The sequence below is a fragment of the Streptococcus sp. HMSC068F04 genome (genome assembly GCF_001837455.1).
Lineage (GTDB): Bacteria > Bacillota > Bacilli > Lactobacillales > Streptococcaceae > Streptococcus > Streptococcus salivarius_D.
Map to the genome: position 1 here is coordinate 1 of NZ_KV832473.1, position 42,347 is coordinate 42,347.

Annotated in this window: 56 protein-coding genes, 1 tRNA gene, 1 other RNA gene and 2 pseudogenes; 13 read left to right on the plus strand and 47 right to left on the minus strand. The window is 38.9% G+C overall.

Features of this window, described 5'->3' with window-relative positions; all coding sequences use genetic code 11:
* Positions 1–57: 57 nt before the first annotated feature.
* The 39 genes and pseudogenes from HMPREF2571_RS03645 to HMPREF2571_RS03830 all read right to left on the minus strand — a co-directional run bounded on the left by HMPREF2571_RS03645 (position 58) and on the right by HMPREF2571_RS03830 (position 24,122).
* Entirely contained in the window at positions 58–1,353 is a 1,296-nt protein-coding gene (locus tag HMPREF2571_RS03645) for a glutamate-cysteine ligase family protein (protein ID WP_013991286.1), read from the minus strand.
* A 250-nt stretch (positions 1,354–1,603) separates the two neighbouring features.
* On the minus strand, positions 1,604–1,990 hold the full coding sequence (gene rplQ, locus HMPREF2571_RS03650) for a 50S ribosomal protein L17 (RefSeq protein ID WP_002885709.1): 387 nt from the start codon (positions 1,988–1,990) through the stop codon (positions 1,604–1,606).
* 17 nt (positions 1,991–2,007) lie between these two features.
* The gene (locus HMPREF2571_RS03655) at positions 2,008–2,946 is read right to left on the minus strand and encodes a DNA-directed RNA polymerase subunit alpha (RefSeq protein ID WP_070847214.1); all 939 of its coding nucleotides are present in this window, start codon (positions 2,944–2,946) and stop codon (positions 2,008–2,010) included.
* Between the two features lie 48 nt (positions 2,947–2,994).
* The gene (rpsK, locus tag HMPREF2571_RS03660) at positions 2,995–3,378 is read right to left on the minus strand and encodes a 30S ribosomal protein S11 (RefSeq protein ID WP_002885718.1); all 384 of its coding nucleotides are present in this window, start codon (positions 3,376–3,378) and stop codon (positions 2,995–2,997) included.
* Between the two features lie 26 nt (positions 3,379–3,404).
* Positions 3,405–3,770, minus strand: coding sequence for a 30S ribosomal protein S13 (rpsM, locus tag HMPREF2571_RS03665; RefSeq protein ID WP_002885820.1), 366 nt, complete (start codon positions 3,768–3,770; stop codon positions 3,405–3,407).
* A 17-nt stretch (positions 3,771–3,787) separates the two neighbouring features.
* Positions 3,788–3,904 (minus strand): 50S ribosomal protein L36, encoded by a 117-nt coding sequence (gene rpmJ, locus HMPREF2571_RS10235; protein ID WP_000868345.1) that lies wholly within the window; start codon positions 3,902–3,904, stop codon positions 3,788–3,790.
* Positions 3,905–3,929: 25 nt separating this feature from the next.
* The gene (gene infA, locus HMPREF2571_RS03670) at positions 3,930–4,148 is read right to left on the minus strand and encodes a translation initiation factor IF-1 (RefSeq protein ID WP_001040189.1); all 219 of its coding nucleotides are present in this window, start codon (positions 4,146–4,148) and stop codon (positions 3,930–3,932) included.
* Between the two features lie 117 nt (positions 4,149–4,265).
* Complete coding sequence (locus HMPREF2571_RS03675; protein WP_002885632.1) at positions 4,266–4,922, minus strand: adenylate kinase; 657 nt, start codon at positions 4,920–4,922, stop codon at positions 4,266–4,268.
* A 131-nt stretch (positions 4,923–5,053) separates the two neighbouring features.
* Entirely contained in the window at positions 5,054–6,349 is a 1,296-nt protein-coding gene (gene secY, locus HMPREF2571_RS03680) for a preprotein translocase subunit SecY (RefSeq protein ID WP_014635140.1), read from the minus strand.
* A gap of 16 nt (positions 6,350–6,365) precedes the next feature.
* Positions 6,366–6,806: a 50S ribosomal protein L15 gene (rplO, locus tag HMPREF2571_RS03685; protein ID WP_002885849.1), complete on the minus strand. Its 441-nt coding sequence runs from the start codon at positions 6,804–6,806 to the stop codon at positions 6,366–6,368.
* 127 nt (positions 6,807–6,933) lie between these two features.
* On the minus strand, positions 6,934–7,116 hold the full coding sequence (rpmD, locus tag HMPREF2571_RS03690; RefSeq protein ID WP_002885773.1) for a 50S ribosomal protein L30: 183 nt from the start codon (positions 7,114–7,116) through the stop codon (positions 6,934–6,936).
* Between the two features lie 14 nt (positions 7,117–7,130).
* Complete coding sequence (rpsE, locus tag HMPREF2571_RS03695) at positions 7,131–7,625, minus strand: 30S ribosomal protein S5 (protein WP_002885626.1); 495 nt, start codon at positions 7,623–7,625, stop codon at positions 7,131–7,133.
* 18 nt (positions 7,626–7,643) lie between these two features.
* Positions 7,644–8,000, minus strand: coding sequence for a 50S ribosomal protein L18 (gene rplR / locus HMPREF2571_RS03700; protein ID WP_002885810.1), 357 nt, complete (start codon positions 7,998–8,000; stop codon positions 7,644–7,646).
* A gap of 89 nt (positions 8,001–8,089) precedes the next feature.
* Complete coding sequence (gene rplF, locus HMPREF2571_RS03705) at positions 8,090–8,626, minus strand: 50S ribosomal protein L6 (RefSeq protein ID WP_002887056.1); 537 nt, start codon at positions 8,624–8,626, stop codon at positions 8,090–8,092.
* A gap of 126 nt (positions 8,627–8,752) precedes the next feature.
* A complete protein-coding gene (gene rpsH / locus HMPREF2571_RS03710) occupies positions 8,753–9,151 on the minus strand; it encodes a 30S ribosomal protein S8 (RefSeq protein ID WP_002885642.1) in 399 nt (132 codons plus the stop codon).
* A gap of 122 nt (positions 9,152–9,273) precedes the next feature.
* Positions 9,274–9,459 (minus strand): type Z 30S ribosomal protein S14, encoded by a 186-nt coding sequence (locus tag HMPREF2571_RS03715; RefSeq protein ID WP_001085699.1) that lies wholly within the window; start codon positions 9,457–9,459, stop codon positions 9,274–9,276.
* 17 nt (positions 9,460–9,476) lie between these two features.
* Positions 9,477–10,019, minus strand: coding sequence for a 50S ribosomal protein L5 (gene rplE, locus HMPREF2571_RS03720; protein WP_002887058.1), 543 nt, complete (start codon positions 10,017–10,019; stop codon positions 9,477–9,479).
* 26 nt (positions 10,020–10,045) lie between these two features.
* Positions 10,046–10,351, minus strand: coding sequence for a 50S ribosomal protein L24 (rplX, locus tag HMPREF2571_RS03725; RefSeq protein ID WP_002885874.1), 306 nt, complete (start codon positions 10,349–10,351; stop codon positions 10,046–10,048).
* Positions 10,352–10,431: 80 nt separating this feature from the next.
* A complete protein-coding gene (gene rplN / locus HMPREF2571_RS03730) occupies positions 10,432–10,800 on the minus strand; it encodes a 50S ribosomal protein L14 (protein WP_002885711.1) in 369 nt (122 codons plus the stop codon).
* Positions 10,801–10,824: 24 nt separating this feature from the next.
* A complete protein-coding gene (rpsQ, locus tag HMPREF2571_RS03735; RefSeq protein WP_002887061.1) occupies positions 10,825–11,085 on the minus strand; it encodes a 30S ribosomal protein S17 in 261 nt (86 codons plus the stop codon).
* A 27-nt stretch (positions 11,086–11,112) separates the two neighbouring features.
* Positions 11,113–11,319 carry a 50S ribosomal protein L29 gene (gene rpmC, locus HMPREF2571_RS03740; RefSeq protein ID WP_002885754.1) on the minus strand — a complete coding sequence of 69 codons (207 nt, stop codon included), beginning with the start codon at positions 11,317–11,319 and terminating at the stop codon, positions 11,113–11,115.
* A gap of 9 nt (positions 11,320–11,328) precedes the next feature.
* Complete coding sequence (gene rplP / locus HMPREF2571_RS03745) at positions 11,329–11,742, minus strand: 50S ribosomal protein L16 (RefSeq protein ID WP_000960950.1); 414 nt, start codon at positions 11,740–11,742, stop codon at positions 11,329–11,331.
* 3 nt (positions 11,743–11,745) lie between these two features.
* Positions 11,746–12,399, minus strand: coding sequence for a 30S ribosomal protein S3 (gene rpsC / locus HMPREF2571_RS03750; RefSeq protein ID WP_002885727.1), 654 nt, complete (start codon positions 12,397–12,399; stop codon positions 11,746–11,748).
* Positions 12,400–12,411: 12 nt separating this feature from the next.
* Positions 12,412–12,756 (minus strand): 50S ribosomal protein L22, encoded by a 345-nt coding sequence (rplV, locus tag HMPREF2571_RS03755; RefSeq protein WP_002887063.1) that lies wholly within the window; start codon positions 12,754–12,756, stop codon positions 12,412–12,414.
* A 15-nt stretch (positions 12,757–12,771) separates the two neighbouring features.
* Positions 12,772–13,050, minus strand: coding sequence for a 30S ribosomal protein S19 (gene rpsS, locus HMPREF2571_RS03760; protein WP_000533765.1), 279 nt, complete (start codon positions 13,048–13,050; stop codon positions 12,772–12,774).
* Positions 13,051–13,143: 93 nt separating this feature from the next.
* On the minus strand, positions 13,144–13,977 hold the full coding sequence (rplB, locus tag HMPREF2571_RS03765; protein ID WP_002887065.1) for a 50S ribosomal protein L2: 834 nt from the start codon (positions 13,975–13,977) through the stop codon (positions 13,144–13,146).
* A gap of 17 nt (positions 13,978–13,994) precedes the next feature.
* The gene (locus HMPREF2571_RS03770; protein ID WP_002887066.1) at positions 13,995–14,291 is read right to left on the minus strand and encodes a 50S ribosomal protein L23; all 297 of its coding nucleotides are present in this window, start codon (positions 14,289–14,291) and stop codon (positions 13,995–13,997) included.
* Positions 14,291–14,914, minus strand: coding sequence for a 50S ribosomal protein L4 (gene rplD / locus HMPREF2571_RS03775; protein WP_002885795.1), 624 nt, complete (start codon positions 14,912–14,914; stop codon positions 14,291–14,293). The genes HMPREF2571_RS03770 and rplD overlap by 1 nt, the downstream gene beginning before the upstream one ends.
* 24 nt (positions 14,915–14,938) lie before the next feature.
* Positions 14,939–15,565, minus strand: coding sequence for a 50S ribosomal protein L3 (rplC, locus tag HMPREF2571_RS03780; protein ID WP_002885755.1), 627 nt, complete (start codon positions 15,563–15,565; stop codon positions 14,939–14,941).
* Positions 15,566–15,679: 114 nt separating this feature from the next.
* Positions 15,680–15,988 carry a 30S ribosomal protein S10 gene (gene rpsJ / locus HMPREF2571_RS03785; protein ID WP_002885653.1) on the minus strand — a complete coding sequence of 103 codons (309 nt, stop codon included), beginning with the start codon at positions 15,986–15,988 and terminating at the stop codon, positions 15,680–15,682.
* Positions 15,989–16,227: 239 nt separating this feature from the next.
* The gene (ruvB, locus tag HMPREF2571_RS03790; RefSeq protein WP_002887068.1) at positions 16,228–17,229 is read right to left on the minus strand and encodes a Holliday junction branch migration DNA helicase RuvB; all 1,002 of its coding nucleotides are present in this window, start codon (positions 17,227–17,229) and stop codon (positions 16,228–16,230) included.
* A gap of 80 nt (positions 17,230–17,309) precedes the next feature.
* A complete protein-coding gene (locus tag HMPREF2571_RS03795; RefSeq protein ID WP_070847216.1) occupies positions 17,310–19,133 on the minus strand; it encodes an acyltransferase family protein in 1,824 nt (607 codons plus the stop codon).
* Complete coding sequence (locus HMPREF2571_RS03800) at positions 19,130–19,540, minus strand: MORN repeat-containing protein (RefSeq protein WP_002885750.1); 411 nt, start codon at positions 19,538–19,540, stop codon at positions 19,130–19,132. Before HMPREF2571_RS03800 ends, HMPREF2571_RS03795 begins: the two co-directional genes overlap by 4 nt.
* Positions 19,537–19,971: a low molecular weight protein-tyrosine-phosphatase gene (locus HMPREF2571_RS03805; RefSeq protein ID WP_013991289.1), complete on the minus strand. Its 435-nt coding sequence runs from the start codon at positions 19,969–19,971 to the stop codon at positions 19,537–19,539. The genes HMPREF2571_RS03800 and HMPREF2571_RS03805 overlap by 4 nt, the downstream gene beginning before the upstream one ends.
* Positions 19,972–20,246: 275 nt before the next feature.
* On the minus strand, positions 20,247–21,539 hold the full coding sequence (locus HMPREF2571_RS03810; protein WP_002887072.1) for an adenylosuccinate synthase: 1,293 nt from the start codon (positions 21,537–21,539) through the stop codon (positions 20,247–20,249).
* A gap of 257 nt (positions 21,540–21,796) precedes the next feature.
* Positions 21,797–22,309, minus strand: a complete 513-nt coding sequence (locus HMPREF2571_RS03815) for a DNA topology modulation protein (protein WP_013991290.1) — start codon at positions 22,307–22,309, stop codon at positions 21,797–21,799.
* Positions 22,310–22,499: 190 nt separating this feature from the next.
* Positions 22,500–22,572: transfer RNA gene (locus HMPREF2571_RS03820), tRNA-Lys, on the minus strand.
* A non-coding RNA gene (ssrS, locus tag HMPREF2571_RS03825) (6S RNA) lies at positions 22,573–22,768 on the minus strand.
* An 86-nt stretch (positions 22,769–22,854) separates the two neighbouring features.
* A pseudogene (locus tag HMPREF2571_RS03830) lies at positions 22,855–24,122 on the minus strand (replication-associated recombination protein A).
* 169 nt (positions 24,123–24,291) lie between these two features.
* On the opposite strand from HMPREF2571_RS03830, the gene rpmB reads away from it, so the two are divergent.
* The 9 genes from rpmB to nrdG all read left to right on the plus strand — a co-directional run bounded on the left by rpmB (position 24,292) and on the right by nrdG (position 31,198).
* Positions 24,292–24,480, plus strand: a complete 189-nt coding sequence (rpmB, locus tag HMPREF2571_RS03835) for a 50S ribosomal protein L28 (protein WP_002885786.1) — start codon at positions 24,292–24,294, stop codon at positions 24,478–24,480.
* A 126-nt stretch (positions 24,481–24,606) separates the two neighbouring features.
* Positions 24,607–24,873 carry an IreB family regulatory phosphoprotein gene (locus HMPREF2571_RS03840; RefSeq protein WP_002885737.1) on the plus strand — a complete coding sequence of 89 codons (267 nt, stop codon included), beginning with the start codon at positions 24,607–24,609 and terminating at the stop codon, positions 24,871–24,873.
* Positions 24,873–25,292, plus strand: coding sequence for a Holliday junction resolvase RuvX (ruvX, locus tag HMPREF2571_RS03845; protein ID WP_002887078.1), 420 nt, complete (start codon positions 24,873–24,875; stop codon positions 25,290–25,292). The genes HMPREF2571_RS03840 and ruvX overlap by 1 nt, the downstream gene beginning before the upstream one ends.
* A gap of 106 nt (positions 25,293–25,398) precedes the next feature.
* Positions 25,399–25,704, plus strand: a complete 306-nt coding sequence (locus tag HMPREF2571_RS03850; RefSeq protein WP_002887079.1) for a DUF1292 domain-containing protein — start codon at positions 25,399–25,401, stop codon at positions 25,702–25,704.
* 211 nt (positions 25,705–25,915) lie between these two features.
* Entirely contained in the window at positions 25,916–27,562 is a 1,647-nt protein-coding gene (locus HMPREF2571_RS03855; RefSeq protein ID WP_013991296.1) for a membrane protein, read from the plus strand.
* A 98-nt stretch (positions 27,563–27,660) separates the two neighbouring features.
* The gene (gene nrdD, locus HMPREF2571_RS03860; RefSeq protein WP_013991297.1) at positions 27,661–29,865 is read left to right on the plus strand and encodes an anaerobic ribonucleoside-triphosphate reductase; all 2,205 of its coding nucleotides are present in this window, start codon (positions 27,661–27,663) and stop codon (positions 29,863–29,865) included.
* 89 nt (positions 29,866–29,954) lie between these two features.
* Complete coding sequence (locus HMPREF2571_RS10790) at positions 29,955–30,086, plus strand: hypothetical protein (protein ID WP_002885877.1); 132 nt, start codon at positions 29,955–29,957, stop codon at positions 30,084–30,086.
* 1 nt (position 30,087) lies between these two features.
* The gene (locus HMPREF2571_RS03865; RefSeq protein ID WP_013991298.1) at positions 30,088–30,588 is read left to right on the plus strand and encodes a GNAT family N-acetyltransferase; all 501 of its coding nucleotides are present in this window, start codon (positions 30,088–30,090) and stop codon (positions 30,586–30,588) included.
* Between the two features lie 4 nt (positions 30,589–30,592).
* On the plus strand, positions 30,593–31,198 hold the full coding sequence (gene nrdG, locus HMPREF2571_RS03870) for an anaerobic ribonucleoside-triphosphate reductase activating protein (protein ID WP_013991299.1): 606 nt from the start codon (positions 30,593–30,595) through the stop codon (positions 31,196–31,198).
* A gap of 29 nt (positions 31,199–31,227) precedes the next feature.
* Here the strand turns inward: nrdG and yaaA are convergent, their stop codons facing one another.
* The 8 genes and pseudogenes from yaaA to HMPREF2571_RS03905 all read right to left on the minus strand — a co-directional run bounded on the left by yaaA (position 31,228) and on the right by HMPREF2571_RS03905 (position 39,239).
* On the minus strand, positions 31,228–31,959 hold the full coding sequence (gene yaaA, locus HMPREF2571_RS03875; protein ID WP_013991300.1) for a peroxide stress protein YaaA: 732 nt from the start codon (positions 31,957–31,959) through the stop codon (positions 31,228–31,230).
* A gap of 84 nt (positions 31,960–32,043) precedes the next feature.
* A complete protein-coding gene (locus tag HMPREF2571_RS03880; protein WP_013991301.1) occupies positions 32,044–32,985 on the minus strand; it encodes a YitT family protein in 942 nt (313 codons plus the stop codon).
* Positions 32,978–34,729: an aspartate--tRNA ligase gene (aspS, locus tag HMPREF2571_RS03885; protein WP_002885629.1), complete on the minus strand. Its 1,752-nt coding sequence runs from the start codon at positions 34,727–34,729 to the stop codon at positions 32,978–32,980. The genes HMPREF2571_RS03880 and aspS overlap by 8 nt, the downstream gene beginning before the upstream one ends.
* Positions 34,730–34,837: 108 nt before the next feature.
* A complete protein-coding gene (locus HMPREF2571_RS03890; protein ID WP_070847217.1) occupies positions 34,838–35,260 on the minus strand; it encodes a hypothetical protein in 423 nt (140 codons plus the stop codon).
* 7 nt (positions 35,261–35,267) lie between these two features.
* Entirely contained in the window at positions 35,268–36,548 is a 1,281-nt protein-coding gene (hisS, locus tag HMPREF2571_RS03895; RefSeq protein ID WP_014632507.1) for a histidine--tRNA ligase, read from the minus strand.
* 152 nt (positions 36,549–36,700) lie between these two features.
* A complete protein-coding gene (locus HMPREF2571_RS03900; RefSeq protein WP_231593851.1) occupies positions 36,701–37,903 on the minus strand; it encodes a PTS transporter subunit EIIC in 1,203 nt (400 codons plus the stop codon).
* A gap of 81 nt (positions 37,904–37,984) precedes the next feature.
* Positions 37,985–38,035 (minus strand): annotated as a pseudogene (locus tag HMPREF2571_RS10970) (PTS transporter subunit EIIB); the annotation flags it as partial.
* A 91-nt stretch (positions 38,036–38,126) separates the two neighbouring features.
* The gene (locus tag HMPREF2571_RS03905; protein WP_002885813.1) at positions 38,127–39,239 is read right to left on the minus strand and encodes a vitamin B12 independent methionine synthase; all 1,113 of its coding nucleotides are present in this window, start codon (positions 39,237–39,239) and stop codon (positions 38,127–38,129) included.
* Between the two features lie 230 nt (positions 39,240–39,469).
* Between HMPREF2571_RS03905 and rpmF the strand changes: the two genes are divergently transcribed.
* From rpmF to HMPREF2571_RS10795, 4 genes are all read left to right on the plus strand, one after another.
* A complete protein-coding gene (rpmF, locus tag HMPREF2571_RS03910; protein WP_002885630.1) occupies positions 39,470–39,652 on the plus strand; it encodes a 50S ribosomal protein L32 in 183 nt (60 codons plus the stop codon).
* A 15-nt stretch (positions 39,653–39,667) separates the two neighbouring features.
* Positions 39,668–39,817, plus strand: coding sequence for a 50S ribosomal protein L33 (gene rpmG / locus HMPREF2571_RS03915; RefSeq protein WP_002262412.1), 150 nt, complete (start codon positions 39,668–39,670; stop codon positions 39,815–39,817).
* Between the two features lie 63 nt (positions 39,818–39,880).
* Entirely contained in the window at positions 39,881–40,813 is a 933-nt protein-coding gene (locus HMPREF2571_RS03920) for a hypothetical protein (protein ID WP_013991321.1), read from the plus strand.
* A gap of 1 nt (position 40,814) precedes the next feature.
* Positions 40,815–41,162, plus strand: a complete 348-nt coding sequence (locus HMPREF2571_RS10795; RefSeq protein ID WP_013991322.1) for a hypothetical protein — start codon at positions 40,815–40,817, stop codon at positions 41,160–41,162.
* Positions 41,163–42,347 lie beyond the last annotated feature (1,185 nt).

A 42,347-nucleotide genomic window follows, 5' to 3' on the forward strand; every position in this document is an offset into this window, starting at 1 on the left:
GTGTTGCACTTCATTTTACAATAGGGCAAAGTTATCTATTATATCTTTTATCAAAAGTTAAGCTAAACTCTTATTCAGTTTATCTAATTTCTCTCTAAGGGGAGCTAAGTAGACTTCTTCTCCAAAACCACGCGATTTCAAGCCATCCTCAGCACAAGCCAATAACGATTCTGTCAAAGGTAAAATCATTTTGAGATCTGTAGCAGAAATATCCTTTTTCGAAAATAAACGACGAATTCTAAGAAAATCATAGTCAAATGCTTCAAAAAAGGGTGAGTCATTCAAAATATTTTCCAGATTTTCCAAATTGACTAAAAGACCAAGGTGAAAGGCTGCCGGCGCAAAAGTTGATGAGAAAGGTTGGGTACAAACACTGCGAAACTCAATAGTTCCTCGCGTCGTTAAATCTTGGAATTGATAAGAACGGTGAGTCTTAAAATCTTCCTCACTTGGCTCAATAGTGACTACTTCACCATGAATAGAGTGTGCTTTGACAGATGGCGTACTTAGGTAGTCTTTAGCACGTATTGGTTCAAAATAGTAGGTTTCGTCACCACGCTTAGCAGTAAAAATGGCTGTCTCAGACAAGTAAGAAAAATAGTCATCTTCGCTCTTAAACACCTTAGGAAATACACCAGCATTTTCCTCAAACACACCATGCATGGAATTCTCCCAGAAAACATCACGGGAAATCGCTAAATCCCAATCAGAACCCCAAAATTCAGAGTTTGCCAATAATACTTCCTTGGGTCCCTCTATTTGATTAAAAGCATTTAAAACCCTTAAATAGGACGTTTTTGAAACATCTAACTGTACCTGACTCCCACAGATGAAAGAACCATATTCTGGATAATCATGAAAGAAAGAATCGTTCTTTGCTTTAGATAGCTCGAGAAAATCCATAAGCATCTCATAACGAGGAGATTTAACAGGTCTGTTGTCATTTTTTGCCCAGTTTGGATTCACTCCCCAACCTTGCAACTCATGATTATGATTCTGAAGATAAGGTTGGATTATACCGAAGTAAGTATCCAAACGTTCCTCAACCTCAGAGATTCTTTCAGCCTTTGCAAAAGCAAACTCAATCGTATTGTAGGAGACTTCAAAAAGAATCATATCTCCAGAAGCTTTATCAATAAGCTGAATAGGATTGTTATCAGAATCATACTTATCAGCTTGAAAATCAAAATTATCCAAGAGATAGACTAGTAACTGTTTTGTAAGAGAGACATCTGTAGCATTACCACTCAAATTAACAACTGGATATTCCAACTCAATCCCCACAAATAATTCGGGTTGCTCCTTAATTGGCTCATAATACCTTTGCTTAAGCAGTTCCTTGGCTGTTGTCAAAATAATGTCCCCCCTTTTTGAAATAAGCTTATTCCATTATATCAAAATATTCAGACGATTTATAGCCCAAAAAAACGCCTGCTTACGAAAAATAACAGTATTACCTTTCGTAAACAAGCGTTACATGCTTATTTATTCCCATTTTTATGATGAGTGTTCCCGCTAGGCGTATGCCCAGCGGTAGACCAGAGCTAGACTAAGAAAAGCTAAGCTATTCCATCATCATAACACTCAACAAAATTGATAAAAATTAAACAAGTTCGATGATTGCCATTGGGGCAGCATCGCCACGACGTGGTTCTGTTTTAAGGATACGAGTGTATCCACCGTTACGTTCAGCATAACGAGGTGCGATTTCTGAGAAAAGTTTTTGAAGAGCAGTTGTTGATGTATATTTATCAGTTGCTTCATCATAGCTTTCAGATGCAATTTCGTTACGTACAAATGCAGCTGCTTGACGACGTGCGTGCAAATCACCACGTTTACCAAGAGTGATCATTTTTTCAACTGTTTTACGGATTTCTTTAGCACGTGCTTCAGTTGTAACGATTGCTTCGTTAATGATAAGATCTGTAGTCAAATCACGAAGAACCGCTTTACGCTGTGAGCTTGTGCGTCCAAGTTTACGGTAAGCCATGTTATCCTCCTATATTATTATTTATCGTTTTTGAGTCCAAGTCCAAGATCAGCCAACTTAACTTTGACTTCTTCAAGAGATTTACGACCTAGGTTACGGACTTTCATCATTTCAGGCTCAGTTTTTTCTGTCAAATCATGAACGGTATTAATACCGGCACGTTTCAAACAGTTATATGAGCGTACAGACAAATCAAGTTCTTCGATGGTACGGTCAAGCACCTTTTCATCGTTCACTTTTTCAGTTTCTTTCATTACATCAGTAACTTTAGCAACATCAGTAAGGTCAGTAAACAAGTTCAAGTGTTCAATCAAAACGCGAGCCGAGAGACCGAGGGCATCTTCAGGGATGATTGTTCCGTTTGTCATGATTTCGATTGTCAATTTATCAAAACCATCGTTGCTACCTACACGGGCAGGTTCAACTTGATAATTGACTTTTTTCACTGGTGTGTAGATTGAATCTACAGCCAATGTTCCCACTGGTGCATCATCTTTCTTGTTTTCATCTGCTGGAACATAACCACGGTTTGTAGCTACTGTCATAGTCGCTTTCAAAGAAGCTCCTTCAGCGATAGTGAAAAGATAATGATCAGGGTTAACAATTTCAATGTCGCTATCAGTCAAGATATCTCCAGCAGTAACTTCAGCTGGACCTTGGACATCAAGTTCAATTGTTTTTTCGTCTTCGACGTAAGATTTTACAGCAAGTCCTTTAATATTAAGGATGATTTGCATCACGTCTTCACGGACGCCTGGTACGGTATCAAATTCGTGGAGTACTCCATCAATCTTAATTGATGTTACGGCAGCACCTGGAAGTGATGACAAAAGTACACGACGAAGAGAGTTACCCAAAGTTGTACCATAACCACGTTCTAGTGGTTCGATGACAAATTTGCCGTAATCTTTATTTTCATCAATTTTTGTTATTATTGGTTTTTCAAACTCAATCATTTATTATACTCCCTCGAAACGAACCTTGTGTACTATTGTTATTAAAGATTACACACGACGACGTTTTGGAGGACGACAACCATTATGTGGTACAGGTGTTACATCACGGATTGCTGTTACTTCAAGACCTGCAGCAGCAAGAGCACGGATAGCAGACTCACGACCTGAACCAGGACCTTTAACAGTTACTTCAACTGTTTTAAGACCATGTTCTTGTGCAGATTTAGCAGCAGCTTCTGAAGCCATTTGTGCAGCAAATGGTGTAGATTTACGAGAACCTTTGAAACCAAGAGCACCAGCTGATGACCATGCTACAGCGTTACCATGCACATCTGTAATCATAACAATAGTGTTATTGAAAGTAGCGTGAATGTGAGCAATACCAGATTCGATATTCTTTTTCACACGACGTTTACGTGTTGGTTTAGCCAATGTTTTTACCTCCTATTTTATTTTAATTATTTTTTCTTACCTGCAATCGCAACAGCTTTACCTTTACGAGTGCGGGCATTGTTTTTAGTGTTTTGTCCACGGACAGGAAGTCCACGACGGTGACGGATACCACGGTATGAACCGATTTCCATCAAACGTTTGATGTTAAGGTTAACTTCACGACGAAGGTCACCTTCAACTTTGATTGCATCCACTTCGCGACGGATAGCGTCTTCTTGATCGTTTGTCAAATCTTTAACGCGGATGTCTTCAGAAACGCCTGCAGCAGCCAAGATTTTCTTAGATGTTGCAAGTCCGATACCGTATACGTAAGTAAGTGAAATTACTACACGTTTATCGTTTGGAATGTCAACTCCAGCAATACGAGCCATGATTTCTCCTTTCTATATTATCCTTGACGTTGTTTGTGTTTTGGATTTGTTGGACAAATTACCATAACACGACCGTTACGACGAATAACTTTACAGTATTCGCAAATTGGTTTAACCGATGGTCTTACCTTCATGTTTTAATCCCTCCAATTATTTCGATTATTTAAAGCGGTATGTGATGCGTCCACGTGTCAAATCATAAGGACTCATTTCAACAGTCACACGGTCACCGACCAAAATACGAATGTAGTTTTTACGGATTTTACCAGAAACTGTCGCCAAAATTTGGTGTCCATTTTCCAATTCAACAGTAAACATAGCATTAGGCATAGTTTCTACAACTTTACCTTCAATTTCAATCACGTCTTCTTTTGCCACGCAAAAGTACCCCCTAAAATTTCGATTTGATTTCCTCTGAGCACAGAGGTAACAATTATAAGTCAGACTAAAATATTATAACATGCTTAAGTCTGATACGCAAGTAAGATTATATAATTATTTAATTGCTGCAATCGCTTTTTTAACATCAGCGAATACATCATCGATATCTTGGTTACCTTGAATATCTGATACAAGACCAAGCTCACGATAATGTGCAATAATTGGCTCACCTTGAGCAATGTTTACGTCAAGACGACGTTTAACAGTTTCAGGTTTGTCATCTTCACGTTGGAAGAATTCATGTTCGCCACAAACATCACATGTTCCTTCAACTTTAGTTGGGTTGAATACTTTATGATATGTTGCACCACATGAGCGACAAATGAAACGACCTGAAAGACGTTCAACCAAACTCTCTGGATTAACTTCAATATTGATTACACCGTCAAGTTTAATACCAAGTGCTTTCAATGTTTCATCCAATGCATGAGCTTGCTCAATAGTACGTGGATAACCATCTAGCAAGAAACCTTTTTCAGCAATATCAGATTCAGCCAAACGCTCTTTAACGATTCCGTTTGTCACTTCATCTGGTACCAATTCACCTTTATCGATGAATGATTTTGCCAAAGTTCCCATTTCTGTTTGGTTAGCCATAGCAGCACGGAACATATCACCAGTTGAGATGTGAGCTACACCAAATTCTTCTACAATTTTTGCAGCTTGAGTCCCTTTACCAGCACCTGGTAGACCCATAATTAAAAGATTCATCTTACGAACTCCTTATTTTTGTTTTCAAATAACTCTATCAAAGTTTAAAAACATTGGTAGAGTTATCAAAAAACAAAAGAGAAGGGACAGAAAGTAACCTTTCTTTCCCTCTCAATTGTTCATGAGAAGACTTAGTCTTCAAGATTCATAAATCCAACGTACTGACGTTTCAATAGGTAACCTTCGAGTTGTTTCATACCTTCAATACCAGTTGAAATCAAAATCAAGAGAGATGTACCACCAAGCGCGATTGAGCTTGTAAGGTGCATAAACTGTTGAGCCGCAATTGGAGCCAATGAAATAAACGCGAGAAATACAGCCCCGATTGTTGCCAATCTCTTAAGCAATGAAGACATGTACTTTTCAGTCTCACGACCTGGACGAACACTAGGAATGTAAGACCCATTCTTTTGAAGATTTTCAGCAGTTTTTTCAGGATTTACTTGGACAAATGTGTAGAAGAATGAGAACAAGATAATCAATATCGCGTAAGTGATCATTCCACTAGGTGTATTATACGAGAGTAGTCCTTGTAAGTGTGATAACCATGTAACCTTCGAGAAGAATGGAAGAATAGTACTAGGAATTGTTGTAATCGAGCTAGCAAAGATAACGGGAATAACACCAGCTGGATTAACTTTCAATGGAAGGTAAGAACTCGTTGGAGCCCCTTGAACCAATTTAGTATATTGAATTGGAATTTGATATTCTGCCTGTTGAACAAATGTCGTAAAGAAGACAATCGCCAAACCTACCACAATTAGCAAAGCAACTATGATATATGAACGAGTCAATTCTCCTGAACGAACGTTGACAAAGAAATCCTCGTAAATTGTTGAGAACATTTTTGGAATAGAAGCAATGATCCCTGAAAAGATAATCATTGACACACCATTACCAAAACCTTTATCTGTGATTTGTTCACCAAGCCATGTCACAATTATGCTACCAGCAGTTAAAATTGTCCCAATCAATAAATAGGTTGAAACATTAGGTGTCTTAACCAAAGAAATTGATGAGAGTGTATTGAAAGTACCTGTGATACCAATCGATTGACCAAATGCTAAAACAAGAGTAATATAACGAGTCGCCTGATTTAATTTACGACGACCAACTTCACCTTGTTTGCCCCACTCCACAAATTTTGGATAGATATCCATCTGCAAAAGTTGGACAATGATTGATGCCGTAATATAAGGACTAACCCCCATCGAAAAGATTGAGAAGTTATTCATAGCATTACCAGACACCAAGTTAAGCATGTTCAAGAAAGGTAAATCACTTAATTGTTTCAAACTTTCCGCATTGATACCAGGAACTGTTACATGAGTCCCTACACGAAAAACGAAAATAATGAAGATTGTAAATAAAATCTTATTACGAACGTTTTTGACTTTCAATGCGTCTTTTAATAGTTTAAAGAACATAATGAGTTACCCCTCATTAGATGACTTCGATTGAACCACCTTTAGCAGTGATAGCTGCTTCAGCAGATTTTGAGAATTTAGCTGCTTTAACAGTCAATTTCTTAGTCAATTCGCCGTTACCAAGAACTTTAACGCCTGATTTTTCAGCACGGACGATTCCAGCTTCTTTAAGAACTGCTGGAGTTACTTCTGTACCATCTTCAAAGACGTTCAATTGATCAAGGTTTACAAGTGCGTATTCTTTAGCGTTGATGTTAGTGAATCCACGTTTTGGAAGACGACGGAACAATGGAGTTTGTCCACCTTCAAATCCTGGACGTACGCCACCACCGCTACGAGCTTTTTGACCTTTTTGACCACGGCCTGAAGTTTTACCGTTACCAGATGAAGTACCACGACCTACACGGTTACGGACTTTACGAGAACCTTCAGCAGGTTTCAATTCATGAAGTTTCATTATTATTTTCTCCTCTTTTTGTAAAATGCTAGCGCCTCTAACCAAGTAAGGTAGCTTAATTAGAAACTCGCCTATACATGAAATTCAGTTTAAGTCGCAAGGGAACCCTCACGACTTAAATCAATTTTTATTTAACGTCTTCTACAGTTACCAAGTGAGATACTGCGTTGACCATACCACGGATAGCAGCGTTGTCTTCTTTAACAACTGAGCTATTCAATTTACCAAGTCCAAGAGCAACAACTGTTTTACGTTGTTCTGGTTTGCGTCCGATTGGAGACTTAGTCAAAGTAATTTTAATTTGAGCCATTGTTATCTCCTTTCTTATGCCAAGTCAGATACTGAGATGCCACGAAGAGCCGCAACTTCTTCAGCACGTTTAAGTTGTTTCAATCCTTCAACAGTCGCACGAACGATGTTGATTGGAGTGTTTGAACCGAGTGATTTAGATGTTACATCAGCAACACCAGCCAATTCGATGACGGCACGAACTGCACCACCAGCGGCAACCCCAGCCCCTTCAACAGCTGGTTTCAACAATACTTTCGCTCCACCAAATTCTGAACGAACTTCGTGAGGAATAGTTGTACCAACCATAGGAACTTCGATAAGGTTTTTCTTAGCTGCTTCAACTGCTTTACGGATAGCTTCTGGAACCTCTTGAGATTTACCAGTACCAAATCCTACGCGACCATTACGGTCACCAACAACAACAAGAGCAGCAAAACGCATGTTGCGTCCACCTTTTACAACTTTAGTAACACGGTTGATAGCAACTACGCGTTCTTCAAGTTCTACTGCATTATCTTTAAATGCCATTATTAAGTGTCCTCCCTATTAGAATTTCAATCCGTTTTCACGAGCTGAGTCAGCCAAAGCTTTAACACGTCCGTGATAGAGATATCCACCGCGGTCAAACACCACTTCAGAAATACCTTTAGCTACTGCGCGTTCAGCAACAAGTTTACCGACAACAACGGCTTGTTCTGTTTTAGTTCCTTTAGAAACTTCTTTATCAAGAGTTGATGCACTTGCGAGCGTTACACCCGCTACGTCATCAATAACTTGAGCGTAGATGCCTGTATTAGAACGGAAAATGTTCAAACGTGGGCGATCAGCAGTTCCAGAGAGTTTTCCGCGAACGCGACGGTGGCGTTTTTGGCGGAGTTTGTTTTTATCTGGTTTCGAAATCACAATTTTCACCTCTTAATTATAATGCTTGCTCATGAGAGCTTTTGGTAAAGAGACAATCCAAAAAGAATTGCCAAAAGGATAAAATCCTATTATTTACCAGTTTTACCTTCTTTACGACGTACGTATTCACCAACGTAACGGATACCTTTACCTTTGTAAGGTTCTGGTGAACGAAGGCTACGGATGTAAGCAGCTGTTTGACCAACAACTTCTTTATTAATACCACTTACAACGATTGAAGTTGCAGATGGTACTTCAAAAGTAATACCTTCTGGAGCTTCAACTTCGTCTTGGTGAGATTTACCAACTGAAAGAACAAGTTTTGTTCCTTGGAGTTGCGCACGGTATCCGACACCGCGCATTTCAAGTTCTTTTTTGAAACCTTCAGAAACACCAACAACCATGTTGTTCAAGTTTGCACGTGAAGTACCGTGGATTGTTTTGTTTTCTTTTGAGTCGTTTGGACGGTGAAGTGTAACTTCGTTGCCTTCAACTTTGATTTCAATGTTTTTGTTAAACTCACGAGTGAGTTCGCCTTTAGGTCCTTTAACAGTAACAACGTTATCGTTGTTTGTTACTTCAACACCAGCAGGCAAAGTAATAACTTTATTACCAATACGTGACATAGTATTTAATTCTCCTGTTAGATTATCAAGCCACAAAGTGACTAGTTTTCACGGGGATGAGTCTCATCGAATATAATCAACGAAACTCGCACAAATCATTTGAGATAAGTGCTTAGTATCAGCTTCTTACCAAACGTAAGCGATAACTTCTCCACCAACGTTCTTTTGACGAGCTTCTTTGTCAGTCAAAAGACCTTCTGAAGTAGAGATAATCGCAATTCCAAGTCCGTTAAGAACTTTAGGAACATCTTCACGTTTAGAGTAAACACGAAGACCTGGTTTTGAGATACGTTTCAAGTTAGTGATAACACGTTCACCGTTTTGTCCGTATTTCAAGAATACGCGGATGATACCTTGTTTGTCATCTTCGATAACTTCAACGTTTTTTACAAAACCTTCACGTTTAAGGATTTCAGCAATACCTTTTTTAATGTTTGATGCAGGTACTTCAAGTACTTCGTGTTTAGCTTGGTTAGCGTTACGAATACGTGTCAAGAAATCTGCAATTGGGTCAGTCATAACCATTTTATATTTTCTCCTCTTACTAGTAGTTTGAATAATTCACTTGCTAGTTAATGATTGAGCTAGGCTCAGATTGTGTTTAATACATTCAAATTAGGTAAAACTAACTTGAATATATCATGTTTTTACCAAGAAGCTTTGGTAACACCTGGAATTTGACCTTTGTAAGCCAATTCACGGAAGCAAACACGGCAAAGTTTAAATTTGCGATAAACTGAGTGTGGACGTCCACAACGTTCGCAACGAGTGTAAGCTTGCGTAGAGAACTTCGCAGGGCGTTTGTTCTTAGCAATCATTGATTTTTTAGCCAATTTATTTACCTCCTAGATTATTTTGCAAAAGGCATTCCAAGGCCTTTAAGCAATTCACGACCTTCTTCGTCAGTGTTAGCAGTAGTTACGATAACGATATCCATACCACGTACTTTATCAACATCGTCGAAGTTGATTTCTGGGAAGATAAGTTGTTCTTTAACACCAAGTGTGTAGTTACCACGTCCATCAAATGATTTAGTTGGAACACCATGGAAGTCACGAACACGTGGAAGTGATACTGATACCAATTTATCCAAGAATTCGTACATGCGTTCACCACGAAGGGTAACTTTAGCACCGATCGCTACACCTTCACGAAGACGGAAGCCAGCGATTGATTTCTTAGCTTTAGTAATCAATGGTTTTTGACCTGAAATAAGTGCCAACTCAGCAGCAGCTTTTTCAAGAGTTTTAGCGTTGTTTACAGCTTCACCAACACCCATGTTGATAACGATTTTATCAACTTTTGGCACAGCCATAACTGAAGAATAGTTAAATTTTTCAGTCAAAGCTGGAATTACTTCGTTAGTGTATTTTTCTTTAAGACGGTTAGCCATTTAATACTTTCTCCTTTCCTTCGTGATTAGTCAAGCACTTCGCCTGATTTTTTGTTGTAACGAACTTTTTTGCCGTCAACAACTTTGTAACCTACACGTCCAGCTACACCGTTCTTGTCAAGAACTTGAACGTTTGAAGCGTGGATTGGTGCTTCTTTTTCCACGATAGCACCTTGAGGGTTTTCAGCTGATGGTTTTTGGTGTTTTTTGATGATTGCAACACCTTCAACAACAACTTTGTTTACTTTTGGAAGAGCTTTAAGAACTACTGCTTCAGTTCCTTTGTCTTTACCAGCAATAACGCGAACTTTATCGCCTTTTTTTACAAACATTTGAGTATTTCTCCTATTATTTCTTACGCCCTAATGGGCACCCTGACTATATCAGGGGACTAAGTTTGTGTTAATTCAGATTAAAGTACTTCTGGCGCCAAAGATACGATACGCATGTATCCACCTTCACGCAATTCACGTGCAACAGGGCCAAAGATACGAGTTCCACGAGGAGTTTTGTCATCGCGGATGATTACTGCAGCGTTGTCATCAAACTTGATGTATGAACCGTCTGGACGGCGAGCACCAGTTTTTGTACGAACGATAACAGCTTTAACAACATCACCTTTTTTAACAGCTCCACCTGGTGTAGCTTGTTTAACAGTTGCAACGATAACGTCGCCGATGTTAGCGAATTTACGTCCTGAACCACCAAGAACTTTGATAGTCAAGATTTCACGAGCACCGCTATTATCAGCAACTTTTAAGCGACTTTCTTGTTGAATCATTTCAATTGTCTCCTTTTAGTTTTATTAGATAATAACAGCTTTTTCCACAACTTCTACAAGACGGAAGCGTTTTGTAGCTGAAAGTGGGCGAGTTTCCATGATACGAACGATATCGCCTTCTTTAGCAACGTTGTTTTCATCATGTGCTTTGTATTTTTTAGAATAGTTGATACGTTTACCATAGACTGGGTGGTTACGTTTAGTTTCAACTACAACTGTGATTGTTTTATCCATCTTGTCAGATACTACGCGTCCAACAAGGGTTTTACGTTGATTACGTTCCATTATTAGAATTGCTCCTTTCCCAATCTATTATTTGATTTCAGATTGCACAGTTTTAACACGTGCAATTTGTTTTTTCACTTCGTTCAAACGGGCAGTTTGATCAAGTTGACCTGCTGCAGCTTGGAAACGAAGGTCGAAAAGTTCTTTCTTAAGTTCGTTTTCTTTTTTAGCAAGCTCTTCTTGAGACAAGCCACGAAGCTCAGCAACAAACTTTTTGATTTCTTCAAGTTTCATGTCTTCTCCTTATTCTGCTTCACGTTTCACGAATTTACATTTAACTGGCAATTTGTGGCTAGCAAGACGAAGCGCTTCACGTGCAACTTCTTCAGAAACACCTGCGATTTCGAACATTACTTTACCACGTTTAACTGGTGCTACCCAACCTTCAGGTGCCCCTTTACCAGAACCCATACGTACACCGATAGCTTTAGCAGTGTATGATTTGTGTGGGAAGATCTTGATCCAAACCTTACCACCACGTTTCATGTAACGAGTCATGGCAATACGAGCAGCCTCGATTTGACGGTTTGTGATCCAGTGGCTAGTTGTAGCTTGAAGACCGTATTCACCGAATGATACTTCTTTACCACCTTTAGCCTCACCGCGCATTTTTCCACGGAATTCACGACGGTGTTTAACACGTTTAGGTACTAACATTTGTTATTTGCCTCCTTTAGTGTTTTTACGAGCTGGAAGAACTTCTCCACGGTAGATCCAAACTTTAACACCAAGTTTACCGTAAGTTGTGTCAGCTTCTTCCCAAGCGTAATCGATATCAGCGCGAAGTGTGTGAAGTGGAACTGTACCTTCAGAGTATCCTTCTGCACGGGCGATATCTGCACCGTTCAAACGACCTGATACTTGAGTTTTGATTCCTTTAGCTCCAGCACGCATTGCACGTTGGATAGCTTGTTTTTGTGCACGACGGAAAGCAACACGTTGCTCAAGTTGGCGAGCAATTGTTTCACCAACAAGGTGAGCGTCCAAATCAGGTTTCTTGATTTCAACGATGTTGATGTGTACTTGTTTTCCAGTCAATTTGTTAAGTTGAGCGCGAAGAGCGTCAACATTTGATCCACCTTTACCGATAACCATACCTGGTTTAGCAGTGTGAAGTGAAACAATAACTTTGTTTACAGCACGTTCGATTTCAATAGTTGAAACTGAAGCGTCTGCAAGTTCTTTTTGAATGAATTTGCGGATTGCCAAATCTTCGTGAAGGTAATCTGCGTATTCTTTTTCAGCATACCATTTCGCATCCCAGTCACGGATGATCCCGACACGCATACCAATTGGATGTACTTTTTGACCCACGAGTTTACCTCCTTATTTTTCTGACACAACTACTGTTACGTGAGTTGTGCGTTTGTTGATTGGTGAAGCTGAACCTTTCGCACGTGGACGGAAACGTTTCATTGTTGGTCCTTCGTTTGCGAATGTTTCAGATACTACCAAGTTAGCTTTTTCCAAACCAAAGTTGTTTTCTGCGTTAGCGATAGCAGAGTTAAGAGTTTTCTCAACAATGCGAGCTGCTTTGTTTGGAGTGAATTTCAAGATTGCGATTGCATCAGCAACGTTCTTACCACGGATAAGATCAAGAACAAGACGTGTTTTACGAGGTGAAACACGCACTGTACGAGCCATTGCTTTAGCTGAAGTAATTTCTGCCATTGTGTCCTCCTCCTATTAACGACGTGTTTTCTTATCGTCAGCTGCGTGACCTTTGTAAGTACGAGTTGGTGCAAATTCACCAAGTTTGTGACCTACCATGTCTTCTTGGATGTAAACAGGAACGTGTTTACGTCCATCATAAACTGCGATAGTGTATCCGATGAAACTTGGGAAAATCGTTGAACGACGTGACCAAGTTTTAATTACTTTCTTCTTTTCGTCATTTGCTTGAGCTTCAACTTTTTTCATCAAATGCTCATCGACGAAAGGTCCTTTTTTAAGACTACGTCCCATTTTGTAGTTTTCTCCTTTAAATTGAATGTACCACAGCGGCTTGCACTAAGAAGTGCTACCGAGTTGGCGGATGTTATGTGCTAAGCGACTAAATTATTTTTCGTTACGACGACGAACGATAAGTTTGTCAGATTTAGCTTTCTTGTTACGAGTTTTAAGACCAAGCGCAGGTTTACCCCATGGAGTAGATGGCGCTTTACGTCCAACTGGTGCTTTACCTTCACCACCACCGTGTGGGTGATCGTTAGGGTTCATTACAGAACCACGAACTGTTGGGCGAATACCTTTCCAGCGATTACGGCCGGCTTTACCAAGGTTGATAAGTGATTGTTGTTCGTTACCTACAGTACCGATAGTTGCACGACATGTACCAAGAACCATACGAACTTCGCCTGATTGAAGACGAACAAGTACGTATTTACCTTCTTGACCCAAAACTTGAGCAGAAGCACCAGCGGCACGGATAAGTTCAGCACCTTTACCTGGTTGAAGCTCAATGTTGTGGATAACTGTACCAACTGGGATGTTTGCAAGTGGAAGAGCGTTACCAATCTTGATATCCGCATCTGGACCTGAAACGATACGTTGACCTACTTCAAGACCTTTAGGTGCGATGATGTAAGCTTTAACCCCGTCAGTGTAGTGTACGAGAGCGATGTTTGCAGTACGGTTTGGATCATACTCAATTGTTTTAACAACTGCTTCAACGCCATCTTTGTTACGTTTGAAGTCAATCAAACGGTAGTGACGTTTGTGCCCGCCACCTTGGTGACGTACAGTGATACGACCGTTGTTGTTACGACCAGCTTTGTTCTTAAGAGAAACAAGCAATGATTTTTCAGGAGTGCTTGTAGTGATTTCTGCGAAATCCAAAGAAGTCATGTTACGACGGCCATTTGTCGTTGGTTTATAAACTTTAATACCCACGTTAATTTCTCCTTTGATTATTCAGCTTCAGCTGCAAACAACTCGATTGCTTTAGAATCAGCTGTAAGAGTGATGATAGCTTTTTTAGTTTTTGAAGTGAAACCAGTGTAACGTCCAACACGTTTTTGTTTTGGTTTAACAGTTACAGTGTTCACGCTAGCAACTTTAACACCTTCAAATGCAGCTTCAACTGCTTGTTTGATCAAGAGTTTGTGTGCACGTGTATCAACTTCGAAAGTGTATTTTCCTGCTTCAAGAGCAATCATAGATTTCTCAGTGATAACAGGTTTTTTGATTACGTCATACAAATTCATTATGCAAGAACCTCCTCGATTGATGAGATAGCTTCTTTAGTAACAAGAAGTTTATCTGCGTTTACGATGTCAAGTACGCTTGCAGTTGCAGGAGTTGCAACAGTTACGTTTGCAAGGTTACGTGCTGAAAGTTCAGCGAATTTGTTTCCTTCTTCAACGATAACAAGTACTTTAGAATCGATGCTAAGAGCTGAAAGAACGTTTGCGAATTCAGCAGTTTTTGGAGCTGCAAATGAAAGAGCTTCAACTGCTACAAATTTATCTTCTGCAACTTTAGCTGAGTAAACAGATTTCAATGCAAGGCGACGAACTTTTTGTGGAAGTTTGTATCCGTAAGAACGTGGAGTTGGTCCGAAGACAACACCACCACCACGCCATTGTGGTGAGCGGATAGAACCTTGACGAGCACGTCCAGTTCCTTTTTGACGCCATGGTTTACGTCCACCACCTGATACTGCTGAACGGTTTTTAACCGCGTGAGTACCTTGGCGAAGGCTAGCACGTTGGCTGATTACGACATCAAATACTACTGATTCGTTTGGTTCGATACCGAAGATAGCGTCGTTAAGTTCAACTGTGCTAACTTCTTTACCAGTTTGGTCAAATAGTTTTACGTTTGCCATTTTTAACTGATTTCTCCTTTCTTATTATTTAGCAGCTTTAACTGCTGATTTGATAGTGATAAGAGATTTCTTAGCACCTGGTACGTTACCTTTGATAAGGATAACGTTTTTCTCTGGGATAACTTGTACAACTTCAAGATTTTGAATTGTCACACGGTTGCCACCCATACGTCCTGCCAAGTGTTTGTTTTTGAAAACACGGTTAGGCGCAACAGGTCCCATTGAACCTGGACGACGGTGATAACGAGAACCGTGAGCCATAGGTCCGCGTGATTGACCGTGGCGTTTGATAACACCTTGGAAACCTTTACCTTTTGAAGTACCAGTTACGTCAACAACATCTCCAGCTTCGAATGTGTCAACAGTGATTTCTGATCCAACTTCCAAGCCTTCAATGTTTTTGAATTCACGAATGAAGCGCTTAGGAGCTGTGTTAGCTTTCGCTACGTGGCCTTTGGCAGGTTTGTTGCTCAATACTTCGCGTTTGTCGTCAAAACCAACTTGAACTGCTTCGTAACCGTCTGTTTCAACAGTTTTAACTTGAAGCACAACGTTTGGAGTAGCTTCGATGACAGTAACAGGGATAAATTCACCTGCTTCAGTGAAGATTTGAGTCATTCCCACTTTTTTCCCTAAGATTCCTTTTGTCATGAGAAAATATTTCCTTTACTTTATTGTTTTTTCAAAAAGTTTTTTATGAGCGTTTTTTATGCTCAAAAAAGTTTTTAACGAGCGTTTTTTATGCTCAATGAATCAAGCTTTTAATTAAAGTTTGATTTCTACGTTCACACCACTTGGAAGATCAAGTTTCATCAAAGCGTCAACTGTTTTTTGAGTTGGGTTGATGATGTCGATAAGACGTTTGTGTGTACGCATTTCAAATTGTTCGCGAGAATCTTTATATTTGTGAGTCGCACGAATAATTGTGTAGAGACTACGTTCAGTTGGAAGTGGAACTGGCCCAGCAACTGTCGCACCTGTGCGAGTTGCAGTTTCTACGATTTTTTCAGCCGCTGTATCAAGCGTACGGTGTTCGTAAGCTTTCAAACGGATACGAATTTTTTTGTTTGCCATTTTTTCTCCTCTTTCGTCTATTTAAGATAATAGGCTAGCTCCTCAAGAAAACCAACACGGATTGCGTGGCAGTGCAACCAGGCGTGTCGCAACCTCTTGTATCATAGCTAAGCGCTGTATTTACAGCACCATAATATAATAACAAAAGAACCTACTCATTGCAAGGGATTTTTAAAGTTTTTTTCTTTTTCTTTTTCTTTTTTGACTAAACAAAAAATCCACCTTAGATGGATTTTTTATCAACTTTCTTGAGTGTAGTCGTACCCCATGTGTTCATAGGCTTTAACCGTTGCAACGCGTCCTGTACGTGTACGCATAATGAATCCTTTTTGAATTAGGTAGGGTTCATACATATCTTCTACCGTTTCTCGCTCTTCTGCAATATTCACCGACAAGGTACCTAGACCAACCGGTCCCCCACCATACATTTCAATCATAGTTCGAAGAATTTTTTGATCGACATAATCTAGTCCTTCATGGTCCACATCCAACATAGTCAACGCCTTATCTGCAATCTTATCATCAATGATACCATCACCCATGATTTGTGCATAGTCTCTCACGCGCTTAAGTAGGCGGTTAGCAATACGAGGCGTCCCACGGCTACGACGTGCTAGCTCTAGAGCAGCTTCAGGTGTTATAGTCATGTCAAAGATTTCTGAAGTACGTTCAATAATTTCCTTCAAATCTGGTAGCTCATAATATTCCATATGACCATTAATCCCAAAGCGAGCCCTCAATGGATTTGACAACATACCTGCTCGAGTAGTTGCACCTACTAATGTGAACGGTGGTAACTCTAGATGGACACTACGACTTGTTTCGCCTGCACCAATCATGATATCGATGTAGTAATCTTCCATAGCACTATAAAGAACTTCTTCAACTGCCATAGGCATTCGGTGAATCTCATCAATAAATAGGATATCACCTGGCTCCAAGTCATTGAGTATAGCAACTAAATCACCAGCCTTTTCAATTGCTGGCCCAGACGTCTGCTTTAAATTGACGCCCATCTCATTAGCTATCACAAAAGCCATAGTTGTTTTCCCCAAACCTGGAGGACCAAACAAAAGAGTATGATCTAGGGCTTCATCACGAAGTTTAGCTGCCTCTATAAAAATCTTTAATTGGTCTTTAACCTTATCTTGACCAATGTATTCCTTAAAGTACTGTGGACGAAGGGTACGCTCAACATACTCTTCATCTCCTAGTAAATCATTATCTAATATTCTTGCCATAGGCTTATTTTAGCACAAAACAAAAAATGCAGTCAAAATTTGTCCATAAAAAAGAAGACAAGACTTGCCTTCTCTTTTAATTATTTCTTACCACCTTTAACTGGTGCTTTATCAGCTTTCTCTATAGCTTCTTTAATTGTCTTAGTATAGAGTTTAGCACCACGGTTAATAGAGTCGCTATCAGATCCAAAGTGAACCCCATCTGTACCATTCCAGATAGAAATATTTTCTTTAGCCACTTGATACCAGTCAGCAACCGTCACAAAGTCATATTTCTCAGCCATCTCTAACTCATACTTACGTAACTGAAGCAAAGATTGAGCCTCGTTACCAGATTTACTTCCATTATATGGTGTTACAAAGATAATATGGTGACCCTTAGGTAAATTCTTGATGATTTTATTAATAACGCCTTTATAGTCGTCAATCTCATTAACACCACCAGCAATGACAACATCCTTAGCAAGAGCATTACTATCCGCGTAATCTTTAAGCAAATCGTTGATTGTTGATAGGTTACGACTGACTACTGCATCTATAGCGACATTATCAATACTTGATTCCAGCTGATCTTTTGATCTAAGAGCTACGGAGTCCCCTAAAATTGTCACTCCCTTATTCACACCAAATGAAGTAGCCTGACTGTTCTCCGCATTGGTACGCGTTAATTTCATCTTAGTTTGAGCTTGCGACAACCCATTAGCTTCTAAATCTTTCTCAAAGTTCCCTACAGCCGGCGCAAAGAGAGAAATAAGCACTGTGATTAAGGTGAGACCACTAAATACATAAAGCACAATATGTCGGTACGGCGTCAAGTCTAGGTCTATTCCAAAGAGACTGGCCTTTCTTCCTGCAATAAATGGCTCTATTATATAGTAGGAAAGTGTCGCAAAAACAATTGACAGAATCGTTGTCAGAATGACTGCAATAATATTATTGGTCAATTGACTAAAGATAATATATAGTGGCCAGTGAAAAAGATAGACACTATAACTGATCTCTGCCAGATAACTAATAAGAGCAGGCTCTGATTTTCCAGGCAATTTCTCATGGAGGACACGGGCAGAGTAAATCATAACAGCCGTGAACAAACTTGCCAAAACAAAACCAAATAGGTAGGTGATGCGTTCCTCAAAATGAAGGACTAAGCCTAACAATACGAGCAAGGCAAAACTCCCTGCCATATAAAGGACTGTCTTTTTCAGAGTCCAAAGACGTATATTTTTCTTGAACCTAGCGGTCGTTTCATACACACCTGAAAGTGTCGCAAAGAGCGAGCCTAGGAAGAATGGATAGGCATGCGTAATTGATGAGAAATATAAGCGAGAAAAACTATCAACAAAGAAAGCACTAATAAACATTGATAAGAAGCTCACCATAAAGCAAGCAAGAGATACCATAAAGACTAGGCCTCTAAATTGATTTTGATGTTTGACACGCTTAGCTAGGAACCAAAGCAAGGCACCCCAAAGAATATAATAGTGAATCTCAATAGCCAGACTCCATGTATGGAGGTAAATATGCTGGTTAAACTGGTTCTCGTAATTTCCTCCAGTCAGAATCTCATAATAGTTAGTTACAAAACCGATAACAGAGGTAATTTGACGTCCAATACCTGCAATAAAATCATTTCGAACCAAGAGTGCCAAAGGGGTACAGATAAGCACCATCAACACAAGTGGTGGTACGATCCGGTAGAAGCGTCGTCGCATAAAACCAAGGTAATCAATGCGATGCGTCCGAGATACCTCATCGATCAAAAGCGCTGTAATCAAATACCCTGAGAAGGTAAAGAAGACATCAACACCGATGAAGCCCCCAGGAAGAATACTTGGGAAGAAATGATAGATCAGAACCAAAAATAGTCCTGTCACACGAATATAAGAAAACCAGTTAATTCTCATCCTTTAAAAATCCCCTGTTTAAATTTTCCTTTGTAGGTAACCTTATTTTCAGTAGTCAATTTTCCTTGGCCATCGGCTTGGCCAGACTTGAACTCACCTTGATAAATCCAACCCTCATGAGATTTGAAGGTTCCTTGACCATTAAAGGAACCATTCTTAAATTCTCCCGTGTAGGTATCACCATTGTCATAGGTCAGAGTTCCTTGACCATTCAAACGGTGGTTCTGCATCTGACCTTTATAGGTAATCTTAGTCCCATCAATCTTGATAGAATGTTGCGTTTTTATAGTCACCAAAAACAAGGACAGGGCGCATAAAATAATAACCCCTACTGTGATACGTTCAAATTGATTTCGGTCAATATCAATATTTTTAAAATCAAAATCCTTTAGTTGTTTAAAATTCATTGTCTATCCTTAATCCACTGTAACCAGTCTCGACAACCTGCAGTTACCAATTTATATGTTTCTTCAAAGTCACCTGTGTACCATGGGTCCGGCACTCCACCAGGTCTGAAAAGCTTGATTTTATCGTCATAACGCCCTGCAGATATCTGTAGAAGATTCTCAACATTTGACTCATCCATTCCCACAACTAGATCAAAGAACTCAAAATCAGCCCGACTAATCTGCTGTGAGCCTTTGGAAGAGTCAAAAGAAATAGCATATTTCCTTAAAATCTTTTGGGTACCTTGATGAACTGGATTTCCATGCTCCCATGAAGATGTCGCGCGACTTTCGATATGCAAAGACTCTCCTTTGTCCAGCTCTTTCATCACAAATTCTGCCATTGGGCTACGACAAATATTCCCCAGACAAACAAATACAATCTTCTTCATTATTCACCTCTTGCCCAAAAACTATTAAGAGATATGCTCACTTATTTTCTTTGTCAAAATTACGAACACACTTTTAAATCATGAAAGTAGGTTCTCATTAATTTTCATTTAATCAATCCATATTATACCGAAAAACTAATCAAATAGAAAGGTTTCTTTCCTAATCATATCGAAAAATTAGTAACCTTTTTAACAGTTGCAACATTCATATTAATCTATAAGTTTAAGGCGTGAGAAAAGAGAACCTAGTTTCCTAGATTCTCCTTTTATTGGCTTTAGATATTTGACCAAACACTTTCAAGAATGTTTGTTTGTTCACGTCCTGGTCCTACAGAGAAAGTAGAGATACGTACACCTACCAATTCACCTACACGACGAACATAATTACGAGCATTTTCAGGAAGCTCATCTAAACTACGGCAACCTGTGATGTCTTCTTCCCAACCTGGCAATTCTTCATAGATTGGTTTACAGCGTTTCAATTGCTCAAGACTAGCTGGGTAGTAATCAATACGCTCACCGTCAAGGTCGTAAGCTACACAAATTTTTACAGTGTCAAGACCTGAGAGAACATCGATACAGTTCAAGCTGAGGTTTGTGATACCTGATACACGACGGCTATGGCGCATCACCACTGAGTCAAACCATCCCACACGACGTGGACGTCCAGTTGTTGTTCCATATTCATGACCAACTTCACGGATACGTTCACCTACTTCATCAAATAACTCAGTTGGGAAAGGACCATCACCAACACGACTCGTATAGGCCTTACATACACCTACGACCTTATTGATTTTAGATGGACCAACACCTGAACCGATTGTAACACCACCCGCAACTGGGTTTGATGACGTTACAAATGGGTAAGTACCTTGGTCAATATCAAGCATAACCCCTTGAGCTCCTTCAAAGAGGACACGTTTACCTGCATCAAGAGCGTCGTTCAAGATAACAGATGTATCTGTAACGTACTGCTTAATTTGTTGTCCGTAAGCATAGTATTCTTCAAAAATCTCATCGAATGATAATTCTTCAGCCTCATACATCTTACTGAAAAGACGGTTTTTCTCAGCTAAGTTTGTTTTCAAACGATCAGCAAAGATTTCTTTGTCCAAAAGGTCTGCAATACGGATACCTACACGCGCAGCCTTATCCATATAGGCAGGCCCAATACCCTTGTTAGTTGTACCAATCTTATTATCACCTTTAGCAGCTTCTTGCAGTTGATCAAGTTTAATATGGTACGGCAAGATAACGTGCGCACGGTCAGAAATACGAAGGCTCTCTGTTGACACACCTTCCGCATGAAGATATTCCAACTCTTTGACAAGTGATTTAGGATTGACCACTACACCGTTCCCGATAACAGAGATTTTCTCTGGGAAGAAAATACCTGATGGAATCAAGTGCAATTTAAATTTCTTACCATCGATAACAATCGTGTGACCTGCATTGTCTCCACCTTGATAACGTGCGATCACTTCGGCATCTTGACTTAGGAAATCTGTAATTTTCCCTTTACCTTCATCACCCCACTGGGTACCCACAACAACTACTGATGTCATATTATTTTGATAACGGACAGCTCCACCTTTACGAGGCTGTCCCCACCTTTCTTGAAAAACTTCACGGTGGGAATTTCACCCACAAGTTTCGCGTTACAGTTTATTATAGCAGAAAAAAGGCTATTTGTTCAACGTTGAAAGCGCTTCTTACAAAATATTCTGACAGTTATAGCTAAGATTGCAACTCGTTATTTACTATCTCTTTTTTATCCTTACATCTTATATAGAACTACCAGCTATTTTATGACTAAATAATTCTAGTAGCTATTAACCTGCTTCATATAATGATTTAACTGCCTTTGATTCTTTAAAATAATTGTCTTGTCAGAATAATTTTTAACAACTGTATGATATTGCTCGACATATTTTTTGGAACGTCCGTCTAATAAAATCCATTTCACAAATGCAAAATCAAATTTTTCATTACAGTCTTCTGCCATGCTAGGACGTGTCTTTCCCCTATATGTTAAATAGCGCCTAAATGCCCGATAGAGACAATTAACTCTGTTAAAGTTGAAATAGACAATACAGTCAGCTTCCCTCATCCGTTCTTCATAAAGACAGGCCGAGTAATTCCCTTCAATAATCCAATCACGTTGTAGCATAAATGTTGATATATCGTCAGTCATTTCATCAACTGTTCGCTCTTGCCAATTTGATGTGAAATGAATTTTATCTAAATGAAGAACCTCACAATTGTAGTGTTGACCTAAAAAATTTGCCAAAGTAGACTTTCCAGAGCCGCTATAGCCAATGATTGCAATTTTCAATACAGGTCTCCTTTTTCAATTCTGTTTCCTGACTAATATCATAACACAAAGCATATATCTTAGAAGGAATTATCATTTGGAACAACTCTCGTTTGGACAAACAAGCACGTAAAGTTCTGTTTAAAGTGAGTTCTTTCTTAGAAAAATAAAAAAAAGAGACCTACAATCAAGTCTCTTTTCGATATTAAACTGCCCCCTACAGGGCTCGAACCTGTGACCCATGGATTAAGAGTCCACTGCTCTACCAACTGAGCTAAGGAGGCTGGATGCTGTATTGGTACCGATGATCCACGGTTTGTATTGAACCCGCGACGTAAAAAAGCAGGTGGGCGACTCGCTACTAACTTCAGTTGCTTCTGGGTGAGCCAGCCTGCACACTGTTAATAGACCTCTGTCTCCCGATAATACAAAAATTAGTCGGTCAACACTTATATGTGGATTCGTATACCACAGCAATTTCTATGTTTTTATGATACCACTTTTGAAAATTATTGCAAGAGGAAAAATCAATTTTTTTGCAATCGTTTTCGTTGATTCCTCTCGTATTACCTAGATAACTTATCGATCCGTTCTTTATTAGCTCCAAGAGCTCTTTCATATTTTCCGGTTTCATTGGGTTGGAAATAATTCACACCTCTTAATTTATCCGGAAGATATTGTTGTTTGACCCACTTTTCAGGATAAGCATGGGGATACTTGTAATCTTGTGCATTGCCCAGTTCCTTGCTTCCAGCATAGTGTCCATCTCTCAAATGACGAGGAATCGGTAAATTTCCTGATTTTCTAAGGTCTGCCAAGGCAGCATCCATAGCCATATAAGCCGAATTCGACTTAGGAGATAAAGCTAAGTCAACAACTACATTGGCAATCAAAATTCGCGCCTCTGGGAAACCTACTTTCTGTGCAGCTTCCAAAGCTGTAACCGTGTGAACTTGCGCATCAGGATTAGCTAAACCAATATCCTCGTACGCAATCACAGTCAAGCGTCGTGCTAGACTAGGGAGATCTCCTGCTTCAACCAAACGTGCTGCATAGTGAAGACTGGCATTAACATCAGAGCCTCGAATAGATTTTTGAAAGCAGAAAGTACATCATAGTGTCCATCACCGTCTTTATCCATGGTGATATAGCTACGTTGTAAACTATTTTCCACTGTATCTAAAGTAATATGGCGAAGCCCATCTTCTGAAGCTAGCGTCGACATGACAGCTAAATCTAAGGAATTATAAGCCGAACGTAAATCACCATTAGTAGCCGTAGCAATAAAATCTAGAGCATCCTCATCTAACTGGACATCAAAGTCAAAGCCACGCTCCTTGTCCTCTAGAACACCTAGGATAGCTTCCTTAATATCCTCGTTAGAGAGTGGTTCCAACTCAAATATTTGTACACGACTACGGATGGCTGGTGTGACAGAAAAAAACGGATTCTCCGTCGTAGCCCCAATCATGATAATATTGCCATTCTCTAAGAGTGGCAATAAAAAGTCTTGTTTAGCTTTATCCAAACGATGAATCTCATCTAGAAGCAGAACTAAGCCACCTGAAAATTTAGCCTCTTCCGCAATTTCCTGCAGGCGTTTCTTGCTATCAACAGTAGCATTAAAGGTTCTAAAAGCAAATTTTGTTGTTCCTGCAATAGCACTAGCTATTGAGGTCTTCCCGATACCTGGTGGCCCGTAGAGAATCATTGACGACAGCATATTCGCTTCTACCATACGGCGAATAATTTTACCTTCACCAACCAAATGCTTCTGACCAATCACCTCTGAAATTGTACGTGGACGCATGCGTAGAGCAAGATTATCTGGCATCTTCTCTCCTTTTTTAACTGATTTTTTCTTATTATAATAAGCATATACTATTTTGTTATAAAAAGAAATTATAAATAGTTCTTGTCAAACCTAAATTCTTATGATAGAATGTTTTGGTATGTGGTGCTAGCACATCCGTAATAAATTCTACCTAGGAGGAAAACACGAAATGGCTAAAGTATGTTACTTTACAGGACGTAAAACTGTTTCTGGAAACAACCGTTCACACGCTATGAACAAAACTAAACGTGCCGTTAAACCTAACCTTCAAAAAGTTACTATCCTTGTTGATGGTAAACCTAAAAAAGTTTGGGCTTCAGCTCGTGCGCTTAAATCTGGTAAAGTTGAACGCGTTTAATCTTATTGGATATTAAGAGAGATGACTTCAGTCGTCTCTTTTTTTGTTCATCGACTTTCCCTTTTGGCTATACTTATGTTATAATAAAGAACTAACAGATAATTCTTATAGAAAGAAGGTGTCAGTATGGGATTTACAGATGAAACTGTTCGTTTCAACCTAGACGACGGTAGCAAAGATGAAATCAGTAATACTTTGACAAATGTTTACCGTTCGTTGGCTGAGAAAGGTTACAATCCTATCAACCAAATCGTCGGTTATGTTCTGAGCGGTGACCCTGCTTATGTTCCGCGTTATAATGACGCCCGTAACCAGATTCGTAAATACGAACGTGATGAAATCGTTGAAGAACTCGTTCGCTATTATCTTAAAGGAAATGGAATTGACCTCTAATGCGAGTAATGGGACTTGATGTTGGCTCAAAAACAGTAGGAGTTGCGATTAGTGATCCCCTCGGTTTTACAGCCCAAGGCGTTGAAATTATCAAAATTGACGAGGAGGCTGAAGAGTTTGGTTTCGACCGACTAGGCGAGCTCGTTAAAGAATATAAGGTAGAAAAATTTGTTGTTGGTCTTCCTAAAAATATGAATAACACTGAAGGACCACGTGTTGAGGCAAGCAAAGCCTATGGTGACAAAATCAAGGAAATCTTTGGAATTCCTGTAGATTACCAAGACGAACGCTTGACAACTGTTCAAGCCGAGCGTATGTTGGTTGAACAAGCAGATGTCAGCCGTGGTAAACGTAAAAAAGTTATTGATAAATTAGCTGCCCAACTTATTCTACAAAACTACCTCGATCGAATGTTTTAAGAAAGTGTAATAGAGACCTAATAGTCAAATGACAATCTAGTAAACTGCCAAGCAAATATACTAGATTTCCTCACTATTCAGTGCTCTCTACAAAAAGGAGAACAATATGTCACACAATCACGACCACAACCATGATCATGAAGTCATCACTTTAGTAGACGAACAAGGAAATGAAACACTTTTTGAAATCTTGTTGACTATTGATGGACGCGAAGAATTTGGTAAAAACTATGTTCTTTTGGTACCAGCTGGTGCTGAAGAAGATGCTAACGGGGAAATTGAAATCCAAGCATACTCATTCACTGAAAATGAAGACGGTACTGAAGGCGACCTTCAACCAATTCCTGAAGATTCAGATGCTGAATGGGATATGATTGAAGAAGTTTTCAATAGCTTCATCGACGAAAACTAAAAATATTCAATGCCATAGGCAAAGAAATGACTTGTTAAAAAGAGATTGGGATATTGTATCTCAGTCTCTTTTTTAGATATTTTTTTCTTAAATGTAAGAAATTAGAGGAAAATTGACTAAATGGTATTATCTGATATACTTTAAATAAGACAATTAGGGGATAAGACCCTTTTATTTATAACTTTCCAAATGTCAACAAAGGAGTTTAATTGTGAGTCCATACAACGAAGACAATACTTTAGATTCAAGTGGCTACCAAGGTTATCATCGAAGCCACCATCGCTCTCATACACAAGAGAATCAATCCGAAAAGATTGAAGTGACAATTCAGGGACATACAGAAGAATCAAATTCGTCTCAAATAGAGAAAAAAACTAAGATTTCACTTCCATGGAAGCATAAAGGCCATATCCTGATTCTCAGTTTGATTTTGAGTATTTTTAGTATATCAGTTCCCTGCTTTACAGACTTTGCCAATAATATACAGTCTCAAAACCTTTACATTGCAAAAATGTTTGCCAATGGTAGCTTACCCTACTCTGACTTTTTTGCGACAGGCGGCTTCTTTTATTACTTACTAGTTTCTCTGGCTTTCCGTTTAGGATCAACTCTTTGGCTGATTCCTATTCAATTCCTTACCTACTATCTTTCTGGAAGTTACCTCTACAAGACTGTCATGCACATGACAAACAAGAAGGAAATTGCCACTCTAATTAGTATTATTTTCTATGTCACTAATGGAACACTTGGTTTTGGTGGGCTCTACCCTATCCAATTTGCTATGCCTTTTGTCCTAGGTGCCATCTTCTTCTTAACTCGTTACTTTGCGGGTCACAGTCGTGATGAAGCCTTTATTCTTTACGGCTTCGCTGGCACTGCGGGAGCTCTTTTTGAAGCTCGAACTCTTATTTTCTGGATATTGTCACTTGTGACAATCTTCGTTTACAACCTTGTCAACAAGCACTTTGCTCGTGGTTTTTATCAAGTTCTTTGTATTATTTTTGGTAACATTCTAGTATTGTATCTATGTCTTTACTTTATCCTAAATTTACAAATTACATCGGACTATATTAACCAAGTTTTGGTTTACAACTTTACACAACTTGCTGTAGAAAAAAATGACTTTCTACTTACGTTAGCTTACCAAAGTTTTGCTGTCATCGGCTCTGGATTACTTATTGGTGCACTGACTACAAGCAACCACCTTCTTGGCGATGCTAAAGATAAGAGTATCAAGTGGGTACTACTCCTTAGTTTTATCTTTACAGTAGTTTACAGCTTGTTCTCTCAAAGTTTTGGACTTTACAGTATTCTCAACATCGTACCTTATGGTCTAGTCTTGACAGCGCTTTCTTTAGATGATGCTATTAAAAAGAGAGCAGAGCGAACTTCTCACCGACGTCGTAATGGTAACCAGATTCACACACTTAAAGTTTTTGGTATCTTCCTTAGTCGTAATTACTTCTTACCTATTGCAGTCTTTGCATTTGCTTTCGCAATGCCAATCATTATGTTCCTATTTAATTTAGGAAATAATACTGAACGTAGTACTGTTGCAAATTACCTCGCTAAAAATACCAAAAAAGATGAAACTATCTACGTTTACGATTCATCAGCAAAAATTTATTTGGAAAGCGGTCGTAAAGCAGCCTCACAATTTGTTCTTCCAGAACTTAACACAGCTAAATCTAGTCATCAGAAAGCTCTCTCAGATACTATTATCCAAGATTCAGCACAATATATAGTTGTTCAACAAGATACACAACTACCTTCTGATGTTAAATCTACACTTTCAAAAAACTATAAAAAAGCCCCTGTAAAAGGCGTTGAACGATACACTGTTTACGTCTTAAAATAGGTCGAAAAATCAATATATAGTGGTTGAGATAAAAATATACCACAATATATTGATTTTTTTTTGCCTAGTGCTATAATTAGTAACGAGGTGATTTTTAGATGATTACATTAGAAAAAGAAAAGGTTACAATCAACCCTGATATCAAAGTCATCAAACGTGATGGTCGTATGGTTGTCTTTGATTCAAGTAAAATATATGAGGCTATCCTCAAAGCAAGTGAGGCTATTACACCTATCACACCATTAATTGAAGCAAAGTTGGAGGGAATTGCCAACCGTATTGTTGCTGAAATTAATGACCGCTTCACTCAAAATATCAAAATATATGAAATCCAAAGCATAGTAGAGCACGAGTTGCTAGAAGCAAACGAGTATGCTATCGCTCAAGAATATATTAACTATCGTACCAAGCGTGATTTTGAGCGCTCTCAAGCCACTGACATTAATTTCACCATTAATAAACTTGTCAATAAAGACCAGGCTGTTGTTCACGAAAATGCTAATAAGGACAGTGACCTTTACAATACACAACGTGATTTAACCGCAGGAATTGTCGGAAAATCTATTGGACTTAAAATGCTTCCTTCACATGTGGCGAATGCTCATCAAAAGGGGGATATCCACTTCCACGATTTAGACTACAGTCCTTACACACCTATGACTAACTGTTGCTTGATTGACTTCAAAGGCATGTTGGCAAATGGTTTTAAGATTGGTAATGCTGAAGTTGAAAGTCCTAAATCCATTCAAACTGCAACAGCACAAATTTCACAAATCATCGCAAATGTTGCCTCTAGTCAATACGGTGGCTGTACTGCAGACCGTATCGATGAGTTTTTAGCTCCTTACGCAGAACTTAACTACAAAAAACACTTAGCTGATGCTAAAGAGTGGGTAGCTGAAGAAAAACGTGAAGACTATGCACGCGCCAAAACGCGTAAAGATATCTACGATGCTATGCAATCTCTTGAATACGAGATTAATACGCTTTTCACTTCGAATGGACAAACTCCCTTTACCTCTCTCGGTTTCGGTTTAGGGACAAACTGGTTTGAGCGTGAAATCCAAAAGGCTATCCTACAAGTTCGTATTTTAGGACTTGGCTCCGAACACCGTACTGCCATTTTCCCTAAACTCATTTTTACCTTAAAACGTGGACTTAACTTAGAGCCTAGCTCACCTAACTACGATATTAAGCAACTAGCTCTTGAATGTGCAACAAAGCGTATGTATCCAGATGTCCTATCATATGACAAAATCGTTGAATTGACGGGTTCCTTTAAAGCTCCTATGGGATGCCGTTCCTTCCTACAAGGGTGGAAGGATGAAAATGGTGTCGAAGTTAATTCTGGACGAATGAATCTGGGTGTTGTAACCCTTAATCTTCCTCGAATTGCCCTAGAATCTAAGGGAGACCAAGATAAATTTTGGGAAATTTTTGAAGAAAGAATGGGAATTGCCAAAGATGCACTCGTCTACCGAGTTGAACGTGTCAAAGAAGCGACACCTGCTAATGCCCCCATCCTTTATCAGTATGGTGCCTTTGGTCAACGTCTAGGTAAATTCGACAATGTAGATCAACTATTCAAACATCGTCGTGCAACTGTATCACTTGGTTATATTGGGCTTTATGAAGTAGCATCCGTTTTTTATGGTAGTGACTGGGAGACTAATCCAGAAGCCAAAGCGTTCACGTTAGATATCGTTAAAGCTATGAAAAATGCTTGTGAAAGTTGGTCTGACGAATATGATTATCATTTCTCTGTTTATTCAACACCATCAGAGAGTTTGACGGATCGTTTCTGTCGTTTGGATACTGAAAAGTTCGGTGTCGTGACTGATATCACAGATAAAGAGTATTACACCAACTCTTTCCACTACGATGTTCGTAAAAATCCAACACCATTTGAAAAATTAGAATTCGAAAAAGCTTACCCAGAAGCTGGTGCAACTGGTGGATTCATCCATTACTGCGAATATCCAGTCCTCCAGCAAAATCCAAAGGCACTCGAAGCTGTCTGGGACTTTGCTTATGACCGTGTCGGTTACCTCGGAACGAATACTCCAATCGATAAATGCTACAAGTGTGACTTTGAAGGGGACTTCACCCCAACAGAACGTGGATTCATGTGCCCTAACTGTGGCAACACAGATCCTAAAACAGTTGATGTTGTTAAACGTACTTGCGGCTATCTAGGAAATCCACAGGCACGCCCAATGGTTAAAGGACGCCACAAAGAAATCTCTGCTCGAGTCAAACACATGAACGGTTCAACCATAAAATATGAAGGTAAACACCTTTAATAAGACCTAGAATACATTATAATAAACTAGAAGCAGCTGGATGATATCTTCCAACTGCTTTGCTTATTTCATTTTTAGAAAGGAATATAATGGGAAAATATCAATTAGATTATAAAGGTATGCAACAAGTGGAACGTTACCACGAAAAAAATGCAACCGTCAAAAACGATAAAAAAGCACGTGTCCAAGCCCTTTTGAAAAAAGCTGGAAAGAAGAAATAATATGATCTTACGCCGACCGAGCCAAACAGATAAAGAAGCTATCTTAGAGATGATGGCTGAATTTGAAAGGGAGCAATCTGCTCATGATGGTGGATTTTGGAATCCCGACAATTTTGTTTATGAAGAGTGGCTAGAAGAAAATCTTCAAGCGGAAGCGGGACTCAATATTCCTGAAAATTGGGTTCCTGCTATCCAGCTAGTTAGTTTTGACGAAGCAGGTCATGCTCTTGGCTTTCTCAACCTTCGTCTCCGATTAAATGACTACTTACTAGAAAAAGGGGGCCATATTGGCTACTCAATCCGTCCCTCTGAAAGGGGCAAAGGCTATGCAAAAGAAGCTCTTCATCAAGGTCTGCAAGTGGCTAAAGAAAAGAATATTCATCGTGCTCTGGTCACTTGTAGTATCAAGAATCCTGCTAGTCGAGCTGTTATATTAGCCAACGGTGGCCAGTTGGAGGACATTCGCCATGAAACTGAGCGCTATTGGATAGATTTGGAGTAGAATCATGACATGGAATACACCAAAACCACAGGAATGGAAGTCTGAAGAACTTAGCCAAGGACGTATTATTGACTACAAAGCTTTTAATTTCGTTGATGGTGAAGGCGTGCGTAACTCCCTTTACGTCTCTGGTTGCATGTTTCATTGCGAGGGATGCTATAACGCTGCCACCTGGTCCTTTAAGGCAGGAATTCCCTATACTAAAGAACTTGAAGAACAAATCATGAGGGATCTAGCTCAACCTTACGTACAAGGTCTCACGCTACTTGGTGGTGAACCCTTCCTAAACACAGGAATTCTCATTCCCCTAGTCAAACGCATTCGTAAGGAACTCCCGGAAAAAGATATCTGGTCTTGGACTGGTTATACTTGGGAGGAGTTGATGCTTGAAACTCCTGATAAACTAGAACTTCTTCAACTCGTTGACATTCTCGTTGACGGCCGCTTTGACATCACTAAAAAGAACCTTATGCTCCAGTTTCGAGGATCATCTAATCAACGTATTATTGATGTCAAAAAATCTCTTAATCAGGGAGAAGTCGTTATTTGGGACAAGCTAAATGACGGTCAAACTAACTATGAACAAGTCGATCGTAAAGATATGCTATAAAAAAGTCTGAGCTTATAACTCAGACTTTTTTATGCAATTTTAACAAAAACTAGCTCATTATTAGAGGATAAATCCTCACGATAGTTAAACTCATCAAAAGACAATTTTCGTAAATCATTAATCGTTTGACAATTCTCCTCCATAACAGCTGTCAAAAAAGCCCCTCTTGCCTTTTTGGAAATCGTAGAGTGAGTCTTAAGAACCCCATTGCGGTCTTCCATAAAACTAACCGTGAATAACTGCTTACGAAGAGTTGGACTAAAAACATCCTCGAATTCACTCGAAAGCAAAGAAATAACCGGAACTTGATTCTCCTCCAGAAATTGATCATATTCGGCACGCCAATAGTTTTTTAAGGACTGACCATCAACCTTAATCTTCGTATGAAAGTCATGACGATGTTCCTGAATCGGGTAAAAAGCAGGAATGATTCCATAAAAAGAAGATGTGATAAATACTCGTTGGCCTAAGAAATCTTTTTCACATGTGGATAAGTCACTACGTTTGATGTGACGATACATCAGACCATTAAAAAGCTCGACGGCCGGATAGTTCTTCGCTTCTCCCGACAAAATCGCACCCCAGCGCTGCTTTTCTTTCTCAGCCTGTTCAGGCTTTATTTTATAAGCTATGGATAATTCATCTGGGGACAATTTTGCCATTTCAGTTAGGATAGCTGCACTCTTTTCGGATAGTTTTTGAGACGGAACTTCCTTACTGGCCTTCATTTCTTTTGCGGTTGGAATTAAAAATCTAATCATACTGATATTGTAAAGTCAAGCAAGCATTTCGTCAAGAATTCCTCCAACAAAAAAGAAGCTAACGTTCGTCAACTTCCTTTTTTGTTAGTCATCTAAATCAACAAAACGACCTAGAATATGTACATTTTCTGCGATAGAGACAAAAGCTTTAGGATCTGCTTTTCTCATATAATGCTTGAAGTCAGTATACTCTTCACGCGTAATAATCGCCAGTAATACTGCTTTCTTTTCGTGATTATAAGTCCCTTCCGCATCATTAATCATCGTTACTCCACGATGGAGTTTCTTCTGAATCATCCTTACAACTGGGTCGGGATTACTTGTGACAATCATAGCCTGCATTTTCTTTTGTTTTGTGAAAATCGCATCTGTTACTCGACTAGAAACAAAAATAGTCACCATTGAATAAAGAGCATATTTCCAACCAAAAAGAATGCCCGCAAAAACCATGATAATCCCATTGACAATCAAGGAGATATTACCAACATCACGGCCTGTTTTCTTACGAATAGTGAGGCTAACGATATCCGTCCCTCCACTAGAGATACGTGATTTTAAACCGAAACCAATCCCCGTTCCCATGACCAAACCACCAAAGATAGCATTAATCAAAGGATCCTCTGTCAAGATTACATGTGGCATCACCTGAATAAAAAGGGAGCTCATCGTTACTGTAATGAAGGTAAAGATAGTGAATTTATGGCCAATCTTATACCAAGCCATAATCAAGAGAGGTATATTAATCGTATAGAAAGTCAATGATACTGGTATCTCAAAGCCCAAAGTTCTAACACTCAATGCCGATAAAACCTGTGCCAAACCTGTTGCTCCACTGGAGTAAACATGTCCAGGTTGAAAAAAGAAATTAACGGCGATTGACGATAAGAGCCCGTAAAGTAAAGAGGCTGAAACTTTTTCAGTATATTTTTCACGGGAAATACTACGTGCAGCCTGCAAAACGCCCATTTTCTTCGCAGACTTTTTCGCTACAAATTTAACATGTTTATGAAGAGGTGCTTTATTCATTTTCTAAATCTACATGAAGGGCAAGTTCTTCCAACTGTTTATCAGCCACAAGACTTGGAGCCTGAGTCATAGGATCTGATGCCTTATTATTTTTAGGGAAGGCAATCACTTCACGGATATTATCTTTACCTGCAAGAAGCATAACAAAACGGTCAAGACCGATAGCCAAACCACCATGTGGTGGGAAACCATAGTCCATAGCCTCAAGAAGGAATCCAAATTGCTCATAGGCTGATTCTTCAGAGAAACCAAGGGCTTTCAACATACGTTCCTGTAGGTCTTTATGATTGATACGTAGACTACCTCCACCAAGCTCATAACCATTCAAGACAATATCATAAGCTACAGCACGTACCTTGGAAAGATCTCCTTCAAGCTCTGCTGCAGAATCTTCTGTTGGCAAAGTAAATGGGTGGTGAGCAGACATATAGCGTCCTTCTTCTTCAGACCACTCAAACATTGGCCAATCGACAACCCAAAGGAAGTTAAACTTAGTGTTGTCAATCATGTCAAGTTCTTTAGCAATTTGATTACGCAAAGCACCAAGTGTGTTATTAGCGATTTCAAGTGTATCTGCTACAAAAAGAACTAGATCATTCTCTTCAAGGTGTAAAGCATCTGTCAACTTATCTTCAATACTTGTCAAGAATTTAGCAACTGGACCTGCTAGAGCTCCGTCAGTCATCTTAACCCAAGCAAGACCTTTAGCGCCAAATTGTTTGGCAAACTCTGTCAACTTGTCAATACTTTTACGTGAGTATTTGTCTGCATTTCCTTTAACAACAATTGCCTTAACAGCTGGTGCCTCAGCAAATACTTTGAAGTCTACACCCTTGACAACCTCTGTCAAGTCTTGTAAAAGCATGTCAAAGCGTGTATCTGGCTTGTCAGAACCATAGTTATTCATGGCATCATCATAAGACATGCGTGGGAATGGTAATGTAACTTCAATCCCTTTAGTTTCTTTCATAACCTTAGCAATCAATCCCTCTGTAATATCTTGGATTTCTTGCTCATTAAGGAATGACGTTTCCAAGTCAACTTGTGTAAACTCAGGTTGACGGTCTCCACGCAAATCTTCATCACGGAAACACTTAACAATTTGATAGTAACGGTCAAAACCAGCATTCATCAATAATTGTTTAGTGATTTGAGGACTTTGCGGAAGAGCATAAAAGTGACCTTGGCTAACACGGCTTGGAACCAAGTAATCTCGAGCACCTTCTGGTGTAGATTTTGTCAACATTGGTGTTTCAACATCGATAAATTCCAAGTCATCAAGATAATTACGGATGGCGTGAGTTACCTTTGCACGGAGCTTAAAGTTTTCCAACATCTCTGGACGACGAAGATCCAGATAGCGGTAACGCATACGTGTATCATCACTAGCCTCAACACCATCTTTAATTTCAAATGGTGTTGTTTTGGCAGTATTAAGGACTTTAAGGTCTTCAACTTTAAGTTCGACAGCACCTGTAGGCAAGTTATCATTAGCTTGTTCACGCGCTTCAACAGTTCCTGTGACTTCAATAACAAATTCGCTACGCAAACTTTCAGCTGTTTCAACAACATTAGCGTCCGCATTTTCAGGGTTAACAACCAACTGCATCAAACCTTCACGGTCACGAAGATCGATGAAAATCAAACCTCCGAGGTTACGACGGCGAGATACCCAACCTTTCAAAGTAATAGTAGTTCCGATGTGTTCACTACGAACACGTCCGGCATACATAGAACGTTCCATAAATACACTTCTTTCGTTAATTTTTTAGTCTTAACTATTATAGCAAAAAGCCCATCAAAACCCCACCCATTTCAGGTTAGAATTTAATAGACTTTCTTTTTTATAAAACTATTTGCCAAATTGTTTCAACAAATCACTAGTATCCACGTAATCTTCAGCAAACTCTTCAAAATCTTCAAAACGATAATCAGCTTTTTCTAAGTCAAGTAAACTATTCCAACGGAATCCGTAAACATCTTCAATGATAACACTAAGTTCATCGGTTTCCTCGTCTACCTGCCATCCCAAATAACGTTCCTGTGTTTCAAAACTTAAGACCACATCTTGACAATCTTGACGCCAAACTTGACCGAGTAATTGCTGGCACATCGCATGATCACTTGCAGGCTCATCATTAAACCAAGTAATGTCATGTTTATCAAGAAAGGCAATCAATTGCCAAAACTGTTGTTGGAAACGAATGGGCATACTACGATCAAAAGCCAAACTGAACTTTTCACTCCGTTTGAGCATATCAACTATACTAACCATATGCCCCCTACTTTTCTAACTGTTTGAGGACTGCTGCAAAATTGTTAGTTAGCTCTTCGAAACTTACAGTAACTTCCTCACGAGTAGCGTTATTTTTGACATTGACCTGACCCGACTCCACTTCACTCTCACCTAAGGTGATAACCGTCTTGGCCTTGAAGGTATCTGCTGACTTAAATTGCGCCTTAATCTTACGTCCAAGGTAATCACGTTCAGCCTTAAATCCTTGATAGCGGATAGCTTGAACTAACTCAAGAGCTTTGCCATTAGCACCTGAACCAAGTACTGCAATGTAAACATCCAGATTTTCTTCCACCGGAAGCTCAATACCTTGTTTATCAAGAACCAAAAGCAAGCGTTCTAAACCAAGTCCAAAACCAAAACCAGCTGTTTCTGGACCACCGAAGTATTCAACCAAACTATCGTAACGACCACCCGCACAAATTGTCAATTCAGACTTATCAACAGTGGTAATAAATTCAAAAATCGTGTGATTATAGTAATCAAGACCACGTACCATATTAGTATCAATCACGTAAGGAATGTTAAGACTATCAAGCATGGTACGTACTTCGTCAAAGTGCGCTTGACTTTCTTCATCTAAATAATCAAGGATAGAGGGAGCATTTTCAACGGCAACCTTATCTTCTTTTTCTTTTGAATCGAGTACTCGCAAAGGATTTTCATCCAAACGACGTTGACTATCTTTTGACAAACTTTCACGCATTGGTGTCAAATAGTCAATCAAGGCCTGACGATAAGCCAGACGACTCTCAGTATTTCCAAGGCTATTCAAATGAAGGGTAACATCCTTAATGCCTAGCGTATTAAAGAGTTGGTAGGCCATAGCAATGGTTTCAACATCTGTTGCTGGATTTTTTGATCCAAAGCACTCTACACCTAGTTGGTGGAACTCACGCAAGCGTCCTGCTTGAGGACGTTCATAACGGAACATTGATCCAATATAATAAACTTTAACAGGTTTTTGGACCTCTGGCGCAAAGAGTTTGTTTTCTACATAAGAGCGTACAACCGGTGCTGTTCCTTCTGGACGAAGTGTAATATGACGGTCTCCCTTATCATGAAAATCATACATTTCCTTAGTAACGATGTCAGTTGTATCACCTACTGAACGTGAAATGACCTCGTAATGTTCAAACATAGGTGTACGAATTTCACCATAATTGTATTTCTTAAATGTTTCACGTGCAACATTTTCCACGTACTGCCATTTGGCGCTATCAACAGGTAAAATATCCTGCGTTCCCTTAGGTTTTTGAAGTTTCATAATGATGATACAGGCCTCAAATAGACCTGCCCTCCTTTTCCGTTATTACAGATATAATCACTCTATTCTATCATAATTTACATAGCTTTTGGGAAATGGTGGAGGATTTTTCAACGTAAGAAATAAACAGACCTCTCGGTCTGCCACAATCATTAATCTTCCTTATAAAGAATGAAGGTCACAATGAAAGATACCACAACAGAAATTACAAGACCTGCAATAGCTGTGTAAAAATATTTAAGTGTGTCTTCACCGATATACGCTGCAATCGTCAAGAGACCTGGGGAACCACCCGCAAAATTTCTCGCACCTAAAATACCAAGGAAGAAGCCACCTACTCCCCCTGCAACAATAGATCCTATAAGGGCTGCTTTATTTTGCAAAGTTACCCCATAAAGAGCCGGTTCCGTAATCCCACAAATCGCAGTAATTCCAGCCGATGAAGCCAGAGCTTTCTTATTGGTATCCTTAGTTTTTAAAGCAATAGCAAGAGCTGCTCCACCCTGAGCCACATTTGAAGCCAAAGCACCTGGCTGTGCAATCGTATCATACCCAATAGTCATACGGTTATTGATTCCAATGGATACTAAGCCATAGTGAGTTCCTGTTGTAACCATTAACGGGAAGGTTGCCCCTACAATTGTTGGAACAACCCATGGGCCAAAGTTTTCCAACCACTTAAAGAAATCCCCCAACCAGTTACCTATGACAGCACCAATTGGACCTAAAATCAAAAGTGTTACGATTGCAGTAATTAATGTCGTAATCATAGGAACCAAGAAAAACTTTACAGCCTTTGGTGAAATTTTAATCGCAAAGCGCTCCACGTAACTCATAAACCAAACTGCCAAAATAACAGGGATAACCGTTGATGAGTAAGAAGTTAATGTAAGAGGAATACTAAAGAAAGAGACGCCATGACCTGATTCCTTGGCAGTTGTCACAATCTGAGTAAAAGTTGGGTGTAATAAAATAGCACCAATCAACATCCCCAATTGAGCATTCGTCTTAAACTGTCGAGCTGCTGAGGCACCTAAAAATACAGGTAAGAAATAAAATCCAGCATCGCCAATAAAATTAAGAACTTGATAGTTAACATCATCTACAGCTACTACCTTAAAGACAACCAAAAGGGACAAAACAGCCTTGATCATCCCTGCTGCTGTAATTACTGGTAAGATTGGGGTGAAAATCCCAGAAATAAGAGCTAAAAAGCTTTGAAGAGGAGTTCTATCTTGTTTTTCCGATGATTCCTTAGATACTTCATCCAGATCCAATAAACCTTCTAAAGCGCGGTATACATTTGGTACATCACTCCCAACAACAACTTGATACTGGCCACCACTCTTAGCCAAACTCACCACACCATCGATAGCTTTAACAGCCTCATCATCAGCTTTAGAATCATCTGCTAAGGTAAAACGTAAACGTGTCGCACAATGGGTTAGATTCTGAACGTTCTCCTTTCCTCCTACAGCTTCTAAAATTTCTGTCCTATCTCTTTATAATCCATGACACTTCCTTTCTATATTCATAAAAATAGAGAACAAGCTGAGCCTGTCCTCTGCATTTTTTCTATTATGACCAAACTTTATCAGTAATTGTTTTAATCAATTGCAATTTATTCCACTCATCTTGCTCAGTCAAGATATTACCTTCTTCAGTTGAGGCAAAACCACATTGAGTTGAGATACCAAGGTTCTTAAGTGGTACAAGTTCAGCCGCTTCATGGATACGAGCAATGACAGCATCTACATCTTCCAAAGCTGGATCCTTAGAAGTAATCACACCAAGTACCAATTCAACATGATCACGGTTATTCCAAATCGTTGGAAGTGGTGCGAAGCTACCTGAACGCGCATCATCGTATTCCAAGAAGAAGATATCATAGTTCAATTGACCAAGATATTTAGCGACTGAATCATAGCCACCTTCAAAAAGATAAGTTGACTTAAAGTTCCCACGACAAATGTGAGTAGCCAAAGTCAAATCTTCTGGAAGACCTTCCAAAGCTTTATTGATAGTGTATACATCATCCTCAGCAATTTTTGCCAACTCAGCTGTTTTCTCAGGATTATTTTTTTCATTCTCAAACTGTTGAATCAAATAACCCCAAGTCGTATCATCCAATTGTACATAACGTGCACCCAAATCGTAGAAATGTTGGATGGTATCATGGTAAGCTTTAGCCAAATCATCAAGGAAATCTGTCCATGAATCATAGTAATCAGCATAAAGATCACTACGGTGGTCACGGTTAATGATGAGTGATGGACTTGGAATAGTTACTTTTGGAGTAATTCCTTCAGGAGTCACTGATTTAAGATATTCAAAGTCACGATAGAAAGGATGATTAGGATTTTCAGCAATTTTACCATTGATACGAACGTTAGTTGTACGTGTCTTAGCTCCATGGAATTTATATGAATCCTCTTGTTGGTAAGCTTCAAAACCAGTTAGGTTCCATAGGAAGTCAAGGTGCCACCAAGAACGACCAAATTCACCATCAGAAACGACTTGAAGGCCATTTTCTACCTCATGATGAACCAATTCCTTAACCAATTCATCTTGTACTTTCAACAATTCCTCTTGCGAAATCTCACCATTGGCAAATTTTTCACGTGCTTCTTTTAAAGCTTGTGGACGAAGGTAAGAACCAACATGATCAAAATGATAATGAACTTTACTCATAGTTATTTACTCCTTTTTATTCTTTCATTTAATGTAATAATAAGCCTATTCTAGCACTTGCTGTTATAGCTGTGAAATATGTATTTACTATCACATTGTATAGTTTTTAACTATATATTTTCTTGAGAAGTTTTTTGTCAAGTAACTTTACTTTACAAAAAAGATATGTTATTCTGTTATAGTTGATTTAAAATCAAGAACATAAATATTAATTCGGAGGAAATAAAGAAATGGCAGTACCTGCACGTCACACTTCAAAAGCGAAGAAAAACAAACGTCGTACACACTACAAATTGACTGCTCCATCAGTACAATTTGACGAAACAACTGGAGATTACTCACGTTCACACCGTGTATCACTTAAAGGATACTACAAAGGACGTAAAATCGCTAAAGCTAACGCAGCTAAATAATAGAAGGGAGATACCATGCGCGTAAATATTACACTTGAACACAAAGAATCTGGTGAACGCTTGTACCTTACTTCAAAAAACAAACGTAACACTCCAGACCGTCTTCAATTGAAAAAATACTCACCAAAATTGCGTAAACACGTAATCTTTACTGAGGTAAAATAATAGAATTAAAAACCATGAAAATCTTATTTTCATGGTTTTTCTATTACTCAAAGAGGATCTCCTATGACAAAAATAGAAACATTTAGATGGCGTATGTGGCATGTTTATCTCCTTATTTTTATAACCATCCTACTTACAGGTACATTCGTTCGCTATGGTTATAGACTTCAAGCCGCTTATTCCTTAGACGATAGACTTTACGACTATACTAACAAAAAAGTTACTGTAACATCCTTTCAAAACGTCAAAATTGGAAACTTTAACGTTTTAGGTGTTAGGTTTGGAAATGAAAAAGCACTTGAGAGAAGTCAATTAGCCGTCGGTCGCACCTATCTAGCCTTCCAAGAATCTAGGTATAAAGCATCTAAACACAAGAAGGACTCTAAAAATTATGATATTATTCACTTTTATCAGCTTGGTAAAGACACTGGAAAAGGACACACTATTAATGTACTAGACCTTGCTAAGAAACTAGGATATGATAATCCTGGTTCCATGGATAATACCATGTACTCCGATGGTAGGGATGAGTTTGTGAAATTTTCATCCTATGACAACGAAAAAGTATTCTATGTCAATTTACGTACCCATAAGGCAACTAAAACCAAACCAGCAAAAGTCAGTCAATACTACGGATTTGCTAAACCTTACCGCTATCTCCTTTCAAAGGATAATTTTTCTATAGGTCATAAAGATGATCCCCTCACTATCAACTCCATGCCCCTTATCTGGACCAAAGAAAGAAATTTTGCTAATTACAAAGATCAAGACGATAACGAATACAGTGACCAATCGCTCAAAAAAAGATTCAGCCTAATTATCGTAACAACTGATTCACTTAATTTGGATGATGCCATTAAACTCCAAAAAGAGTTAACACCAGATAAGGAGGATATCTATTGGTATTTTACAAGTACTGATACAACGACTGGACACCTCGAGGAAGTTAAAAGTCAAAAAGATTACAACCTACTAGTTAAGGAGAGTCATAACTAATATGGTAAAAAATAGCTCCAAATACCTTAAAATTACTATGCCCTTGATTTTATTATTGACCATGATTGCTATCTTTTTCTATTACAATGCTCAAGAAAATATTAAAGGGTTTTATAAAACTCGTGGATTTCAAGGAAAGGTACAAATAACTGGTATCGGATGGGCAGATAAAATTACTTATCGTATGAATAAAGAAGATGAGGTTAAACATTACCTGATTTTCCATATTGATTATCAAGAGACCATTAATAACAAAAAAAGAACATGTAAAGACTCAACTTCCTCTCCATATTCAAGATTTACTCTATCCTTACATTGCCAGCCCAACAGAAAGCGACTCAGATTTTAATCGCCAAAATAGTGAATATAAGATTTTACCTGATGAAAGAGAATATGGGGACGACTTTGTTAAAAAGTCTATTAAAATCAACCCTAGAAATCAAAAATTTATCAATGATATCTCTAAAGCTTTAAGTACCGAGAAAGATTTAAAAAATATTATTGTTCAGATAGAACCTGTACCATACACCATACACGACGCTCTATACTTATGAGAGGGGACATTCTAAAGCGCTAGGTGGCTATTATGATTTTTCACTTAAAGATGCTCTACGAAACAATCAACTTACTGTTCAATTGAGTTTTCCTTCTGGTTCCACGACTAAAGAAATTGACTTACATTCTCAATTAGAACAGGTACTTAAAAACTCTGAACTACCAGATGGATGGTATATCTTAAATCAAAATAACGACTTTCCAAAAGAGGTACATATTGATGACAATCAAATTAGAATTAACTGAAAAAAGAACTCAGAGAGAATTATCTGAGGAAGAATGGGCTTTCCCTATTTGGAGATAGGCAGCTTTCTCACTATTTGACACCCTAATCCTAGTTAGTCCCTTGACAAGAGAATTTATTTATCCAGGGGGGAGTGATTCTCGTTTTTACCTAGGTAAATCATTGGGTAACTTGATGCTAGATGATACACAACGCTTCATCTTTATTATTATCATTCTAACTCTGTTGCTACCTGCTTTTGCCTTAATCATAGAAAGCCTATTATTTTCAAAAGGATATCCTCCACTTTCAATAATATGTAGCTGTCTAATTTTTGTTAGTGCAACAGTCCTATTTGTCTATAGTCTCAGTATTGTCCCAGATTTTTGGAGCTTTACAATTTATTGTTATATGCTTTACCTTCTCTTCAACATATGTAACTCCCTCAGAAAAATCAATAGAATCATCAATCTTAGGCAGAATAACACCAAAGCATAACAGCCTCTATCTACATAATACTCCCCTTTTAGTATAGGAATGACACAAATGAAACAAAAAAATCTTGTCTACTCTGAAGTTGACCACCTAGCTAAAAGCTTAGATATTAATTTTAAAAATCATTTTAGGAATACTCTAGACTCCTGTCCCAGAAATAAATTTCACTCCTTTGGTAGCAAATAAACAATGTAATTCATAGTAAAAAAGATCAACAATAATATGTTGATCTTTCAGATTGAAGACAAAGTCCTCAGAAGT

Bases quoted from the DNA above. Each gene is read 5' to 3' on its own strand.
- rpmF (WP_002885630.1), top strand. From the start codon at position 39,470: ATGGCAGTACCTGCACGTCACACTTCAAAAGCGAAGAAAAACAAACGT.
- rpmG (WP_002262412.1), top strand. From the start codon at position 39,668: ATGCGCGTAAATATTACACTTGAACACAAAGAATCTGGTGAACGCTTG.
- rpsS (WP_000533765.1), bottom strand. From the start codon at position 13,050: ATGGGACGTAGTCTTAAAAAAGGACCTTTCGTCGATGAGCATTTGATG.
- HMPREF2571_RS10790 (WP_002885877.1), top strand. From the start codon at position 29,955: ATGGGAAAATATCAATTAGATTATAAAGGTATGCAACAAGTGGAACGT.
- rplE (WP_002887058.1), bottom strand. From the start codon at position 10,019: ATGGCTAACCGTCTTAAAGAAAAATACACTAACGAAGTAATTCCAGCT.
- HMPREF2571_RS03840 (WP_002885737.1), top strand. From the start codon at position 24,607: ATGGGATTTACAGATGAAACTGTTCGTTTCAACCTAGACGACGGTAGC.
- rplO (WP_002885849.1), bottom strand. From the start codon at position 6,806: ATGAAACTTCATGAATTGAAACCTGCTGAAGGTTCTCGTAAAGTCCGT.
- HMPREF2571_RS03905 (WP_002885813.1), bottom strand. From the start codon at position 39,239: ATGAGTAAAGTTCATTATCATTTTGATCATGTTGGTTCTTACCTTCGT.
- HMPREF2571_RS03850 (WP_002887079.1), top strand. From the start codon at position 25,399: ATGTCACACAATCACGACCACAACCATGATCATGAAGTCATCACTTTA.
- rplD (WP_002885795.1), bottom strand. From the start codon at position 14,914: ATGGCAAACGTAAAACTATTTGACCAAACTGGTAAAGAAGTTAGCACA.
- nrdD (WP_013991297.1), top strand. From the start codon at position 27,661: ATGATTACATTAGAAAAAGAAAAGGTTACAATCAACCCTGATATCAAA.
- HMPREF2571_RS03865 (WP_013991298.1), top strand. From the start codon at position 30,088: ATGATCTTACGCCGACCGAGCCAAACAGATAAAGAAGCTATCTTAGAG.
- aspS (WP_002885629.1), bottom strand. From the start codon at position 34,729: ATGGAACGTTCTATGTATGCCGGACGTGTTCGTAGTGAACACATCGGA.
- HMPREF2571_RS10795 (WP_013991322.1), top strand. From the start codon at position 40,815: ATGGTAAAAAATAGCTCCAAATACCTTAAAATTACTATGCCCTTGATT.
- HMPREF2571_RS03810 (WP_002887072.1), bottom strand. From the start codon at position 21,539: ATGACATCAGTAGTTGTTGTGGGTACCCAGTGGGGTGATGAAGGTAAA.
- rpmD (WP_002885773.1), bottom strand. From the start codon at position 7,116: ATGGCTCAAATTAAAATTACTTTGACTAAGTCTCCAATCGGACGCAAA.
- yaaA (WP_013991300.1), bottom strand. From the start codon at position 31,959: ATGATTAGATTTTTAATTCCAACCGCAAAAGAAATGAAGGCCAGTAAG.
- rpsM (WP_002885820.1), bottom strand. From the start codon at position 3,770: ATGGCTCGTATTGCTGGAGTTGACATTCCAAACGATAAACGTGTAGTA.
- HMPREF2571_RS03805 (WP_013991289.1), bottom strand. From the start codon at position 19,971: ATGAAGAAGATTGTATTTGTTTGTCTGGGGAATATTTGTCGTAGCCCA.
- HMPREF2571_RS03890 (WP_070847217.1), bottom strand. From the start codon at position 35,260: ATGGTTAGTATAGTTGATATGCTCAAACGGAGTGAAAAGTTCAGTTTG.
- rpsH (WP_002885642.1), bottom strand. From the start codon at position 9,151: ATGGTTATGACTGACCCAATTGCAGATTTCTTGACACGTATTCGTAAC.
- rpsJ (WP_002885653.1), bottom strand. From the start codon at position 15,988: ATGGCAAACAAAAAAATTCGTATCCGTTTGAAAGCTTACGAACACCGT.
- rpmJ (WP_000868345.1), bottom strand. From the start codon at position 3,904: ATGAAGGTAAGACCATCGGTTAAACCAATTTGCGAATACTGTAAAGTT.
- secY (WP_014635140.1), bottom strand. From the start codon at position 6,349: ATGTTCTTTAAACTATTAAAAGACGCATTGAAAGTCAAAAACGTTCGT.
- rplF (WP_002887056.1), bottom strand. From the start codon at position 8,626: ATGTCACGTATTGGTAATAAAGTTATTACTTTGCCTGCTGGTGTTGAA.
- ruvX (WP_002887078.1), top strand. From the start codon at position 24,873: ATGCGAGTAATGGGACTTGATGTTGGCTCAAAAACAGTAGGAGTTGCG.
- nrdG (WP_013991299.1), top strand. From the start codon at position 30,593: ATGACATGGAATACACCAAAACCACAGGAATGGAAGTCTGAAGAACTT.
- HMPREF2571_RS03800 (WP_002885750.1), bottom strand. From the start codon at position 19,540: ATGAATTTTAAACAACTAAAGGATTTTGATTTTAAAAATATTGATATT.
- HMPREF2571_RS03795 (WP_070847216.1), bottom strand. From the start codon at position 19,133: ATGAGAATTAACTGGTTTTCTTATATTCGTGTGACAGGACTATTTTTG.
- HMPREF2571_RS03920 (WP_013991321.1), top strand. From the start codon at position 39,881: ATGACAAAAATAGAAACATTTAGATGGCGTATGTGGCATGTTTATCTC.
- ruvB (WP_002887068.1), bottom strand. From the start codon at position 17,229: ATGGCAAGAATATTAGATAATGATTTACTAGGAGATGAAGAGTATGTT.
- rplV (WP_002887063.1), bottom strand. From the start codon at position 12,756: ATGGCAGAAATTACTTCAGCTAAAGCAATGGCTCGTACAGTGCGTGTT.
- rplQ (WP_002885709.1), bottom strand. From the start codon at position 1,990: ATGGCTTACCGTAAACTTGGACGCACAAGCTCACAGCGTAAAGCGGTT.
- hisS (WP_014632507.1), bottom strand. From the start codon at position 36,548: ATGAAACTTCAAAAACCTAAGGGAACGCAGGATATTTTACCTGTTGAT.
- rplN (WP_002885711.1), bottom strand. From the start codon at position 10,800: ATGATTCAACAAGAAAGTCGCTTAAAAGTTGCTGATAATAGCGGTGCT.
- rpsE (WP_002885626.1), bottom strand. From the start codon at position 7,625: ATGGCATTTAAAGATAATGCAGTAGAACTTGAAGAACGCGTAGTTGCT.
- rpmC (WP_002885754.1), bottom strand. From the start codon at position 11,319: ATGAAACTTGAAGAAATCAAAAAGTTTGTTGCTGAGCTTCGTGGCTTG.
- HMPREF2571_RS03675 (WP_002885632.1), bottom strand. From the start codon at position 4,922: ATGAATCTTTTAATTATGGGTCTACCAGGTGCTGGTAAAGGGACTCAA.
- rplX (WP_002885874.1), bottom strand. From the start codon at position 10,351: ATGTTTGTAAAAAAAGGCGATAAAGTTCGCGTTATTGCTGGTAAAGAC.
- rplC (WP_002885755.1), bottom strand. From the start codon at position 15,565: ATGACAAAAGGAATCTTAGGGAAAAAAGTGGGAATGACTCAAATCTTC.
- rplP (WP_000960950.1), bottom strand. From the start codon at position 11,742: ATGTTAGTACCTAAACGTGTTAAACACCGTCGTGAATTCCGTGGAAAA.
- HMPREF2571_RS03770 (WP_002887066.1), bottom strand. From the start codon at position 14,291: ATGAATTTGTATGACGTAATCAAAAAACCTGTTATCACTGAGAAATCT.
- HMPREF2571_RS03880 (WP_013991301.1), bottom strand. From the start codon at position 32,985: ATGAATAAAGCACCTCTTCATAAACATGTTAAATTTGTAGCGAAAAAG.
- HMPREF2571_RS03655 (WP_070847214.1), bottom strand. From the start codon at position 2,946: ATGATTGAGTTTGAAAAACCAATAATAACAAAAATTGATGAAAATAAA.
- rpsQ (WP_002887061.1), bottom strand. From the start codon at position 11,085: ATGGAACGTAATCAACGTAAAACCCTTGTTGGACGCGTAGTATCTGAC.
- rpmB (WP_002885786.1), top strand. From the start codon at position 24,292: ATGGCTAAAGTATGTTACTTTACAGGACGTAAAACTGTTTCTGGAAAC.